The 44,118-nt window shown below is 63.5% G+C and carries 42 protein-coding genes and 1 pseudogene (1 of these 43 cut by a window edge); 15 read left to right on the forward strand and 28 right to left on the reverse strand.

The window, feature by feature from the left end; translation table 11 throughout:
* A protein-coding gene (gene istB, locus FA04_RS19560) for an IS21-like element helper ATPase IstB (RefSeq protein WP_064816995.1) crosses the window boundary here: on the forward strand, positions 1–307 show its end. The gene continues 590 nt to the left of window position 1, outside the view; only the last 307 of its 897 coding nucleotides appear in the window; its start codon lies off the left edge, out of view; its stop codon occupies positions 305–307.
* 45 nt (positions 308–352) lie between these two features.
* On the opposite strand, the gene FA04_RS19565 is transcribed toward istB, so the two are convergent.
* The 3 genes from FA04_RS19565 to FA04_RS19575 form a co-directional block, all read right to left on the reverse strand.
* Entirely contained in the window at positions 353–1,261 is a 909-nt protein-coding gene (locus FA04_RS19565; RefSeq protein WP_143106217.1) for a hypothetical protein, read from the reverse strand.
* The gene (locus tag FA04_RS19570) at positions 1,261–3,186 is read right to left on the reverse strand and encodes an AAA family ATPase (RefSeq protein WP_034797570.1); all 1,926 of its coding nucleotides are present in this window, start codon (positions 3,184–3,186) and stop codon (positions 1,261–1,263) included. The genes FA04_RS19565 and FA04_RS19570 overlap by 1 nt, the downstream gene beginning before the upstream one ends.
* A gap of 112 nt (positions 3,187–3,298) precedes the next feature.
* Positions 3,299–3,784 carry a hypothetical protein gene (locus FA04_RS19575; RefSeq protein ID WP_234798721.1) on the reverse strand — a complete coding sequence of 162 codons (486 nt, stop codon included), beginning with the start codon at positions 3,782–3,784 and terminating at the stop codon, positions 3,299–3,301.
* On the opposite strand from FA04_RS19575, the gene FA04_RS19580 reads away from it, so the two are divergent.
* Together FA04_RS19580 and FA04_RS19585 are read left to right on the forward strand one after the other, a co-directional pair.
* Complete coding sequence (locus FA04_RS19580) at positions 3,777–4,325, forward strand: hypothetical protein (protein WP_064817016.1); 549 nt, start codon at positions 3,777–3,779, stop codon at positions 4,323–4,325. The genes FA04_RS19575 and FA04_RS19580 overlap by 8 nt on opposite strands.
* A gap of 467 nt (positions 4,326–4,792) precedes the next feature.
* Positions 4,793–6,094: pseudogene (locus FA04_RS19585) on the forward strand (YifB family Mg chelatase-like AAA ATPase); the annotation flags it as partial.
* Positions 6,095–6,162: 68 nt separating this feature from the next.
* On the opposite strand, the gene cysK reads toward FA04_RS19585, so the two are convergent.
* Both cysK and FA04_RS19595 read right to left on the reverse strand, forming a co-directional pair.
* A complete protein-coding gene (gene cysK / locus FA04_RS19590; RefSeq protein WP_034797566.1) occupies positions 6,163–7,131 on the reverse strand; it encodes a cysteine synthase A in 969 nt (322 codons plus the stop codon).
* 137 nt (positions 7,132–7,268) lie between these two features.
* Complete coding sequence (locus FA04_RS19595; RefSeq protein WP_034797564.1) at positions 7,269–7,886, reverse strand: LysE family translocator; 618 nt, start codon at positions 7,884–7,886, stop codon at positions 7,269–7,271.
* 174 nt (positions 7,887–8,060) lie between these two features.
* Here FA04_RS19595 and FA04_RS19600 point away from each other — a divergent pair, with 174 nt between their 5' ends.
* On the forward strand, positions 8,061–8,693 hold the full coding sequence (locus FA04_RS19600; protein ID WP_034797562.1) for a LysE family translocator: 633 nt from the start codon (positions 8,061–8,063) through the stop codon (positions 8,691–8,693).
* 39 nt (positions 8,694–8,732) lie between these two features.
* On the opposite strand, the gene FA04_RS19605 is transcribed toward FA04_RS19600, so the two are convergent.
* Both FA04_RS19605 and FA04_RS19610 read right to left on the reverse strand, forming a co-directional pair.
* Positions 8,733–9,038, reverse strand: a complete 306-nt coding sequence (locus FA04_RS19605; RefSeq protein WP_034797560.1) for an NIPSNAP family protein — start codon at positions 9,036–9,038, stop codon at positions 8,733–8,735.
* Entirely contained in the window at positions 9,035–9,952 is a 918-nt protein-coding gene (locus tag FA04_RS19610) for a DMT family transporter (protein ID WP_034797558.1), read from the reverse strand. Before FA04_RS19610 ends, FA04_RS19605 begins: the two co-directional genes overlap by 4 nt.
* A gap of 130 nt (positions 9,953–10,082) precedes the next feature.
* Between FA04_RS19610 and FA04_RS19615 the strand changes: the two genes are divergently transcribed.
* The gene (locus tag FA04_RS19615; RefSeq protein WP_034797556.1) at positions 10,083–10,520 is read left to right on the forward strand and encodes an Lrp/AsnC family transcriptional regulator; all 438 of its coding nucleotides are present in this window, start codon (positions 10,083–10,085) and stop codon (positions 10,518–10,520) included.
* 42 nt (positions 10,521–10,562) lie between these two features.
* Here the strand turns inward: FA04_RS19615 and dut are convergent, their stop codons facing one another.
* Positions 10,563–11,036, reverse strand: a complete 474-nt coding sequence (dut, locus tag FA04_RS19620; protein WP_034797555.1) for a dUTP diphosphatase — start codon at positions 11,034–11,036, stop codon at positions 10,563–10,565.
* 91 nt (positions 11,037–11,127) lie between these two features.
* Here dut and FA04_RS19625 point away from each other — a divergent pair, with 91 nt between their 5' ends.
* Positions 11,128–12,711: a peptide chain release factor 3 gene (locus FA04_RS19625; RefSeq protein WP_034797554.1), complete on the forward strand. Its 1,584-nt coding sequence runs from the start codon at positions 11,128–11,130 to the stop codon at positions 12,709–12,711.
* A 75-nt stretch (positions 12,712–12,786) separates the two neighbouring features.
* On the opposite strand, the gene FA04_RS19630 is transcribed toward FA04_RS19625, so the two are convergent.
* The 3 genes from FA04_RS19630 to FA04_RS19640 all read right to left on the reverse strand — a co-directional run bounded on the left by FA04_RS19630 (position 12,787) and on the right by FA04_RS19640 (position 15,337).
* A complete protein-coding gene (locus FA04_RS19630; RefSeq protein WP_034797553.1) occupies positions 12,787–13,485 on the reverse strand; it encodes a B3/B4 domain-containing protein in 699 nt (232 codons plus the stop codon).
* Positions 13,486–13,518: 33 nt separating this feature from the next.
* The gene (locus tag FA04_RS19635) at positions 13,519–14,436 is read right to left on the reverse strand and encodes a DMT family transporter (protein WP_034797551.1); all 918 of its coding nucleotides are present in this window, start codon (positions 14,434–14,436) and stop codon (positions 13,519–13,521) included.
* 94 nt (positions 14,437–14,530) lie between these two features.
* Positions 14,531–15,337: an AraC family transcriptional regulator gene (locus FA04_RS19640; protein ID WP_034797549.1), complete on the reverse strand. Its 807-nt coding sequence runs from the start codon at positions 15,335–15,337 to the stop codon at positions 14,531–14,533.
* A 200-nt stretch (positions 15,338–15,537) separates the two neighbouring features.
* Between FA04_RS19640 and FA04_RS19645 the strand changes: the two genes are divergently transcribed.
* Positions 15,538–16,233 carry a DUF2268 domain-containing putative Zn-dependent protease gene (locus tag FA04_RS19645; RefSeq protein ID WP_159415593.1) on the forward strand — a complete coding sequence of 232 codons (696 nt, stop codon included), beginning with the start codon at positions 15,538–15,540 and terminating at the stop codon, positions 16,231–16,233.
* 18 nt (positions 16,234–16,251) lie between these two features.
* Here the strand turns inward: FA04_RS19645 and FA04_RS19650 are convergent, their stop codons facing one another.
* The 7 genes from FA04_RS19650 to FA04_RS19680 form a co-directional block, all read right to left on the reverse strand.
* On the reverse strand, positions 16,252–16,671 hold the full coding sequence (locus FA04_RS19650; RefSeq protein WP_034797547.1) for a GFA family protein: 420 nt from the start codon (positions 16,669–16,671) through the stop codon (positions 16,252–16,254).
* Positions 16,672–16,840: 169 nt separating this feature from the next.
* Entirely contained in the window at positions 16,841–17,641 is an 801-nt protein-coding gene (iolB, locus tag FA04_RS19655; protein WP_034797545.1) for a 5-deoxy-glucuronate isomerase, read from the reverse strand.
* A gap of 261 nt (positions 17,642–17,902) precedes the next feature.
* Positions 17,903–18,802 (reverse strand): myo-inosose-2 dehydratase, encoded by a 900-nt coding sequence (gene iolE, locus FA04_RS19660; protein WP_034797543.1) that lies wholly within the window; start codon positions 18,800–18,802, stop codon positions 17,903–17,905.
* 98 nt (positions 18,803–18,900) lie between these two features.
* Positions 18,901–20,754, reverse strand: a complete 1,854-nt coding sequence (iolD, locus tag FA04_RS19665; RefSeq protein WP_034797541.1) for a 3D-(3,5/4)-trihydroxycyclohexane-1,2-dione acylhydrolase (decyclizing) — start codon at positions 20,752–20,754, stop codon at positions 18,901–18,903.
* Between the two features lie 73 nt (positions 20,755–20,827).
* Positions 20,828–22,765 carry a bifunctional 5-dehydro-2-deoxygluconokinase/5-dehydro-2-deoxyphosphogluconate aldolase gene (locus FA04_RS19670; RefSeq protein WP_034797539.1) on the reverse strand — a complete coding sequence of 646 codons (1,938 nt, stop codon included), beginning with the start codon at positions 22,763–22,765 and terminating at the stop codon, positions 20,828–20,830.
* 124 nt (positions 22,766–22,889) lie between these two features.
* Complete coding sequence (locus tag FA04_RS19675; RefSeq protein WP_034797538.1) at positions 22,890–23,744, reverse strand: MurR/RpiR family transcriptional regulator; 855 nt, start codon at positions 23,742–23,744, stop codon at positions 22,890–22,892.
* 305 nt (positions 23,745–24,049) lie between these two features.
* Complete coding sequence (locus FA04_RS19680; RefSeq protein ID WP_034797536.1) at positions 24,050–25,177, reverse strand: Gfo/Idh/MocA family protein; 1,128 nt, start codon at positions 25,175–25,177, stop codon at positions 24,050–24,052.
* A gap of 271 nt (positions 25,178–25,448) precedes the next feature.
* On the opposite strand from FA04_RS19680, the gene FA04_RS19685 reads away from it, so the two are divergent.
* Positions 25,449–26,255, forward strand: a complete 807-nt coding sequence (locus FA04_RS19685; protein WP_034797533.1) for a class II glutamine amidotransferase — start codon at positions 25,449–25,451, stop codon at positions 26,253–26,255.
* Between the two features lie 270 nt (positions 26,256–26,525).
* Here FA04_RS19685 and coaBC read toward each other — a convergent pair whose 3' ends face one another.
* Positions 26,526–27,734, reverse strand: a complete 1,209-nt coding sequence (coaBC, locus tag FA04_RS19690) for a bifunctional phosphopantothenoylcysteine decarboxylase/phosphopantothenate--cysteine ligase CoaBC (RefSeq protein WP_034797531.1) — start codon at positions 27,732–27,734, stop codon at positions 26,526–26,528.
* Positions 27,735–28,002: 268 nt separating this feature from the next.
* Between coaBC and FA04_RS19695 the strand changes: the two genes are divergently transcribed.
* Entirely contained in the window at positions 28,003–29,814 is a 1,812-nt protein-coding gene (locus tag FA04_RS19695; protein WP_034797529.1) for a sensor domain-containing diguanylate cyclase, read from the forward strand.
* A gap of 161 nt (positions 29,815–29,975) precedes the next feature.
* Positions 29,976–31,556: an ABC-F family ATP-binding cassette domain-containing protein gene (locus FA04_RS19700; protein WP_034797527.1), complete on the forward strand. Its 1,581-nt coding sequence runs from the start codon at positions 29,976–29,978 to the stop codon at positions 31,554–31,556.
* Positions 31,557–31,561: 5 nt separating this feature from the next.
* Here FA04_RS19700 and FA04_RS19705 read toward each other — a convergent pair whose 3' ends face one another.
* Positions 31,562–32,464, reverse strand: a complete 903-nt coding sequence (locus FA04_RS19705; protein WP_034797525.1) for a cation diffusion facilitator family transporter — start codon at positions 32,462–32,464, stop codon at positions 31,562–31,564.
* A gap of 213 nt (positions 32,465–32,677) precedes the next feature.
* Here FA04_RS19705 and FA04_RS19710 point away from each other — a divergent pair, with 213 nt between their 5' ends.
* A complete protein-coding gene (locus FA04_RS19710) occupies positions 32,678–33,454 on the forward strand; it encodes a bestrophin-like domain (protein WP_034797523.1) in 777 nt (258 codons plus the stop codon).
* Positions 33,455–33,460: 6 nt separating this feature from the next.
* Here FA04_RS19710 and FA04_RS19715 read toward each other — a convergent pair whose 3' ends face one another.
* The 3 genes from FA04_RS19715 to FA04_RS19725 all read right to left on the reverse strand — a co-directional run bounded on the left by FA04_RS19715 (position 33,461) and on the right by FA04_RS19725 (position 36,016).
* The gene (locus tag FA04_RS19715) at positions 33,461–34,729 is read right to left on the reverse strand and encodes an MFS transporter (RefSeq protein ID WP_051659374.1); all 1,269 of its coding nucleotides are present in this window, start codon (positions 34,727–34,729) and stop codon (positions 33,461–33,463) included.
* Positions 34,730–34,940: 211 nt separating this feature from the next.
* The gene (locus FA04_RS19720) at positions 34,941–35,411 is read right to left on the reverse strand and encodes a nucleoside deaminase (RefSeq protein WP_034797521.1); all 471 of its coding nucleotides are present in this window, start codon (positions 35,409–35,411) and stop codon (positions 34,941–34,943) included.
* A gap of 11 nt (positions 35,412–35,422) precedes the next feature.
* A complete protein-coding gene (locus FA04_RS19725; protein WP_034797632.1) occupies positions 35,423–36,016 on the reverse strand; it encodes an ankyrin repeat domain-containing protein in 594 nt (197 codons plus the stop codon).
* Between the two features lie 358 nt (positions 36,017–36,374).
* Between FA04_RS19725 and FA04_RS19730 the strand changes: the two genes are divergently transcribed.
* A complete protein-coding gene (locus FA04_RS19730) occupies positions 36,375–37,247 on the forward strand; it encodes a LysR family transcriptional regulator (RefSeq protein ID WP_034797519.1) in 873 nt (290 codons plus the stop codon).
* A gap of 52 nt (positions 37,248–37,299) precedes the next feature.
* Here the strand turns inward: FA04_RS19730 and FA04_RS19735 are convergent, their stop codons facing one another.
* The 5 genes from FA04_RS19735 to ubiE form a co-directional block, all read right to left on the reverse strand.
* Complete coding sequence (locus FA04_RS19735; protein ID WP_034797517.1) at positions 37,300–38,079, reverse strand: SDR family oxidoreductase; 780 nt, start codon at positions 38,077–38,079, stop codon at positions 37,300–37,302.
* 158 nt (positions 38,080–38,237) lie between these two features.
* Positions 38,238–38,498 (reverse strand): hypothetical protein, encoded by a 261-nt coding sequence (locus FA04_RS19740; RefSeq protein WP_034797516.1) that lies wholly within the window; start codon positions 38,496–38,498, stop codon positions 38,238–38,240.
* Positions 38,499–38,667: 169 nt separating this feature from the next.
* Positions 38,668–39,198 (reverse strand): GNAT family N-acetyltransferase, encoded by a 531-nt coding sequence (locus tag FA04_RS19745; RefSeq protein ID WP_034797513.1) that lies wholly within the window; start codon positions 39,196–39,198, stop codon positions 38,668–38,670.
* 222 nt (positions 39,199–39,420) lie between these two features.
* Positions 39,421–40,995, reverse strand: a complete 1,575-nt coding sequence (gene ubiB, locus FA04_RS19750; RefSeq protein ID WP_034797511.1) for a 2-polyprenylphenol 6-hydroxylase — start codon at positions 40,993–40,995, stop codon at positions 39,421–39,423.
* A 5-nt stretch (positions 40,996–41,000) separates the two neighbouring features.
* Positions 41,001–41,777, reverse strand: coding sequence for a bifunctional demethylmenaquinone methyltransferase/2-methoxy-6-polyprenyl-1,4-benzoquinol methylase UbiE (ubiE, locus tag FA04_RS19755; RefSeq protein WP_034797505.1), 777 nt, complete (start codon positions 41,775–41,777; stop codon positions 41,001–41,003).
* A gap of 172 nt (positions 41,778–41,949) precedes the next feature.
* Here ubiE and mutM point away from each other — a divergent pair, with 172 nt between their 5' ends.
* The 3 genes from mutM (at position 41,950) to rpsT (ending at position 44,118) form a co-directional block, all read left to right on the forward strand.
* Positions 41,950–42,840 carry a bifunctional DNA-formamidopyrimidine glycosylase/DNA-(apurinic or apyrimidinic site) lyase gene (gene mutM / locus FA04_RS19760; RefSeq protein WP_034797500.1) on the forward strand — a complete coding sequence of 297 codons (891 nt, stop codon included), beginning with the start codon at positions 41,950–41,952 and terminating at the stop codon, positions 42,838–42,840.
* Positions 42,841–42,886: 46 nt separating this feature from the next.
* Positions 42,887–43,660, forward strand: a complete 774-nt coding sequence (locus FA04_RS19765) for an enoyl-CoA hydratase (protein WP_034797495.1) — start codon at positions 42,887–42,889, stop codon at positions 43,658–43,660.
* A gap of 191 nt (positions 43,661–43,851) precedes the next feature.
* Positions 43,852–44,118 (forward strand): 30S ribosomal protein S20, encoded by a 267-nt coding sequence (gene rpsT, locus FA04_RS19770; protein WP_034797494.1) that lies wholly within the window; start codon positions 43,852–43,854, stop codon positions 44,116–44,118.

The following is a 44,118-nucleotide window of genomic DNA, read 5'->3' on the forward strand; positions in this document are numbered from 1 at the left end:
ATATGAGCGGCGTTCCATCATGATCACCGCCAATCAGCCCTTCGGGGAATGGAACCGCGTCTTTCCGGACCCGGCCATGACGCTTGCGGCGGTGGACCGACTTGTTCATCACGCAACGATCTTCGAAATGAACGTCGAAAGCTATCGGCGACGTTCCGCCATGGAAGCCAAACGCCAGCGCGGCAGACCTGCCGCCTTCGCGACAATTAAAAGTGCTTCCCAGATTGTCGCGGAGCGGCAATCAGAACACGACGAGACTCTTGCCAGCGACAATCAGCATGATACTTTCATCCCGACCGCGACATAAGAGTCTCATCCAGATTGTCGCCGCCGTCTCATCCTGATCGCCGCGCTATAATCGACGGCAAAAGAGCGTATCCAGGTCATATCGATGGTGGTTTTCCAGCAGGACCCGGATTTCTCCTTTGGTTCTGGGGTTCGATCGATGTTGCACCTCGAGTGCAAATCGGGCGGAGACTTCGTCGTCGGTTACCAACGAGATCGTCTCGATCTCGGCGGCGATATCCGCGGGAATGCTCTCCACTGCCGAACTACACGCACTGATAAACCGTACGTCTTCCGTAAAATCGATGGCCCATTCGGGCGGATCGTCACGCCAGAAAACCGTTTCCGCGGCCTCGGTCCACCGCCCGTCGATGACCAGACCCAGACTTCGAAAAGCATCGAACGCTTCTGGTGCCAGGTACGCCGGACCGCAGCCGTGCGAGGCACGGATGTTTGGCCGAAAGCGCCCCCGGGGATTAGGCTGCCCTCGAGAACCGGCAAAATGACGGTAACCGAGAAGATTGCTCTGGCCAGCGACCCATACGACTGTGGTAGCGACGTCATCCCACCGTGGCAGGACTTCAGGTATTTCCGGTTCAGCGATCGGTATTGCTCCGCCAAAGATCGTCCTTGCCTCTCCGAGTGCCGCCAACGCTTCGCAACCAACCTCGTACGCTGTGATAAAGAGGTGGTCCCACGCGACGGAAGGATCGCCGGGCAGATTGTCCGCAAGAAACTCGATGACCGGCGCAGTCCACGTAGGGGCGCTCGGTCGCTCGAGGCGACCTCCGGACGTCTCGAGCTGCGGTACGGTGGTCGATCGCCGCTTCTCATCGCCACGCTTAGGTCCACCGACCGAGATGCGGCGTCCAAGGGGTGTGAACCCAGCGTTGTCGAGCACCTCTCCCAATGAGCCGGGCGATGCCGTTCTCGACGTGGCGTTCCGATCTTTGCGAGGTCGCTTTGCTTTTGTCATCACGTCGCCGCACCCTTGGCTAAACTCACTGTTGGTCGCCGGTGTCTGTCCAGGATTTCGAAGACTTCATCGCCAGACATCACGTTAGCCTCCATCAACCGTTTGATGATGGCATCCAGGGCAATCCGTCGGGTTCGAACAGCGGACTTCGCGCGCTCGAACTCGCTTTGCAGCACCGCGTGAACGTGTCTCCGAAATTCGGGATTGTATGTGCGCAATCGCTCGAGCTGAACCTGGTCCTCGACGACGAGGGTATGCCCCATGCCGAGACCGCCCTCGAGCATTGTCGCTAGCTCAGTCGCCCTGTTCAGGTCGGCGGTGTCCGAGCCCGAAGCGCCGTCGGCAAATGATCCCAAGACCTCCAGTTCGGCCGCTATTCCGCCAAGGCACACGGCGATCGCGTTACGATAGTCGGCACTTGTCATTGGCCGAGCGCCGGTTTGACCGTACTGGACGTAGCCCAGTCCACTGGGTTTCCCGTCGATCCTGTAGCGCGAAATCCTGACCTCGCTCACGCGCCCGTATCCGATTTCGAATGCCACGATAGCGTGACCTGCCTCGTGAACGGCAAGCGCGCGCAGAAACTCCTCCGGCAGCTCCGTTACCGTCGGCAATTGCTCGACGATGTGGTCCCCTGAAAGGACTTCCCGACGCCGCCGCGCCACCCGCTTGGCATCCCGGACGAGTTGTTCGATGTCGGCACCCGACAGACCATCTGTCGCCATGCCGAACTTCTCGGCCTGGGACTGATCCAGATCGGGGCCGCTGTGGAATGCCAGGATCGATAGCCGTGCCTTCGCATCAGGAAACGCAATTTCGAGCTGCCGGTCCAGTCGCCCTGGCCGCCGGATCGCAAGATCGAGTTGGTCGGGATAATTGCAGGCTCCGATCACAACGACGCCCTCGCGACGATCGAAACCATCCAGAAGCTGCAGGAACCCCGCCATCGCGGCTCGTAAATAGCCGCGGTTTCGATCTGTCTCTGTCCGATCGCCGAACGTATCGACCTCGTCTACGAACAATATAGACGGCGCTTTCTCCTTCGCCTCGGCAAAGGAAGCCCGCATGGCTTTCAAGTGACTGTCGAGCGCGCCTGCTTCCTGCCATTCAGAAACCGAACCGTAAATGATCGGGACCTGGCAGGAATTGGCGGGCGCGCTTACAAACATCGTCTTTCCGACACCTGGAGGTCCGGAAAGTAAGACCCCATTGTCTACATCGCTCCACGGGAGAACCCCCGCCTTGTAGTCGGCGAGGTCTTTCGCAAGATTGGTTCCCCATCCGAGGGCAGGTCCGTATCCGTGCATATCGGCAAGTGTCGGTCCCAACGGTTTTGCGACCTCGTGCGCGGGTTTCGCCGGGACGCGCGAATGAGTTCGCAATCTCTCCAGGGCAAGCATGGGATGACGGCGATCCTGAAAAGCCTTGACCAATCGCGGCCAGGGCTCCGACAGAAGTAGGTCGACGTCCCGGTCAGATAGCGGCAAACCGGCACGTCGAAGCGCGGCTTCTGCATGTCGCCTCGTCCGCGGCTCCAAGTCCAGGACTGCGTCGGAAAACAGTCCCTCGTCGTCGTCGAGATTGTAGTCCGGCGGGGCGATGAAGATCGCTCTTTTGTTTTTATGAGCTTCCATCTCATCGCGAAATGACCGGCCCTTCCACTCATAGGCGTAGGATGTGAACTCCCGGAACGTCCAGATGCCGGCGGCGAAAACCTCCACCGCTTCCGCATAGACCGGGTAGTAGAAATCATCCTTGGCTCGAAGGGTCACAATGAATTTCGAATGCGATATGTTCCAAGCCCGGAGTGACGCCGCGACCCCGCAGTACGCCATGAAAACAGGCAACGTGACAGTCGTATTGCGGACCTGCGTATCCGTCTTCCAAGGCACACGTGTGCGTTTGCCGGAATGTGTTGTCGGCATTGCTCTTTCCTCGAAATTCAAGATTCCAAATGGCTCAGTTTATTCAGTCAGTCGCAGCTCTGGCTAAGAGACGCTCACTTTACGGGTCCCCCCGTCAAGAATATCCAGGCCCTCATTGGCGGCCCCCATACCTTTGGTTCCAGGGGTCTGGGTCAAGCCGGTTACCCAGCTGATACCAACGCGAGAGCGTCCGCGCGATGCCTCGTTCTTCGTCCAGGTAGTATAATTCGCTCGAAAATAGAGGGTGGCCATCCTCGATGGTCGGATGACCCTTAGCGCGGCCGATGAGGCAGGGCACGGCTCGCTTGGCAAGCGCCCAATCGTAGATGACGACAGAAGAAGCACCGATATCGTCACGTTTGGCGGTCAGATCAAGGTCGTCTGCAAGATCACGGAGTCTGCGCACCACCTCCGTCCGCGGCATCCCGAACAAATATAAAAAGACCGAATCGCTCATCGCATCATCCCCGTCAGAATCAAATGAGGTTAAAAACAAATCATTCGCGCCACCATACAGGACGATAAGATAAAATAAGACCTCATTTTGATTTTCTTTGACATTGGAATTCCCCGCCGCTTGATCAAAATTTATGATCATCGTTGTCCCGTCTGATGTCCTGAGAATTGCGCGTGCGCTGGCTGCTCTTTCTCAGCGTCAAGTCGCTGAGGCAGCCCAAATGGACAGAATGCAGGTCGTGGCTGCTGAGGGGCGACAAGATCGGGCTAGGGTTCAAAGCTATGAAAAGCTGCGGGACTTTTACGAAGACGTCGGCATCGAGTTCCTTGGAACGGTCGATATTGGCACTGGCACCGTGTCTGGCGCAGGCGCTCGCTGGCGCAAGCCTTCTGCATCAACGCAAATGAACGCGTCGACGCACATTCATGCTGAACCGAACGGGGTTTCATTCGTGGCAGCTCGAAGCCTGCTGAACGTCCCCCTAACAAAGTTGGCTCAGGACTCCGGCATAGAACGGAGACAACTGAGCGCGCTCGAAAATCACATCGATTTCAGCAAGGACGACTTCGATCGGCTGCGCGCCTACTACGAAGGCCTTGGCATCGAGTTCTTGGGCCAAGGTGACGTCTCGACGAACCTATTCTACGGTGTTGGCGTCCGGTGGAAGCCCATCCTACTCTGACACACGCCGGCTTCGGGGCTCCCTACTCGCCGTTGATTCCCGCCCCACGCTCAAGGCCCCCCTCCGCACGGGTCTGGCGCGGATTCACACCATTATGACTTTGGTTTGGCGAGAGCACATCGAAGCGGAACAACGCGAAGCCGCGGCTTCATGGGATGCTCACCTCGTCGGAGGCGGTTTAAGTGTAAATCCTACTCTACAAGCCCGTCCCTCCGGCTGCGCCTGCGGGCCAGGTCCTAGCCGGCATGCCGGAACAGGACGGCTGCGCCGACTTTTTTGGTTTTGAAGAAGGCATTGGCCAGCATCGCTTGCAATTGGTGAGCCGCTTGCAGGCCATGCCTTCGTCGGCTGAGCCGAAAATGGAATCCGCCTGTAGGCGGATACATTGTTTTGCGGGACAAGCCCGCCTTTGATGTATGCAACCATAAGCATATATAGAATACAAATACAGAGAATATGGCAGAAGCAGCCATTTCGACCTGGCGATCGCACTCGGCCTGATGGCAGCCCTCGGCGCCATTCCCGGCGATGTGTTGGCGCCTTATGTGGTGATCGGTGAGCTCAATCTCGATGGCACCATCGCTGCCGTTGCCGGCGCGCTTCCCGCCGCGATCGGTGCCAATGCGCTCGGCAAGGGTCTGATCTGCCCGGCCGAAAGCGGACCCGAGGCGGCGTGGGCCGGGGCCGAGATCGACATTCTGGCGCCCCGCAGCCTGATCGCAATCGCCAACCATTTCCGCGGTACGCAGGTGCTTTCGCGACCCGAGGCCGCGATCCGCTCAGGCGCATCTAACCTGCCCGATCTCGCCGATATCAAGGGTCAGGAAAGCGCCAAGCGGGCGCTCGAAGTGGCGGCCGCCGGCAACCACAATCTGCTGATGGTCGGCCCGCCCGGCTCGGGCAAGTCGATGCTCGCTGCCCGCCTGCCGTCGATCCTGCCGCCGCTCAACCCGGCCGAGCTCCTCGAAGTGTCGATGATCCATTCGATCGCCGGGCAGCTTCCGGGCGGCAAGCTCTCGGACCGGCCGCCGTTCCGCACGCCGCATCATTCCGCGACGATGGCCGCCATGGTTGGTGGCGGCTTGCGTGCCAAGCCCGGCGAGGCGTCGCTTGCGCACAACGGCGTACTGTTTCTCGACGAGTTTCCGGAATTCTCGCCGCAGGTGCTCGACGCGCTGCGCCAGCCGCTTGAAACCGCCGAATGCATCATCGCCCGCGCCAACCACCGCGTCAGCTATCCCGCCGCGATCCAGCTTGTCGCGGCCATGAACCCCTGCCGCTGCGGCATGGCCGGCGAACCCGGCCGCAGCTGCGCCCGTGGACCGCGCTGCATGTCCGACTATCAGGCGCGCATTTCTGGTCCGCTGATGGACCGCATCGATATCCGCATCGACGTGCCGGCCGTCAGCGCCGCCGATCTCCTGAAGCCCGCCGCAGCCGAAAGCAGTGAGGTCGTTGCCCGTCGCGTCGCCCGTGCCCGGGCGCTGCAGATCGATCGTTTCGCCGCCCTCGGACATCCAGAGCTGACAAGCAATGCCCGCGCGTCGACCTCGATGATCGAGAAGATCGCAGCACCCGATGCGGCCGGCCTGCAGCTTCTCCGGGACGCCGCCGAAAAGATGAAATTCTCCGCCCGCGGCTACCATCGTGTGCTGAAGGTGGCGCGCACGCTTGCGGACCTCGATGGTGCGTCGACGGTCGGCCGAATCCATCTCGCCGAGGCGATTTCCTATCGGATCGCCGGGGAACGCTTGCCCGTCGCCGCATAGCGGCGTGCCTGGAAAAAAAAAGGGCGCCTCGTGGGCGCCCTTTCCGATCAGAAGTTATCCCAGCCTGATCAGCCGCCCAGGCCATCGAACAGCACCGTCGAGAGGTAGCGTTCGGCAAAGGACGGGATGATGACGACGATGGTCTTGCCGGCATTTTCCTCGCGCTGGCCGACCTCGATTGCCGCGGTTAGAGCGGCACCGGCGGAGATGCCGACCGGCACGCCTTCGAGCTTGGCGACAAGGCGGGCGGCCTCGATCGCTTCCGCGCTGTTGACCGTGACGATCTCGTCATAGACCGTGGTGTCGAGGATCGCCGGCGCAAAGCCTGCGCCGATGCCCTGGATCTTGTGCGGCCCGGGATTGCCACCGGACAGAACCGGAGATTCCTCCGGCTCGACGGCGATTACCTTGATCGAAGGCTTGCGCGCCTTCAGCACCTGGCCGGCGCCGGTAATCGTGCCGCCGGTGCCGATGCCGGAGACGAAAATGTCGACAGCGCCGTCCGTGTCGTTCCAGATTTCTTCGGCCGTCGTCTTGCGGTGAATTTCCGGGTTGGCCGGGTTTTCGAACTGCTGTGGGATGATGGCGTCCGGCAGTGTCTCGACCAGTTCCTGCGCCTTGGCGATCGCGCCCTTCATGCCCTTGGCGCCTTCGGTCAGCACCAGCTCGGCGCCGAGCAGCGCCAGCATCTTGCGCCGCTCGACCGACATGGTCTCCGGCATCGTCAGGATCAGCTTGTAGCCCTTGGCGGCCGCGACGAAGGCGAGCGCGATGCCGGTATTGCCGGAGGTCGGCTCCACCAGCGTCGTGCGGCCGGGCGTAATCTTGCCCTGCGCTTCCAGGCTCTCGATCATCGCCACACCGATACGGTCCTTGACCGAGGCGATCGGGTTGAAGAATTCAAGCTTGGCGAGCAGGTTCGCCTTGACGCCCTTTTCCTTGGCAAGCTTGTCCAGCCGCACGATGGGCGTGTCGCCGATCGTTTCCGTGATCGAGGAATAGACGCGGCCGCGGCCGGGCTTGCGTGTGTCGGACATGGGTTTCTCCCTTGGGCGTAAATTGTCGAGCTATGAGAATAGGAACAATGATCGCGCAATTCCAGAACGACAAACACCGCGCAGCGATCCGCCGAAGGAAAAACCACTGGCGAAGTCGTTGTTCGGGAAAAGTTTTTTCAGCTGGCGCGAACCGCGATATAGGCCGCCGTGCCGGCAAGCACGCTGGCCGCAACCCGGTTCAGCGCTTTCAGGGCCTTCGGTTGCTTGAGCAGCAGACGCGCACGCGAGGCGAGCAGCATATAGGGTACGAGAACGCTCAAGAGCACCAGAAAGGTGGCGGTCAGGAGCAGGCCGTAGTCGCCGGGTCCGATCGCCCGAATGTCGATCAGCGTCGGCACGAGCGCCACGTAAAACAGCATCGTCTTCGGATTGCCGAGCGTGATCAGCAGGCCGGACAGAAAGGACATGGCCGAACTCGTCGACGGCTTCGCCTTGATGTCCTCCGGCAGCAGCCCTGCGCTCCACAGCTTCCACGCGATGTAGCCGAGGTAGAGGACGCCGGCAAACTTCACCACCAGGAAGGCTGTGGTGAAGGTCTGGGCAATCAGCGCCAGCCCGAGGATGACCGCGGTTAGATAGATCATGTCGCCGAGCGCGATGCCGAGGCCCATGAAGAAGGTTTCGCGGAAACCGGAGCCGAGCGCGCGCGCAACCAGCGCCGTCACGCCGGGGCCTGGAATGGCTGCGGCGATGAAGAGCGCGCCGCTATAGGCGATGAGGGCCGCGAGCGTCATGGAACGTCCTTCCGAAGATGATGCCGATTTCTACCTCAAGCGACTGAAAAAGCAAATCACCGAACTGCGACCGGCGGGCGTCCGCTGAAGAAATTGACCGGGTGACAAGTCTGGCGTTGTCCGCTGGTGCGAAATGCGTAGAGCTTGGCGAAAACGAGCGAAAGGCGCCTCTCCATGCCCGAGTTGAAGGATATGATCGGCTTTGCCCTCCTGGCCCTTGGCATGGTGCTGACGCCAGGCCCGAACATGATCTACCTGATCTCGCGCTCGATCAGCCAGGGGCCGGGCGCCGGCTTGATTTCGCTCGGCGGCGTGGCGCTCGGCTTCGTCGTCTATATGGTCTCGGCGGCACTCGGTATCACAGCGCTGCTTCTGGCCGTGCCACTCGCCTATGATGCGCTTCGCATCGCCGGTGCAGCCTACCTTCTCTATCTCGCCTGGCAGGCGGTCAGGCCCGGTGGACGCTCGCCCTTTCAGGTCAAGAACCTGCCGAAGGATGGGCCGAAGAAGCTGTTCGTCATGGGCTTCCTGACCAGCCTGCTCAATCCCAAGGTAGCGGTGCTCTATCTCTCGTTGCTGCCGCAGTTCATCCGGCCGGAGCTCGGCAACGTGCTCGGCCAGTCGCTGGTCTTCGGCTCGATCCAGATCGCGACCAGCGTCACCGTCAACGCCATGATCGCGCTCGCCGCCAGCGGCATCGCCGCTTTTCTTGCCGGGCGGCCGTTGTTCATGGTGGTGCAGCGCTGGGCGATGGGGACGGCGCTCTTCGGCTTTGCGCTGAGCATGGCCTCGGAAGCGCGGCGCTAACGCGCGCTTGCCGATGCCGCCCTCAACCCCGGAGCTGGCTTACTCGAAAACCGGTCGCATGAAGCTGCGCTCGTAGCTGAGGATGCAGCGCGTCTTCTCGGCATAGGCGAAGGCGTCCTGGCATTCCGGATCCGCGGCCATTTCCCGGCGGTAGTTTTCATAGTCGGCAAGGGTCGGAAAGCTGAAGAGCGCCAGGGCGATGTTGTTCGCCCCTTCATGCGGCAGGAAGTAGCCGTGATGCGTGCCGCCCAGCCGATTGACGAGCGGGATCCAGAGCTTGGCGTAATGTTCGAACTCGGCCGCCTTGTAGGGGTCGATAATGTATTTCAGGTAGCAGGTGATCATGCAGTTCTCCCTTCGCGTTCCCGCTTCCTGATAGAAGAGGGAAGGCGAAGTTTCCAGCCGAGAGTCATTCCGGCGGCGGCAACGAGGATCGCGACGGAGCCGGCGATCTGGATCGGCTGCAACTGGTGCCCGAAGGCGAGGCGGTCCACCACAATGGCGGCAATCGGATAGATGAAGGAAAGCGCCCCGGTCATGTGCGTCGGCAGCCGCTGGATCGCGCCGTAGAGCAGCACATACATCAGCCCGGTGTGGATGACGCCGAGGGTCAGGACGATCGACCATTGCGTTGCACCTGACGGGGCGGGTGCGGCAAGCGCCATCGGTGCCAGCATCACGGTGCCGGTGATCACCTGGATCAGCGCAATCAGATGCGGCGGCGTGCCCTTGAGCAGCTTGGTCGCAATCGCCGCGATCGCGTAGAAGAAGGCAGCACCGATCGAAAGGGCCACGCCGATCAGATAATCTTCAGGCGCGAAGCCTTGGCCGGGCTTGGCCGAAATGATCGCGAGCATGCCGGCAAACGACACCAGGAGCCAGAAGATCTTGGTGACGGTGATCTTTTCGCCGAGGAACACGGCGCCGAGGCCCAAGAGCATGAAGGGCTGGGTGTTATAGACCATCGTCGCGATCGAGATCGATGCGTGGGAATAGGCGGCGAAGAGCAGCAGCCAGTTGACCACGATCGCGATGCCGCCGATGACCGAAAGCAGCAGCATCCGTCGGCTGAAGTGGCGACGGTCGAGAAGTCCGAGCGCCCAGGCAATGGCAACGAGCGTTATGGTCCCGAAGACGCAGCGCCAGAACACCACGCTCGTCACCGGCTGCCCCGACATCAGCACGAACCAGCCGATGGTGCCGGATATCAGCATCGCTGCCGTCATCTCGATGCTGCCGCGTTTGAGCTCGGTATTCATGATTTCTGCTCCTATTGGTGATCGCAGAATAGCCGGTGCTCATGGCCTTTCCCATAGATGAACGAAGGCAATTGTGCTAGGTTGCCTAATTATCGAAGTTCTGTTTGTTGTTGTGACTTATGGTGTCGTGATGCTGGACGAGATTGACCGACGAATCCTCGACATACTGGCCGCCAATGCTCGGGTGTCGCTGAAGGAGCTGGCGCAGGAGGCCGGGCTCTCGTCGCCGAGCGCTGCGGATCGGCTCCGCAAGCTGGAAGAGCGCGGCGTCCTCGACGGTTTCACAATCGCCCTCAACCCCGCCAAGGTCGGCTACCCGCTGCAGGCGGTAATCCGCGTGCGACCGATGCCGGGCATGCTGCACATCGTCGAGCGGCTGATCCAGGAGACGCCGGAATTCGTCGAATGTGACAAGGTCACAGGCGACGACTGCTTCATCGCCAAGCTCTACGTGCGTGACATGGCGCAGCTCGACATGATCCTCGACCGGATCGCCGAGAAGGCGCAGACCAACACCTCGATTGTCAAGTCGACACCGGTCAAGCGCCGCCTGCCGCCTTTGGTTTAAAAGCAATCCCAGGAAAAGTGCGAAGGGGTCGCCGTCGGTCGATCAGACGCCGGTCGAGCCGAAGCCGCCGGCGCCGCGTGCCGTCTCGCTTGCGCCGTCGGCCTCGCGAACCGTGACCTGCGTGACCGGTGCGATCACCATCTGGGCGATGCGCATGCCGCGCTCGATGATGAACTCCTCGTCGCCGAGATTGACGAGCAGCACCTTCACTTCACCGCGATAGTCGCTGTCGATCGTACCGGGCGTGTTGAGGCAGGTGATGCCGTGCTTGAAGGCGAGGCCAGAGCGCGGGCGGATCTGCGCCTCGTAGCCGGCGGGCACTTCGAAAATGAAGCCGGTCGGAACGAGGGCGCGCTTGCCGGGGGTGAGCATCAGCGGGCGATCGGCGGGGACGCCCGCGCGCAAATCCATGCCGGCGGCGCCTGCGGTCTCGTAGGCCGGAAGCTCCAGGCCTTCGCCGTGCGGCAGACGAACGAGGTTGAGGGTCGGGCGGGATAGGGAAGTGTGCGTGCTCATGCCCGCATAAGCCGGGCCACGGGCGCCTCGGTCAATTGCATAATCGGGGCCGAGCCTGTAAAGGACGCGGCAACTCACAGGATTTTACGACATGGCTGAAACTCTCGCCGAGGCGGTCTCCCGCCGCCGCACATTTGCGATTATCGCCCACCCGGACGCCGGTAAGACCACGCTCACGGAAAAGTTGCTGCTGTTCGGCGGTGCCATCCAGCTCGCCGGTGAGGTCAAGGCCAAGAAGGACCGCATCCAGACCCGTTCGGACTGGATGAAGATCGAGCGCGAGCGCGGCATCTCGGTCGTCACCTCGGTGATGACCTTCGAGTATGGCGGCAACGTCTTCAACATTCTCGATACGCCCGGTCACGAAGACTTCGCCGATGACACCTATCGCACGCTGACGGCGGTGGATGCGGCCGTCATGGTCATCGACGCCGCCAAGGGTATCGAACCGCGCACTCTAAAGCTCTTCGAAGTCTGCCGCATGCGCGACATCCCGATCATCACCTTCGTCAACAAGATGGACCGCGAAAGCCGCGATCCCTTCGAGATCCTGGATGAGGTCGAGGAGAAGCTGGCGCTCGACTGCGCGCCGGTGACCTGGCCGATCGGCCGCTCGAAGACTTTCTGCGGGTCCTACAACCTCGCCGACAACACCGTGCGCGGTTCGGACACGCAGGAAATCCCGACCAAGGTCAACGGCCCGGAAATGGCCTCCCATCGCCTGCCGGAAAACGAGCGCGACGCCTTTACCGAAGAGCTGATGCTGGCGATCGAGGCCTGCAAGCCCTTCGACAAGAAGGCCTTCCTCGAAGGCCATCTGACCCCGGTCTTTTTCGGCTCGGCGCTGCGCAACTTCGGTGTGCGCGATCTCATCAATGCGCTTGGCGACATCGCCCCGCCACCGCGCGACCAGGTAGCGGATATCCGCACGGTGCATGCGACCGACGACAAGATGACGGCCTTCGTCTTCAAGATCCAGGCCAACATGGACCCGAACCATCGCGACCGCATCGCCTTTGCGCGCGTCTGCTCCGGCAAGCTCGAGCGCGGCATGAAGGCGCGCCTGTCGCGCACCGGCAAGCAGCTTGGCCTCAGCGCCCCGCAGTTCTTCTTCGCCTCGCAGCGCCAACTCGCCGACACGGCTTACGCCGGCGACGTCGTCGGCATCCCGAACCACGGCACGCTCCGTATCGGCGACACGCTGACGGAGGGCGAGCCGCTGGTGTTCCAGGGCGTGCCGAACTTCTCGCCGGAAATCCTGCGCCGCGTGCGGCTCGAGGATGCGATGAAGGCGAAGAAGCTGAAAGAGGCGTTGCAGCAGATGGCGGAAGAAGGCGTCGTGCAGCTCTTCTCGCCGGAAGACGGTTCGCCGGCGATCGTCGGCGTCGTCGGTGCGCTGCAGCTCGACGTGTTGAAGGAGCGCCTCAGTGCCGAATACGGCCTGCCGGTTTCGTTCGAAATGTCGCGCTTCTCTGTCTGCCGCTGGATTTCGTCCGACCAGCCGGCCGAACTCGACAAGTTCGTCACGGCCCGTCGTGGCGACATCGCCCGCGATCTCGATGGCGACCCGGTGTTCCTGGCGCAGGACAGCTTCTCGCTGCGCTACGAAGCCGAGCGCTATCCGGCGATCAAGATGGTCGCGATCAAGGAATATCACGTCGCCAAGGCGGCCTGATTGTCCTGTGTCCGGCCGGTGCCCAGGCATCGGCCGGTCTCGCGGCGCTCAAACGCCGTTTTCTGAACGAAATCCCTAAACCGAAAAATCGAAACGCGGCGACGAACGATCGAGCATGGCGATGCTCGGGCGGGCACCCCAGGTCTGTTCGATTGCCTGCGAAAGTGCTGTGAGCAGGCGTTCGGTGTCCTCGCATGCCGTCTTGTGCAGCGCTTCCGCCACGATCAGCGCATGCGTCGTCTGCGGCCGGGTGGCCGAAAGACCGCTCTGCCGGTTGGTCCAGCGCCGGGCATGCGCCCGCCCCTCGGCATCGGCGAAGATCACTTCGCCTGGTTCGGGGCTCTCCGTTTCTCCTGAGAACGTCAGATAGCGTTCGCTGCCGGCCGCCCGGCGGACGTGCAGAAAACCGCTGACGTGGGAGAGGTCGAAGACGGCGATCGGAATGGCGAAGGCGAGCGAAGCGGCGTTGCAAAGATCGATCAGCGGATGGATCGACGGCAGGTCGCCTTCCTTGCGGAAGCGGCGAAGCAAGGCTTCGGCTGCCGAGCGGTATTGTGTCGGCTTCAATCCCATCTTGGCAAAGGTCCGGCGCCACGCCTGGATCTCGGGCAGGTCGCTTTCCGAACCCGCGCCGAGACGATCATTTGCGCTCGCCTGGAACTGGCGAACATGGTCCTCGACCGAGACGCCGCCATTTATGCCATCGATGAAAAGCGCGCCGGCGCTCAGCTCCGGGAAATCGCGCCAGATGTCGTCTGCGTGCTGGAAGTGCATGGAAGTCCTCGAATTGGATGCGTTCATTCTGGTTCAAACCTCCGCGACCGGAAAGGCGCGTGCCGTCCTTCGGCCGGCGAGGATCTGGGGTAGGGTCAGGCCGAGGACGGCGGCGAGCACGCAGCCGATCCCAAGCAATTGAGGGGCGCCGACCGGCTCGTCGAGCAGGAGAAAGGCGAAGGCGACGGCTGAAACGGGCGCCAGCGCCGTGAAGACGGAGGCCTCGGTGCCGCTTACTTTGGCCGATCCCGCATACCAGAGCAGGAAGCCGGCAACGGTCGGGATGAGGGCGTAGTAGAGAACCGCAACGATTGCGCCCCTGTCGATCTCGGCCGTCGCATGCGTCTCGAAGAGCGCAGGGATGATGGCGACCGCGAAGCCGAGGCCGGCCATCAGCGTCGAAAGAGCCAGCGGCGAGATCTCCGTCTTCACGCGCTTGTTGAGAAGGATGAACAGGCCTTCGCATATGACGGCGCCAAAGATGAGGGCGATGCCGAGCGGCGAATGGGTGCCGCCTTCGCCGGGCTTGAAGACGATGGTCAGCACGCCGGCTGCGGCAAGTGCGATCGCCGCAAGCACTTTGCGGTCCGGGCGCTCGCCGAGAAGAAGGATGGCGATGGCGGCGGAAACCACCGGCAGCGTACCGATCACCACGCCGGCATCGGTTGCCGAGGTCAGGCTGAGGCCGGCGATCAAAAGCGTCGTATAGCCGACGCTGCCAGCGCCGGCTTGGGCGATGAGGAGAAGCCAGTCGCGGCCCTTAAGTTTCGGCCATGACGTCCTGGTGAGCCACATCAACAGCAGGAAGAGCGGGAAGGCGACGGCGAAGCGCAGCGCGGTGGCCGTGAACGGTGGCAGGCCCGTCGCGATGATCTTGCTGGCGATCACCGTACTACCGACGAGGATCATCGCCAGCGACAGATAGAGATAGCCTTGAAATTTTCCCAACATGTCCGTTCTCCGTTGCTCCGCCGCGCTTGTCGCTGCGCAGCCGGTGCAGCAATGCTCCGGGGGAGGGCTCGGGTCTTGAACGGAATTGCGGGCGTTACTTTTTGGCCTCGGCATAGATGCCCGGCGAGAGGCCATATTTGCTGACGAAGACGCGGGTCATGTGGCTCTGGTCGGCGAAGCCGGCCGCGAACGCGGCCTCCGCCAGCGGCACGCCACCGCCGATCAGGCGGCGGGCGAGATCGATGCGGCGCTGGACGATATAGGCATGCGGCGTCAGGCCGACGGCGCTTGCGAAATTGCGCACCAGTTGAAAGCGGCTGAGCCCGGCTTCGGCGGCGAGATCGGCGAGCGTGATCGCGGCCGTCGGATCGTCGTCGATCATCGTCTTGGCCGCCGTGACTGTTGCCGGCCGTTCACGCTGGTGTCGCCTGCCGGTGGCAAGAACGCCTGCAAGCAGCAGCAGGAGCTGCTCCTCGTGCCGGATGGCGTCGCCCATGGCCGTCGGATCAGTGATGGCCGCAAACAGTGCCCGAAAGTGATCTGCGACCTCCCGGTCGTGGAAGGCGGGGGCAGTGAACTCGCCGGAATGCGCGCGGCCCTGGCTGATATCCTCGGCGGCAGTCGCGATGACCGAGGGATCGAAGTAGAGCATGCGCCAGGCGCGGCCGGCATCACCGATCGGCGTTCCGTCATGCACCTCGCCGGGGTTGACGGTGATCATGTCGCCGGCGCCGGCTTCGACCATGCCGCGGCCGCTGAGCGACTTCTGCGCGCCCTGATAGATGAGACCGATGCCGAACTGATCGTGCGTGTGGCGGGCGAAGGACTGGCGCGTTTCGGCCTCGACAGCGTCTATGCCCGCGGCGGCACTGCGCAGCATACTGATCTTGCCCTTCGCCATCCCGCGCGCCTGCTCCGTTCTCCAGCTTTGTCTTGTACACCGCGGCGCCGCATCCGGCCATCGCAATGACGCCTCATGACGCCTCCTGCTCCGGCTGACATCGGTGGGTCGCAGAAACTTTCATCTTTCCGGCGTTGCAATCACCGGCCGCATCCTTACGTTGCGGTGCCGGGCGGCTGAGACAATAGGAGATGGTCGAAATGCTGGATCTTCGTGTTCACTTTCTCGAAGCGGACGGGTCTCTGGCGCCGTGGCACGAACGAATACGGGAGGCCGTGCGGGAAACCGCCGAGCGTGTCGGCGCGGCGGTTTCTGCCTCGGACAGCGCCGCCCCCATCGATGTCCTCGTCGAGTATCGTGCGGGCGAGACGATCCCTGAACTCGGTGTTGCGGGCGCCTGCTACCGCAGGGCGCTGGTCTTCTTCACGGTCGATCCCGGCAACGAGAATTTCGAGGCGAGCCTTAGTGCGGGAGAAGTGCGCAAATTGCTGACGCACGAACTGCATCATTCCTTTCGCCACGCGACCTGCGGCTATGGTTCCAAGCTCGGCGAAGCGCTGGTCAGCGAGGGGCTGGCCGATGCTTTCGATGCCGAGATCAACGGCGGCGACGGCCATGTGTGGAATCATGCGCTCAACGCCGCGGATTGGGAAAGCTTGTTGGAGCGCGCCGAACGAGAGCTTTGGACCGAGACCTATGATCACGCAGGCTGGTTCTTTGGCACCGATCGATCTCTGCCGCGCTGGGCCGGCTACACGATCGGCTATCATCTGGTGAAGACTTATCTTGCTGTCAATCCGCAGGCGCGCCCATCGCAGATGACGGCGACGCCGGCATCGGCCGTGATCGGCGAAGCATGGGCGCCGTTCAAGGATCGTCTGCTCGTCGCCGCATGATGGTTCAGGCCGAGATGGCTAAGCGTGAGACGCCTCGTCGCGATCGCGGCCCGGCAGCTTCCTGACGTCGCCGATCCAGGGCAACGCCGAGGAACACCAGATCTGTGACCGCGGTCTGAGCTGCCGGCGCTGGTTGATCGTTCCCACCCGGATGCCAACCTCCAGCGCGTCCTCGTCGGTGCCGGTCGTGTAGATCGGCGAGCCGCAGTTCGGGCAGAAGAACTGCAGCCGCTGCCGCCCGTTTGCGCCGATCTTCACATAGAGCTTCGGTTCGCCGCCGGTCAGCCGAAAGTTCTCCCGTTCCGTGCCCGCGGTGACGCGGTAGGCCGATCCCGTCAGTTGCTGGCAATCGGTGCAATGGCAGATCCCGACATCGGCCGGGTCGATCTCCGCCTCGTAGGTGACGAAGCCGCAGTGGCATTGCCCGTCGATATGCATGGAGCCCTCCCTGAAAGCGGGAAAGCTAGGGCGGTCCGGGCGAAAGGCTATGCCGCTCTCATCCGCCCGAAGCCTCATTGGGCGATCGGGCTCAAGGATCGCAGCGTCTCGCCCCGCCGTTCGGCATGGACGGAGAGCGGTGGAGCGCCACCGTTTGGTTCGCCGCCGCTTACACGCCGGTAAACAGCCACTCGTGTTCGCGGGCGTTGTGGAACTTCCAGATGCGCTTCGGTCCGGCCATGACGTTGAGATAATAGACGTCGTAGCCGTGCACGGCAGCGACCGGATGATAGCCCCTCGGCACCAGCGTCACGTCGCCGTCCTCGACTGCCATGGTCTCGTCGAGCGAGCGATCGTCGGTATAGACGCGTTGCATCGCAAAGCCCTGGGGCGGGTTCAGCCGGTGGTAATAGGTCTCTTCCAGATAGCTCTCGGCCGGCAGGTCGTCCTGGTCGTGCTTGTGCGGGGGGTAGGAGGAAGTATGGCCACCGGGCGTGATCACCTCGACGACGAGCAGCGACTGCGCCGAGCCGTCATCTTCCGGCATGATGTTGGTGACGTAGCGGGTGTTGGTACCCTTGCCGCGGGTCATCTGCGGATGGGTGCCCGGTGCGATCACCTTCGCCTTGAAGCCGTCGCCGCCCGGGGCCGAGCAGATGGCAAGGTCGAGGTCGGAGGTGGCCGTTGCTTGCCAGCGGCTGCCCTTCGGCACGTAGACGGCATAGGGCTGGCCCTCGAAGGGGGTCATGCGCTCGCCGAGCTCGCCGAGGCTTTCGCCGTCGACGGCGACCTTCGCCTTGCCGGACACGAGCACCAGGCAGGTTTCCTTGTCGCCGGTCTCGCCCTCGGTCGTCTCGCCCGCTTTCAGCCGTTCCAGCGCGAAGCCGACATAGGTCCAGCCGGCGCTCTCCGGCGTCACGTTTTGCATGAGGCCCGATTTGGCCTTCGGTTTGACGAGCAGCTTGGACATGTCGATCTCCCTGATACTTTTTCTGGAGCCGCGCCGAATGGTTGGCCTGCCCCTCACCCTAGCCCTCTCCCCGCTTACGGGGAGAGGGGATTTTCGGAGTTTGCGTCGCGCTCCCCACCTCTACGTCGCGAGGGACCGGAGGGCGCGGCCTATCCCTTCACCCCGCCGGCGGGGAGAAGGTGGCGGCAGCCGGATGAGGGCCTCCCTCACCGTGCGGATGAGGGGCACGCCCCGCGAAGTCCGGCGACCGAAAGTGACGGCTTACTTGTCGAGCCCGGCTTCCTTTGCGAAGGCCTTCAGCGACTTCAACCCAAGTGACTGGTATTCGAAAGGGTTGCGCACGGCCGAATCCTGTTCCGCCTCGATCACCAGCCAGCCGGAATAATCGTGCTCGGCGGCGATCTTCAGTACGGGCAGGAAGTCGACGCCGCCTTCGCTGTCGCCGGGAACCGTGAAGACGCCACGGCGCACGCCTTCGAGGAAGGAGAGGCCTTCGCCCTCGACGACCTTGCGGACAGCGGGACGCACGTTCTTGCAATGGATGTGGCGCACGCGGTGCATGTATTTCTTCGCGACCTCGGCCGGATCGGAACCGCCGAACCAGGCGTGGCCGGTGTCGAGCAGCAACTTGGTCGCCGGGCCGGTGTTCTGCATCAGGAGATCGATTTCCTCACCGGTCTGGACGATCGTGCCCATGTGGTGATGGTAGACGAGGTCGATGCCCTGGTCGGCACAATATTGCGCGATCGCTTCGAGGTCGGCGCCGAACTTCTTCCACTGGTCGGCCGGCAGCACCGGCTTGTCGTTGGCGACCGACTTTCCGTCGTCGCCATGGATGGCGTTCGAGGTTTCGCAGACGATTGCCACCTTGCAGCCATTGTGCTTCAGGAGATCGAGATGCGGCTGGATCGCCTTCTTCTCGGCCTCGACGTCGTGGGTGAGCAGGTTGGTCGAGTGCCAGCCGGAGACGAAGACGAGATCGTAGGAGCCGAGCTTCTGCTTCAGTGCTTCCGGATCGGACGGCATCTTGTGGCCCTTCTCGATGCCGTCGAAGCCGATCTTCTGGCAATCGGACAGGCAGTCCTCGAGCGTCAAATGCGCGCCGATCGAATGATCGTCGTCGTTGCTCCAGGCGATCGGGTTAGTTCCGTAGCGGATCATGTCTTTCACTTTCTGATGCCATCCGCGGAAGGCGGATGTTTTGTGAGCATAAACGGGAAAAGCGCCCGCGCGAAAACGCGGGCGCCGAAAGGGCAATCTTAGCCGAAGCGCTGTGCGGCGAGCGCCTTCTCATAACCCTCGCGCGCCGCGTTGACCTGGGCGCGGCCCGAGACCTCGGGCACTGCGACATCCCACCAGTGGCCGCCGGCCTCGGTCGTGATCAGCGGATCGGTGTCGATGACGATCACGGTCGTGCGCGTCTCGCTCGCGGTCTCCTTGAGCGCTGCTTCGAGCTCGGAGATCGAGCCGACCTTGCGGGTGACGGCGCCCATCGCGCCGGCATGCGCCGCGAAGTCGATCTGCGGCAGTTCGACGTGATGGGTGTCCTTCAAGAGATTGTTGAAGTTGGCGCCACCGGTGCCCATCTGCAGTCGGTTGATGCAGCCGTAGCCGGCATTGTCGAGCAGCACGATCGTGAACTTGGCGCCAAGCATGATCGAAGAGGCGATCTCCGAATTCAGCATCATGTAGCTGCCGTCACCGACCATGACGATCACGTCGCTCTCGGGCTTGGCGAGCTTGACGCCGAGACCGCCGGCAACTTCGTAACCCATGGTCGAGAAGCCGTATTCCATGTGGTAGCCGCCGGGCTCTTCCGCCTGCCAGAGCTTGTGCAACTCACCGGGTAGACCGCCGGCGGCGCAGACGAGCGTCGTGTTCTTGCCGCCGCGGGCGCGCTGCACGGCGCCGATCACCTGGGCGTCGGAGGGAAGGGCCGCATTGGTCGTGGCCGTCGCCTTGTCGGCCGCCGCCAGCCATTCCGCCTTGCCGGCCTTGGCCTTCGCGGTCCAGCTCGGATCGGCCTTGTGGCCGCCAAGACCGCCGGAGATGCGGTTGAGACCGGCGCGGGCGTCTGCGATCAGCGGCAGGCCGTTGTGTTTGCCGGCGTCGAAAGGCTGAACGTTGAGGCCGATGATCTTCAGGCCCTCGTTCTTGAAGAGCGCCCAGGAACCGGTCGTGAAGTCCTGCAGGCGCGAGCCGACGGCGAGAACCACGTCGGCATCCTCGGCAAGCGCGTTGGAGGCGGTGGTGCCGGTCACGCCGACCGAGCCCATGTTGAGCGAATGCGAATGCGGCAGCGCCGACTTGCCGGCCTGCGTCTCGACCACGGGAATGCCGTGGCGTTCGGCGAAATCGCCGAGCTCCTTGCTCGCTTCGGAATAGAGCACGCCGCCGCCGGCGATGATGATCGGCTTCTTTGCTTCCTTCACCGCCGCGATCGCCGTCGCCAGTTCGTCGAGATCCGGCTCGACGCGGCGCGGCACCCAGACCTTCTCGTCGAAGAAGTTTTCCGGATAGTCATAGGCTTCCGCCTGCACGTCCTGGCAGAGCGACAGCGTCACCGGGCCGCAATCGGCCGGATCCGTCAGCACCTGCATGGCGCGGCGCAGCGCCGGGATGATCTGTTCGGGCCGGCTGATGCGGTCGAAGTAGCGCGAGACCGGGCGGAAGCAGTCGTTCGCCGAGATCGTGCCGTCGCCGAAGCTTTCCACCTGCTGCAGCACCGGATCGGGGCGGCGGTTGGCGAACACATCGCCGGGCAGGAAGAGGACCGGCAGGCGGTTGACATGGGCGAGTGCTGCCGAGGTCACCATGTTGAGCGCGCCGGGGCCGATCGAGGTGGTGCAGGCCATGAAGCGGCGGCGGAAGCTCGCCTTGGCAAAGGCGATCGCCGCATTCGCCATGCCCTGTTCGTTCTGGGCGCGGTAGGTCGGCAGCGTGTCCTTGATCGCGTGCAGCGCTTCGCCGACGCCGGCGACGTTGCCATGGCCGAAGATGGCGAAGACGCCGCCGAAGATCGGCACCTTCTTGCCTTCGATGACGGTCATCTGGCGGGTCAGGAACCGCGCCACGGCCTGGGCCATAGTCAGGCGCACGGTCTTCTGGCTCATAATCTGTTTCCTCCTCGTGGCGGAATCGTCCCGTTCCGCCCTGTCCGGCATTATCGACTGATATCTGTCGATCCTATGCCGCCTTTGTTTCACCCAGTTGCAGCCAGAGATCGACCAGGGCCTTGAATTTTCCGGCCATGTCGGCGATCGCCTGGTCGTCGCTCATCGTGCCGCCGAGCCAGGCCCGGCCGGCATCGGCGAAAATCGTTCGGCCGACGGCAAAGCCCCGGACCGTCTTCGAAGTGCGGGCGGCTGCAAAGCCGTCCTTGAGCTGCTCATAGGGCGCTTCGAGGCCCAAGAGCACCACGCCGCGGCAGAGCGGGTCGCGTGCCTCGATGACGGCATCGATCGCTGCCCAGGCGCCGCGGCTCGCCTGCGGCTCGAGCTTCCACCAGTCCGGCTTGAGCCCGGCATCGTAGAGTTCGGTCAGTGCCCGCGGAATGGTCTGGTCGTCGAGCTTGCCGTGCTTGCCGGCAATGATCTCGATCAGGATCTCACGGCCAACCTTGCGCGCCGCTTCGAAGGCGGAGCGGAGCTTTGCCACCTGCTGGGCTTTCAACTCCGCCGGATCGTCCGGGTGGTAGAAGGAGAGCACCTTGATGCAGTGGTCGACCGGCCAGTCGATCAGGCGACTGCCGAGATCCTGGCTGAATTCGAATTGCAGCGGCCGCGAGCCCGGAAGCTCGATCGGCTTGCCGATCCAGAAGTCGCGATGGGCGCCGGCGGCGTAAAGCGCGTCGCGGCCGTACTTGTCGTCGATCAGCATGCCGAAGCCGGAGCGGCCGGCCGCGACCTGTGCGGCGGCCTTTACCGCCAGCACCTTGAAGGCGGGAATGCGGTCAAGCAGAGCCTGGTCGCCGGCGGCCATGTCTTCGAGCTGGCTGCGATGATCGATCGCCAGCGCCATCAGAAGCGGGATATCGCGGCGACGTGTGGTTGCCCAGTGAACGTGGTTGATCGCCTCGTCCTTGCGCAGGGCCCGTTCTTTGCTGCCCTTTTCCAGGAAGAACTGCAGTTCCGTCCAGGTCGGGATTTCAGGCGCACAGAGCAGGCGCGAGACAGCGAAGGCGCCGCAGGCATTGGCCCAGGTAGCAGACGTCGCGTGCGGCTCGTTTTTGAGCCAGCCGCGCAGGAAGCCGGACATGAAGGCGTCGCCGGCGCCGAGCACGTTATAGACCTCGATCGGAAAGCCCTTGCCGACGATGCCGTCTTCGAGGTCGTCGGTGATCGGACCGTCATAGACGATGCAGCCCATCGGTCCGCGCTTGAGCACAATCGTCGCCTTCGAGAGCGAGCGGATCGTCTTCAGCGCCTGGAGCAGGTCACTTTCGCCCGAGGCGATCAGCACTTCCTCTTCCGTGCCGACGATCAGGTCGCAATCGGCAAGAACCGTTTTCAGATGCGCCGAAACGCGATCCGACGCGATATAACGGCTTTCGCCGGCGTCATGGCCGGCAAGGCCCCAGAGGTTCGGACGGTAGTCGATGTCGAAGACGACCTTCGCGCCGTTTTCCTTGGCAATGCGGATCGCCTTGCGCTGGGCGGCGTCGGTGTTCGGCTTGGAGAAATGCGTGCCCGAGACGAGCACTGCGCGGGCGGAACGGATGAACTCCTCGGAAACGTCATCTTCGCAAAGCGCGTTGTCGGCGCAGTTGTCGCGATAGAAGAGCAGCGGGAAGGTCTTGTCGTTTTCGACCGCGAGGATCGCGAGCGCCGTCAGCCGCTCCGGATCGGTGACGATGCCGCGGGTCTCGACGCCTTCGCGAGTGAGCTGCTCGCGGATGAAGCGGCCCATCTGTTCGTCGCCGACGCGGGTAAGAAGCGCTGACTTCAGACCCAGGCGGGCGGTGCCGACAGAGATGTTGCAGGGGCAGCCGCCCACTGACTTCGCAAAGCTCGAAACATCTTCAAGTCGCGTGCCGATCTGCTGGCCATAGAGATCGACCGAGGCCCGGCCGATGGTGATCAGGTCGAGCGGCTTTGCTCCCTGTGCCGAAACGTTCTGGCTCACTGCTTCCTCCCCGCGGACACCTTGGCGGGCCCGACCATTTCCGTACTGTGGGTGATGGTCGTATGAAACATAAATTCCGACGTTTCGTCAATATGGAATTTTCATTCTATCTGTGCCGTTTTGCCTAGCCGCCCTCGGCGAGGCGCTGGCGCTTCTCGGCGATGGCGACCGTCAGCGCCATGGCAAACGCCATGCTGGCGGAAAGAGAACGGAAGCCGGCATGGTCGGCCTCGACCAGTTCGAACCAGACCTTCGAGGATTCTGCCAAGGGCGAGAAGGCCGAGTCCGTCAGCGACACGACGGGGACCTTGCGTTCGGCGAGAAGCCGCGCCTGGGCCGCACTTTCGGAGGCGTAGGGCGAGAAGCTGACGGCAAAGGCGGCATCGTTTTTCGTCGCCATCGCCAGCATGTCCTCGTCGATGCCGGCGGCGGTGCCGACGAGCTGGTATTTCACCTTCAGCTTGCCGAAGGCATAGGCCATGTAGCTGGAGATCGGATAGGAGCGGCGCTTGGCGATCAGGTAGACGGTGTCGGCCTTGGCGAGGATATCGACGGCGCGTTCGAAGGCTTCAGGATCCACCGAGGAGGCGATGTTGTCGAGCGAGCGGTGGGCGGCAGCGACGAAGCCGTTGAAGATCGAACCGCTTTCGAGCTTGCTGTGGTCGTTGGCGCTGAGCGCCTTCAGCCGGTCCTCATAGCCGGGCGTGCGCTCACGCAGCCGGGCGCGAAAGATCTGCTGCAGGCTGGAAAAGCCCTCGAAGCCGAAATACTGGGCGAAGCGCACCAGCGTCGACGGCTGCACTTCGGCGGAAGTCGCGATGCTCGCTGCCGTGCCGAAGGCGATTTCATCGGGATTGTCGAGCGAATAGGCGGCAACCTGGCGCAGCCGTTTCGGCAGCTCCGCCTTGCGTTCCAGAATGGCGGCCTTCAGCGCCTCGAAATCCTGCGGCACCTCTGTCGTCGTTTCCGGCATGGCCATGTCTCGCTCGTCTCCCTCGATGTCAGTCTGGCTTTCGGCCTCACCCTAATCGATTAGTCGGGAACGGGATAGAACAGGCATTCTATTTTTCTCGGAGCATGTCCAGGAAAAGTGCGAAGCGGATTTCCGTCCGGAATGCGCACCAAAACAGAGAGCATGTCCAGGAAAAGTGCGAAGCGGATTTCCGTCCGGAAATGCGCAGCAAGACGGGCGGCATTTCCAGCAAAAGTGCGTAGCGGTTTAGCGTCCCGACGTGCGTGCAAAAATAGATGGTTTTCCTACGAGACGCCGGCCGTCGAAGCCGCCTAGATCCGCACCCATTCGTTTGTCTTGGCCGATTGATAGGTCGCCGAAAGCACCTTCTGCACCTCGTAGCCTTCGCGGAAATCGGTCGAGGGAGACTTGCCGCCGGCGATGGCGTCGAGGAACTCCTTCACCTCGATGGCCTTCAGGTCGTTGAAGCCGATCTGGTGGCCCGGCGCTACGCAGAACGCGCCATAGGGCGGATGCTCCGGTCCGGCCCAGATGGTGCGGAAGCCGCGGGTGCGGATATCATCGCCCGTCTTGTAGAGGCGGATTTCGTTCAGCCGCTCCTGGGTGAAGACGATGCTGCCCTTCGAACCGTAGATCTCGAAATCGTGCTGCATCTTGCGACCGGTCGCGATCCAGCTTGCCTCGAAGCTGCCGGTGGCGCCGTTTTCGAAGCGCACGAAGGCGCGGGTGATGTCGTCGACCTCGACGGCGCGGGTTTCGCTGGAGCCAGCGGACACCGGGCGTTCCGGGATCTGGATGATGGTTTCGGCAAGCACCTGTTTGATCGGGCCGACGAGGTGGCGCATGGAGGCGATAATGTGGCTGCCGATGTCGGCAAGCGCACCGCCGCCGCTGGCCGGGTTCAGGCGCCAGCCCCACGGAACCTGCGCGTCGGCCATGAAGTCTTCCGCATGGATGCCGCGCATCGAGCGGATCTCGCCGATCTCGCCGCTTTCGATGATGTCCTTGGCAAGGAAGATCAGTGGGTTCTTCAGATAGTTGAAGCCGACCTGGGTCACGACGCCCGCCTTCTCGGCCGCCTCAACCATCTCGCGGCATTCCGCGACGGTCGGCGCCAGCGGCTTTTCACAATAGACGTGCTTGCCATGGGCGATCGCCGCAAGCGCCATCTCCTTGTGCAAAAGGTTCGGCGTGGTGATGTCGATGATGTCGATATCCGGATCGGTCAAGAGCTCGCGCCAGTCGGCGGTCGCCTTGCGGAAGCCCAGTTGACCGCGGGCGCGTTCGGCACTCTCGACGGTCACGTCGGCGACCGAAACCAGATCGAGCTCGAAGGGCAGGTCGAAGACCCGCGCGGCAATGGTGAAGCCGAGCGCATGGGCCTTGCCCATGAAGCCCGTGCCGATCAGGCCGATGCCGAGTTTGCGCTTGCTGCCCATGCTGAATTCCTCCCTGGCGGCGCTGCCGTGTTGGTCTGAAATGAAATGAATTTTGCAAGTTTTGTCAATATGGAATGTTTGTTCGAAATAGGATGGCGATACCGACGTTGTGCCGTTTGAAACAGCCAAAACTGTGCGTTCCGGTTAGCTTCACCTTGACGAAGGGGGAATGTGTTAACGCATTTTTACCATGTTCCGTTGGAACATCGCGTTTCGTCATGGTTAACGAATCGCTCCGCAGTGAACGGAGCGGAGCTGGAGTGAAATCAGCATGTGCCGCTGGGCAGCCTATCGCGGGGAGCCGCTGTATCTCGAGGAACTGGTGACCTCTCCGGCGCACTCGCTGATCGAACAGTCCCATTGCGCGACACGGGCCAAGACCGCCACCAACGGCGACGGCTTCGGCATCGCCTGGTACGGCGACCATCCCGAGCCGGGGCGCTACCGCGATATCCTGCCGGCCTGGTCCGACTGCAACTTGAAGAGCATCGCAAGGCAGATCCGCTCGCCGCTCTTCCTCGCCCATGTGCGCGCCGCGACCGGCGGCGGAACCAGGCGCGACAACTGTCATCCCTTCGTCTTCGGCCGCTGGTCCTTCATGCACAACGGCCAGATCGGCGACTTCGAGCATCTGCGCCGTCCGATGGAGAGCATGCTCGACAATGACCTCTATTCGGCGCGCACTGGCACGACGGATTCGGAGCTCCTGTTTCTTCTCGCCATGCAGTTCGGGCTCGACCGCGATCCGCTTGGCGCCATCGCCGAGGCGCTCGCCTTTATCGAACAGCTTGCCGAGCATCTGGAGCGGCAGGTGCTGGTGCGCTTCACCGCAGCTTTCTCCGACGGCCAGGATCTCTACGCCGTGCGCTACGCCTCCGACTGGAAGGCGCCGACGCTCTATGCCGCACCGATGGGCCCGAGCGGTGGCTATTGCCTCGTCTCCGAGCCGCTCAACGACGACGACAGTGCCTGGGTCGAAATCCCCGACGGCACCGCGGTCATCGTCGGCGAAAACGGAGTCGATGTTCGGCTGTTTTCGACCAAGGGCACGCCGGTCAGATCTCGCCAGATGGCCTGAGCCGGCGGCGCTTTCGGCTTCGACGAGGACGACGCGCCCCTCATCCGGCTGCCGCCACCTCCTCCCCGCAGGTGGGGAGGAGGGACGCGTGGCGCTCGCTCGTCCACGACTGGTTCTTCGAGAAAGCGACCGATTATCATCGTTCTCGAGGTTAGACGGGAGAAGCTAAGCCCGCAGCCAACGGGACGCGATATCGCGTGTGCCGCGTCCCCTCGCCCCGCTTGCGGGGAGAGGGTTCGGGTGAGGGGCATTTGCCATGAGATCGATTGTTTAGCGCGCCAGCTGCTCGGCAATCATCGCCGCCAGCTTCTCCGCCACCGCGTCCTTGTCCATCTCTGGCCAGTCGTCATTGCCGGCATGTGAGATCAGCTTCACCTTATTGCGGTCGCCGCCCATGATGCCGGTTGCCGGCGAGACGTCGTTGGCGAGGATGAAGTCGGCGCCCTTTCGCTCGAGCTTGGCGCGGCCGTTGTCGGCGACGTTTTCGGTCTCGGCGGCAAAGCCGATGACGAGCTTTGGCCGCTTCGCATGGTGGCCGACCGTCTTCAGGATATCGGGGTTTTCAGCAAGCTGCAGCGGCGGCGGCGCCTCGCCCGGCTTCTTCTTGATCTTGTTGCCGGCGGCCGTCGCCACCCGCCAGTCGGCAACGGCGGCGACCATGACGGCGACATCGGCGGGAAGGGCGGCAAGCACCGCATCGCGCATCTCTTCGGCCCGCTCCACATGCACGACTTTCACACCAACCGGATCCGGGATCGTCACCGGGCCGGAGACCAGCGTGACGTCGGCGCCGAGCTTTGCTAGCGCCGCGGCGATCGCATGGCCCTGCTTGCCGGAGGAGCGATTGGCAATGTAGCGCACCGGGTCGATCGGCTCATGCGTCGGCCCTGAGGTGACGACGACGCTGCGCCCGGCAAGCGGTTTTGGCGCGCCTAAGAGCAGGTCTTCAACGGCCGCGACGATCGCCAGCGGCTCACTCATGCGGCCTTCGCCGGCCTCGCCGCTTTCGGCCATTTCGCCCGCTTCCGGGCCGATGAAGCGGAGGCCGTCCCTCGCAAGCGTCGCCCGGTTGCGGCGCGTCGCCGGATGCGCCCACATTTTCGGGTTCATCGCCGGCGCAACCAGGACAGGGCGGTCCGTTGCCAACAGAATGGTCGAGGCGAGATCGTCCGCATGGCCGTTCGCCATCCTCGCCATCAGGTCGGCGGTCGCGGGTGCCACGACGATCAGATCGCATTCGCGCGCCAGCCGAATATGGCCGACGTCCTGCTCGTCCTCGCGCGAAAACAGGTCGAGATAGACATGCGAGGCCGAAAGCGCGCCGACGGCAAGCGGCGTCACGAACTCCTGTGCGCCCGCCGTCATGACCGGCCGCACGCTTGCACCGCGCTCCCTGAGCCGTCGGATGAGATCGAGGCTCTTATAGGCCGCGATGCCGCCGGAGATGATGAGGAGAATACGCTTGCCCGACAGTGTCATTTGCACCCGGCCCTTCGGCCGTCCTCTCGCCCGGCATGGGCTGCCGAGCCTACGCGATACCAGAATAGTCCAGGCGATCGGCCTCACCGACGCCTTTGATGTCGAACCTACTTGAGCGATCTGCCGGGCGCAACGTGTCCGGAGGGGCCGGCATGTCGAGGGGGCGGAACAAAAGCCGCGCCGCTTGTGTCAACCGGGGCAGGGGCTGTTGCCGAAGCCTGATAATGCGGTTAATCCGCTCTCAATCCGCGGGGGCTAAGCTTCTTCCATGCGAATAAATGCGATCACAAACTGGGCCTATGGCGTGACCGTCCTTCTGACGGGGCTTTCCGGTGCCGCCTTCATCCTGTCGACCGACAGCGCGATCAAGGAACGCCAGGCGGTTGAGCAACATCTGGTGCTTGATACACTCGGCGAAGAGCTTGCGCTCGGGGCTGAAACGCGAAGTGACGAGGCACGTCTTTATGTGATGCGCGGCGACGAGCGCCATCTGGAAGCCTTCCACCGCGCCGAGGAAGAAGAACGCCGGCGCGAGGAGGCGACCAAGACCGCGACCAATCTTGGCGCAACGCCGGCGGAGATCGCCGCCTTGCAGGATATCGTTCGCGAGGCGGAAGCGCTCGACAAGGTCGAGGTTGCCGCCATCGATGCCTATCAGAAGGGTGACCGCGCCGGCGCGCAGGTAAGGCTCTTTGGGCCCGAGCACGAGCGTCTGCAGACCGCCCTTCTTGAGACGGTGGCGCGGTTCAGGGACCTGACCAACGTCCGCACCGGCGCGGCCCTCAACGAGGCGCAGGAGCGCAGCGATTGGTATGCGGCGGCCGCCAAGACGATGCTCGGCATCACCGCCGCCCTGTTCCTGAGCGTGCTCTATTTCATCCTCAAGCGCCGCGTCGCCATGCCGCTTACCCGCATGAGCGGAATCGTCACCCGCCTCGCCGAGCAGGATTACGCCGTGGAAGTCCCGCTCGATCGCCGCAGCGACGAGATCGGCGAGATGAACAAGGCGATCCATATCTTCCGCGAAAACGGCCTGGAGCGGGACCGTCTGGACGCGGAGCGGCGGCTAGACCAGCAGACCAAGGATCTCATCCTGCAGATGATGCACCGGCTGCAGGCCTGCCAGAGCCAGGACGAACTGGCCGAGGTCGTCGCCCGTTTCGCGCCGCAGGTCTTTCCCAACCTCGCCGGCCATCTCTATGTGCTGAACGACAGCCGGACGCTCCTGTCGCGCGTCGGTACCTGGCTCGATCCGCAGCACTCGGCGCCGACGTTTCCGTCCAGCGCCTGCTGGGGGCTCCGCCGCGGCCGGCCGCATGTCAGCAACCGTGGCCACAGCGACATCGCCTGCCAGCACCTCGACGATGAAGGCGTGATCGGCCTCTGCGTGCCGCTGACGGCCCAGGGCGACACGATCGGGCTCCTCTACTTCGAGGAACGGTCTGAGGAGGAATTCGCGGTCGAGGCGTCGCGCCTCTATCTCGAACTGATCGCCGAAAACATCGGGCTTGCCGTCGCCAATCTTCAGCTGCGCGAGAAGCTTACCAATCTCGCCGTCCGCGATGCGTTGACGGGCCTGCTCAACCGGCGCTGCCTCGATGAGGCGCTGAACCGGCAGCCGCGCGGGCAGGCCGGCAAGCCGCTCAGCTGCCTCATGATCGACATCGACCACTTCAAGCGCTTCAACGATGAGTTCGGCCACGATGCCGGCGACGTCGTCATGCAGTATGTCGCGCAGATCATCGTCGACACGGTCGGCGATGCCGGCAGTGCCTACCGTTTCGGCGGCGAGGAGTTCACCGTGCTCATGCCCGACGCCGGCGAAGCCGAGGGCTTCGAGCTTGCCGAGCGGCTGAGGATGCGGATCGGCACGACGCCGCTGTCGCATCGCGGCCGGATTCTGGGCACGGTTTCGGTCTCGGTCGGCGTTGCCTCGGCGCCGGACGATGGGCCTGTAGCCACGCTCCTGACCCGGGCCGATGCCGCTCTTCTCGACGCCAAGAACCACGGCCGAAACCGGAGCGTGCGGGCCTCCGGGCTCGTCTTCGGCGACGACGAGGTGCAGCGCAGCCTCGCCTGATCCCCTGGCCCCCGCAGGTCTGTATCGAAGGGCCCGCCTTGAAACGGGCGCATTCGATGCTATCTATGACCGCGATAGAAATTTGAACAGGATACACGCATCGATGGATTTCACCCTGACCGCCAAGCCGAACCGTCTTGCCATCAGGGAAAACCGTATCCATGCCTGCTTCGATTTCACTCTCCCGTATTTCGTGGTCCGCGCCTGAGGGCCGAAGCCTCCTTTCCGATCTCGACCTGAGCTTTGGTCCCGTTCGCACCGGCCTTGTCGGTCGCAATGGCGTGGGAAAATCCACCCTGCTGCGACTGGTCGAGGGAACGCTGGCGCCGCAGGCCGGCAAGGTCAGCGTCGTCGGCAGCCTCGGCGTGCTCAGCCAGACCGTTCAGGTCGCGGCCGACGAGACCGTCGCCAATCTCTTCGGCGTCACCGACGCGCTTGCGGTTCTGCAGAAAGCAGAAGAGGGGGGCGCCACCCTTGACGAACTGGCTTCCGCCGACTGGACGCTGGAGGCCCGCATGGAGGAAGCGCTGGCGCGCGTCGGTCTGGACGCTTCGGCGGAAACGCGCCTTGCCGCCTTGTCCGGCGGGCAGATGACCCGCGTGAAGCTTGCCGCGCTCGTCTTCAAGGAGCCTGACTTCATCCTGCTCGACGAACCCACCAACAATCTCGACCGCGAGGGGCGGGCGGCCGTCGCTGCGCTGATGGCGGGCTGGCGCGGCGGCGCCATCGTCGTCAGCCATGATCGCGAACTCCTGGAAGAGATGGACGCAATCGTCGAACTGACAACGCTCGGCGCCACCACCTACGGCGGCAATTGGAGCCACTATCGTGAACGCAAGGCGATCGAGCTGGCGTCTGCTCGCCACGATCTCGCCGATGCCGAGCGGCGTCTGGCCGAGGTCGAGCGCAAGACCCAGGAGACGGCCGAACGCAAGGCGCGCAAGGATGCCGCCGGCCGCCGCAAGCGCGCCAAGGGCGACGAACCGCTGCTCTTGCTCGACGCCAGGAAGGAGCGTAGCGAAAAGACCGGCGGCGACAATGCCCGCCTTGCGGACCGGCGACGGGACCAGGCGGTCGGCGATCTCGTCGAAGCGCGCGAGCGCATCGAAATCCTGCAGCCGCTGACTGTTCGCCTGCCGCCGACCGGACTGCCTGCCGGTCGCAGTGTCCTGCAGGTCGATAACGTCGGCGTCGGCTATGAACGGGGGAAGCCGGTCGTCGACCGGCTGTCGCTCTCGATCGTCGGGCCGGAGCGCGTTGCGCTTACCGGCCGCAACGGTTCGGGCAAGACGACCCTGCTGTCGCTGCTGACGGGTGATCTACAGCCATGGTCCGGCAGCGTGCGCCTGCTCGTCGATCACGCCGTGCTCGACCAAAAGGTAAGCCTGCTCGATCCCGCGCTCTCTATCCGCGACAATTTTCGGGGTCTCAATCCTGATGCCAGCGAGAACGATTGCCGGGCAGCGCTCGCCCGCTTCATGTTCCGGGCCGATGCTGCCCTGCAGGTCGTCTCGAGCCTCAGCGGCGGCCAGATGCTGCGGGCCGGTCTGGCCTGCGTGCTCGGTGGTCGCAATCCGCCGCAGCTCCTGATCCTCGACGAGCCGACCAACCATCTGGATATCGATTCCATCGAGGCGGTCGAGGCGGGGCTCAGGGCCTATGACGGCGCGCTGCTCGTCGTCAGCCACGACCGGGCCTTCCTGGAGGCGATCGGCATCACCAGGCGGATCGAACTTTCCTGACGGGACTATTCCGCCCAGCGCGCGTCGCCGGTAAAGGCGATCGTCAGCCAGCGGTCATGGCCGGGATCACCGATCTCCTCGCCGATCTCGGCGCGGATCCGGTCGAGTTCGGCGAGCGTGCCGACCTTGGTTTCGGGCGTTCCGATCAGATAGACCTCGATCGTCTTGGAGCGCCCGACCTTGGCGACATAGGTGCGGTAATCGGCAAAGCCGTGGCGTGTGACGGCGTTCGCCGCTGCCTGCCGCACGCGCTCGTCAAGCTCGGCGGGTGCGACGAGGAAGATCTCCTTCAGCGCCTGGAAGACCGTGCGGATCGGCAGCGGGATCAGGCAGAGCGTCAGCACGATCAGGATCGCCGGGTCGACATAGGGCGTGACGTACTCGTAGGCCGTTCCCTTCAAGGCGGCGGCGATCGCAAAGGCGACGAGCAGGGCGGAGGTAATCGCGCCGGACATCGCCCAGGCGCGCACGTCGAGCGCCAGGAACTCCGAGCCGATCGGCCGGTTCGCCCGGCGTACATAGAAGAACATGAAGGCGCAGATCACCACGACGACGGCGGCATAGGCGATCGCCCAGTCGAAGGCGAGGTGATTGCCGCCCGACAGAATGGAGCCGACGGCGTTCACCATCGCGTAGAAGGAAAGCAGGGTCAGAAGGCCGGCATTGAAGAGCAGCACCATCGGTTCGATGTGCCAGAAGCCCATCTGGAAGCGCTTGCTCGGTTTCGGGATAAGCTGCGTCACGCCAAGCGCAAGCAAGGTCATGGAGGCGTCGACGGCCGAGAAGACGCCGTCGAACACGATGGAAACCGAGCCCGATAGCAGACCGAAGATAACGCCCGTCACCCCGACGACCACGGTGGCCGCGATCGATTGTTTGAGGACTGTCTGTTCGCTTGGCGCACTCATGATCTTGTTATTACTCCGGTTTTGGTGGGGTGCGTAGGCGTTGGCAGTGTCGAAATGGTGGCAAGACGGGTGGATGGCGCTGCAAGCATAGCGTTTCGGCCAGCCGCAAGACAGCCGCCCAGGGCCTGGTCCGGGGCGTGCAGTTGTCTTTCGCCGGTCGTGGGCTCAGAATTGACGAAGGCCCGCGGCAGGAGAATGGGCTGTGGAGGGGACATGATCGTCGAGATGCTGCTCGGTGCACTCTTCGTGTGTGGCACGGTCGCACTGACGCTTGCTGCGTACTTCCTGATGCGGCTGATCATGGGCGGCGAGGCCGAGGGCCATGAAAAGGAGCTGGCCAGTTCGGTCATCTTCCGGATCTCGGCACTGCATGGCCTGATCCTTGCGCTCGTGTTCGCGCAGGAGATGGTCGAGTACCAGCAGCTCAAATACGAAATGGCGACCGAAGCCGGCGCTATCGCCGACATCTACTATGATGCCGCACGCTACGGTGAAGGCTTCAAGGCACCGATCCAGCAGGCGATATCCGCCTACGTGTCCCAGGTGATCGACGGCGAGTGGCAATCATTGGCGGACAAGGGCCGTCTTTCAAATGAGGCCTGGGCGTTCTGGGACAAGGCCTACCAGCATGTGCTGAACCTCGTGCCCGCCGACAAGCGTCAGGAGAGCCTGCGCAGCCAGATGCTGGAGCGGCTGCACGACGTTTCGCAGAGCCGGACCAAGCGGGAAAGCAACGTCGCGGACTCGATCGACAGCATCTTCTGGTTCGCGGCACTCTCCGGTGTGATCTTCATCGCGCTCGCCTATTATGCCTATCCGCCGAGACGGCGGAACCTGCTGCTGCTCTGCCTCTTCGGCGCCTATACCGGCATCATCCTGTTCCTGATCTACGCCTTCTCCAATCCGTATCAGCCGCCGGCAGCACTGGCGCCGGGGCCACTCGAACGGGTGCAGGAGCAGATCAACGCGTCGCCCGCGACCGGCTTATAACCGGTGTCAAGCGAACTGCCCCAGCCGCAGCAGGTCTCCCGTGGCGGCGCCATCGTCGAGCGCCGTGGTGCGCGCGGCCTCAGGACGCGGCGGCGGCATGGAATGGCCGATCGCAAACAGAAGCGCACCTGCCGCAGCAAATGCCCCGAACAGCAGGAACATGCCGGCGCCGCCGACGGCGCCAAGCGCAAGGCCGCCGGTGAGCGGCCCGAGGAAGTTTCCAAACGTCGAGAGCGAATGGGCACCGAAATAGGTGCCGCGGTTGCCGGCGTTGGAAATTCCATCGACCAGCACATATTCCGACGGCACGACCAGCACCTCGCCTATGGTGAAAAGGATCATCGAGGCGACGAGCATTTCCATTCCGGACGAGGCGGCAAAGCCGATTTCGCCGATCAGGAACAGCAGGCTGCCAAGCGACAGCGCATGCAGGGCGCCGATCCGTTCGATGACGAAGCGGGCCGGCGTGCTGGCGACCAGCACCGTTACCGCGTTGGTCGAAACCAGCAGCGCAAAAAGCGTGACGCCGTCCTCAAAGCCGGTATTGAGATACTGCGACAGGGTCACGGACCACTGACCGTGAACGGCGAGAAGCAGCGTGCCGCCGACGACGAAGAAGACCAGGCGCCGGTCACGCAAGGCGGCGACAAGTCCGCGCCAGCCACCGGCACTCCCTGACGTTCGTTCGGTTTCGATAGCCTGCCTGTTGCTTGCCTCCGGTACCGTGAGCAAGAGCACGAGACCGAAGGCTGCGTGGATGACGCCCGCGATGACGAAAAGCGTCACATAGGCAGCGCCGACCCATACGCCGATCAATGGCCCGATCGCCCAGCCGGCATTGATGGCGAGATAACGCCAGGAGAAAACCTTGAGGCGCAGATGTTCAGGCGCCGCATCGCTCATCAAGGCGCGCGCGACCGGTTCAAAAACGGCGGCGGCAACGGCGGAAACGATGTGGGCCAGCGCGAAGGCGGCGATCGATTGTGCCAGTCCGAGCCCGGCCAGCGCCAGTCCGGCCATGAAGAGTGCGACGGTCAACACGCCTTTTCGGCCAATCCGATCGGAGAGCGTGCCGGCGAACGGGCTGACGATCGCGCCGAGCAGCGGCCCCACGCCGATCAACGCGCCGATGCTGGCAGGGTTGAGGCCGAAGTCACGCTGGAGGCGGATTGCAAGGAAGGTCAGGCTCATGCCCTTGGCAATCGTCACCACACCGGAGCCCGCGATGAGAAGCAGTGCGACGAAGCGGCCGGCTTTTTCGGAATAGGCAGTCATCACGGGCACCTGCTGGCTGGAATCCGCCCGGTCTCCTTAAGAGATGGGGCGGCATAAAAGGAAGAAACGCCTATGCGATTACAGCCGGCACGTGTGTTCGGCAAGGGGCGTCGATTCCCAATGGGGCCCGGCATGAACAGAAAAGCCCGAGGCGGCCGTCGGCCGCCTCGGGGCTATTCGCAACGTGATGGCCGGGCGTTGGCCCGACGACTCAAGTCTTGGCCAGGCGCTCTTGCCAGGCGGCGTAAAGCGGTGTCGTTTCGGCATCGTCGACCGGCACATGGCGGAAGCGCATGGCCTGCTCGGCGAGCGGTTTTGCCAGTTCCGCATAGATCGCTGCGGTCGAGAGGCCAAAGGGTTCGGCGTCGGCATTCGAGTTCGCATAGGCGATCTCGGTGATTCCGGCCATGCGCATGGCCGCCAGGCACATCGGGCAGGGCTGGCCGCTGGCATAGACGGCGGCGCCTTCGAGCCGCGGGGAACGAAGGTTTTGGGCGGCGGAACGCAACGCGTTCAGTTCCGCATGCGAGGTAGGGTCGCCGGATGACAGCATCTCGTTGACGCCGCGACCGACGATCTCGCCATCCTTGACGACGACGGCGCCGAAGGGGCGTCCGCCTTTCTCGATGTTGCGGCGGGCAAGCGTTACTGCCTCGGCCAGATAGGTCTGTTCCTGGGTCATGAGAGTTCTTTCTAGCGTGCGCCGGCGTCGGCCAGCAGCCTCTCGATCTTGCCATAGCCGCGCTGGCGGGCATGGGTCAGCGGGCTGACACCCTCGCCATCGGCAAGGTTCACGTCGGCGCCGGCCTTGATCAGCAGGCGTACGATCTCGATGTGCTTTTCACCGCCACTGCCGAGGATGATGGCTTCGAGCAGCGCGGTCCAGCCGAGGCGGTTGACGTGATCGACGTCGATGCCGGCTTCGATCAAGGTCTTGACGGTCTCGACATGGCCGCGCTCTGCGGCCGGGATCAGCGCCGTTCCGCCATAGCGGTTGGTGCTCTTGAGGTCGGCGCCATTGGCAAGCGTCAACTTCAGGATGTCGAGATGCCCACGCGCGCCGGCATAAAGATAGGGGCTGTCCTGGATCTTGTCCTTGGCGTTGACGTCGGCGCCGGCCTCGATCAGGGCACGCGCCGCATCGACGCGATTTTCATGGGTGGCGGCGAGCAGCGCCGTCGCACCGCTGGCGTCGCGCGCTTCGATGCTCGCGCCTTCCTTGAGCAGCGCCTTGACCTTGTCTGGATCGCCGGTCTCGGCGGCGGAGATCAGCTGGTTTTCAAGCATCGAGGCCCCCACGGTTTGAGGTGCAAGGCTGAAGGCGGCAATGGATGCGCCGATCAGCGAGCCGAAAAGTCTTGGTCGCATTTGTTCTTTCCGATCATGCGGGCCGGCCGAATGGGTCGGTCGATCGCAATGGTTCCGGTTAAGAGCGGACGAGGAAACCTCGAAAGGGCTCCATCCGTGCCGCTCTTGCTCATCGCAATCTCGTGCTTACTTGAGCCGATCCGTGACCTTTTCAAGGGCGCAAGACACGCGTCGTCGCCGAACGTCTCCCGCGCCCGGCGTGGCCCTCCCGTGTGCGACCATAGGCAGTGCCGCATTCATTTGGAAATTAAATGTATGAATGCTATCAAGTGGAAATATGAATGATCAACCTTTCGATCTGGATCTGCTGAAAGCCTTCGCGGCGGTGGCCGATTGCGGCGGTTTCACCGCTGCGGCCGGCCGGCTCAATTCCACCCAGTCGACCGTCAGCCAGAAAGTCCTGCGGCTGGAAGAGCAGGCCGGCCATCGGCTGCTCGAACGCAGCCATCGCCAGGTCCGCCTGACGGAAGCGGGCGAGCAGTTGATCGGCTATGCACGGCGCATGCTGGCGTTGGACGCGGAAGTGCGGCAGCTTCTCTCGGGCGCATCGGTTGCCGCGACGCTGCGCCTCGGCCTGCCCGAGGACTTTGCAGCCGGCCGCACGACCAGCACACTCGCGGCCTTTGCCCGCCGCCACGAGAATGTCAGGCTCGAAGTGACGAGCGGGCTCAGCCGCGAGCTGCGGTCGCTCTATGATCGTGGCGAGCTCGATATCGTCGTCGTCAAGCAGCGCCGCGGCACGGGCGATGCCGTGAAACAGTGGCAGGAAAGCCTGTGCTGGATCGACAGCGCCGCCCATCCTGTTCTGGCGCTCGATCCTCTGCCGCTCGTCGTCTTTCCGCCGCGCGGCCTCTATCGCGACGACATGGTGGCGGCACTGGATGCCTCAGGGCGACGCTGGCGCGTGAGTTATACCAGTTCCAGCCTCGCCAGTATTCAGTCGGCGGTCGCCGATGGGCTGGGCATCAGCCTGCTGCCGGCCCGCGTCGTCCACGACCGGCACCGGACGGTGGGGCCGCAGCAAGGACTGCCGATGATCGAGACGATGGAGATCGCCCTCTATTACCGGCCCGAGGCCGGCGCGCTGGTCACGCGGTTGGCCGAAGACCTCTCGGCGCTCATCGGCGATGACAGTCGGGACGAGGTATGACCTCGCCTTCGTAGCTCACCCCAATCCGTCGGCGGAAATGTCCAGAACGGTATCAGAGCATCGAGCGGCTGAGGCCGCCATCGATGGGCAGCGCCACGCCGGTGATGTAGCTTGCCTGACGGCCCGCGAGGAAGGCTGCGGCCGCCCCGAATTCCGCCGGCGTGCCGTAGCGGCCGATCGGGATGTCGCGTTGGCTGCGGGCTGCGACCGTCTCGACATCGAGCCCTTCGCTTTCGGCGTCCATCCGGTCGAAGCTGAGCGTGCGGTCTGTGGCAAGCCTTCCGGGCAGAAGCAGGTTCACGGTCACGCCGTCGGCAGCGACCTCGCCGGCGAGCGTCTTCAGCCAGCCGGCAACCGCACTTCTGAGCGCATTCGACGCGGTGAGCCCGACGATCGGTTCGCGGATACTGGTGGAGGCGACGGCGATAATGCGCCCGAACTGGCGTTCCCGCATGCCGGGCAGCAGCCGGCCGGCGATGCGCATGCCGGCCAGCACCATGGTCTCGAATTGAGAACGCCAGAAGTCCGGTTCGATGACCGAGGCAGGTGAGGGCGGCGGCCCGCCGCCATTCAGCACCAGAATGTCGATCGCGCCGAAATCGGCTTCGAGCTGGTCCAGCAGGCCATCGAGGCTTTCGGGCTTCGAGAGGTCGAGGGCGTAGCCGCGCGCCGAAGGGCTGATGTCGCTTGCCACCTTGGCCGCCGATGTCGCGTCGCGGCCGGTGAGCGCCACGATGACGCCTTCGCCGGCGAGAGCCTCGGCAATACCGCGCCCCAGCCCCTTGCTGCCGCCAAGCACCAGCGCACGTTTTCCGGCGATACCAAGATCCATGACCGACCCTCCTCGATTGCGGAATTCAGAATGGCTCGGCATCCGAGCTACACCAGATTTCCTCGCAGCGGAATCGTTTTGACGTCAGTGGATGTCGGAATGCAAAAGCCCGGCCGCACCGCGGCCGGGCTCTCAAGCGCCCTCCCTCATTCTGTCGCTTAGCGGCAGATGCGGATTTTCTTGTAGTAGCGGTTGCCGTAGCTGTCGTAGCGCTTCACCGTCTTCAGGAAGCAATAGGGTTCGTCCTCGTAGTAGTAGGGTCCGCCATAATAGCTGCCGACGTAGCCGACACGGCCGCTCCAGCCATGACCGTAGTAGCCGTTGCCGAAGCCGATCGAAATGCCACCGGCCTGCGAAGGTGCTGCAAAGGAGATGGCAGCGGTAATGGCGACAGCGGCTGCGACGATGAACTTGCGCATGATGATCTCTCCTCCGGATGGGTTGGGATGAACCTTTGTCATCCATGAGACGAAAGTCGCATGAAGCCGAGATATTCGCAGTTCCGGATGGAACAGGATGCTGCCGGCGGTTGCGCTGGATCGCAATCGGCCGGCCACAGTCCGTGCCGGTTGCCGGCCGTTGCGGCCTTCAAGCGGCCTTCGGCGCCGCAGGTTCACGAATGCGGGCCATCGCGAACACGTCGGCCAGCACACCGTTCCTCAGCGCATAGGCCCGGTGCGTACCCTCCATCTCGAAGCCGGCCTTGCGGTAGAGTGCGATAGCGGGCTCGTTGTCGGTAAAGACCGTAAGCTCGATGCGGCTGATGCCGAGCCAGTTATCGGCGGCGTCGATCAGAGCGGTCAGCAGCGACTTACCGATGCCCTCGCCGCGATGGTCGTCGTCGACGCTGATCCCAAGGGCCGCGGAATGATGCCGGCGCCCCTTGCTGCGATGCAGTCCGGCCATGCCGAGGATCCGGTCGGCGCGCTCGGCGACGATGACGACGCTGACGTCCGAGAGGCTCTCCAACCACTTGCGTGTCTGTTCCGGGGTGGCGAACGGCTGGCGCAGCGTGCCCGAGCGGATGCCCGGCTGGCTCATCAGCGCCGCGATCGCTTCGAAATCGACGACGCGGGCCGCGCGGATGTTGATATCTGAAGGGTCGTTTGCGTCGGTCATTGTTTCCTCTCTTTGGTTCCGAGGAAACAGGTCCCAACCCTGCTCGCCTCGGCAGGGTTGGTGGGGGACATTTCGCTTAAGTCAGCGCAACAGGTCTCCCGCACACCCCTGGGGTATGCGTGCAAAGCACCATGACGAGAATAGAGCGATTATCCATGCGGGAAGGATAGCAAGCGTGGGTAGAAAGACAAGCCCGCCGCGCCGGTTCGGGCGCGGGCGGGATCAGGTCACCTGCCAGGCGATATAGGCGAGCGTGGCGGCGATGAGCCACAGCGCGATGCGGCCGGAGCGCGTGTGTTTCGCTTCCGCCTTGCCGATCGCATGCGCGGTCTCGGCGTCGAAGCGCAGACCGTTTTCGCTCATCGCCATGATCTCGCTCGAAAACTTCTCCGTGCGGGCGGCGATTTCGGGCGCGGCTTCAGCCAGCCTGAGTGCGGCATGCAGGCCGTCGCGCAAATCGGTGACGATGCGCTTCGGTCCGAGATTGTCGCGGATCCACTTGCCGACGACCGGCTCGGAGGCCTTCCACATGTTGAAGCGCGGATTGAGCGTGCGAGCCACCCCTTCAACGACCACCATGGTCTTCTGCAGCATGACGAGCTCGGGGCGGGTCTGCATGTCGAAGAGCTCAGTGACCTCGAAGAGCAACGTGAGCAGCTTCGCCATCGAAATGGTTTCGGCCGGCTGGCCGTGGATCGGCTCGCCGATCGCGCGGATCGCCTGGGCGAAACTCGCAGCGTCGTGGTGCGAAGGGACATAGCCCGCCTCGAAATGCACGTCGGCCACGCGCTGGTAGTCGCGGGTGATGAAGCCGAAGAGGATCTCGGCCAGGAACCGGCGTTCCTTCTTGCCGAGGCGGCCGACGATGCCCATGTCGACGGCGACGATATGGCCGGCATCGTCGACGAAGAGATTGCCCTGATGCATGTCGGCATGAAAGAAGCCGTCGCGCAGCGTGTGGCGCAGGAAGGACTGGATCAGCACTTCGGCTAGAAGGTTGAGGTCGTGGCCTGCGGCCTTCAAGCCCTCGATGTCCGACATCTTGACGCCGTCGATCCACTCCATGGTGACGACGTCGCGTCCGGTCCGCTCCCAGTCGACCTTCGGCACGCGGAAGCCGGAATCGTCCTTGGTGTTCTCGCCAAGCTCGGAAAGGGCGGCCGCCTCCAGACGAAGATCCATCTCGATCTTCGTCGTCTGTTCCAGCGTCTTGGTCACCTCGACCGGCTTCAGCCGGCGGGTGTAGGGCAGGAAACGCTCCTGCATATGGCTGACGAGATACATCGCCTCGATGTCGGAGGCGAAGCGCTGCCGCACGCCGGGACGGATGACCTTGACCGCGACCTTCTCAGGGCCGCTGTCGCGCATCACGATCGCCGGGTGCACCTGAGCGATCGAGGCCGCGGCCATCGGCTCGGAAAACTCGGCATAGAGATCATCGACCGTCCGGCCGAGTGATCCCTCGATCGCGGTCTTCGCCTCGTTCTGCGGGAAGGTCGCCATGCGGTCCTGCAACAGCGACAGGTCTGCGGCAAACTCCGCGCCAACGACGTCGGGGCGGGTTGCGAGGAACTGGCCGATCTTCACATAGGAGGGGCCGAGCCGGGCGACGGCGCGCGACAGCCGGTCGCTACGCTCCTCTCCCGGCACTCTGCGCCGCGCCAAAAGTCCGGCCGCCTTCTGGGCGAAACGGGCAAAGGGTGGCAGGTGCTCCGTCGGGACGGCCGAGACGACGCCTTCGCGCACGAGAACCCAGCCGATCCGCGCGAGGCGGATATATGCTCCAGGCGTGCTCATCGGGATCAGATTTTCCAGCCGGAATGCAGCGCTGCGATGCCGCCGGTGTAATTGGTGAAGGAGACGCGCGAGAAGCCCGCTTCCTTGATCATCGTCGCGAAGTCCTTCTGGTTCGGAAACTTGCGGATCGATTCCACCAGATACTGGTAGGGCGCTTCATCGCCGGTGATCAGCTTGCCGAACTTAGGGATCGCGTTGAACGACCAGGCATCATAGAAGCGGTCGAGCAGCGGCATTTCCACTTCGGAGAACTCCAGCACCAGCAACCGGCCGCCGCGCTTCAGCACCCGGTATGCCTCCTTCAGCGCCACGTCGATGCGCGGCACGTTGCGGATGCCGAAGGCAATCGTATAGGCGTCGAAGGTATTGGCCTCGAAAGGCAGGTCCTCGGCATTGGCTTCGACGAAATCGAGATTGGCGGAGAGCTTCTTCTTCTCGGCGCGCTCGGCGCCGACGGCCAGCATCGAGCCGTTGATGTCGAGCACCGTCGAATGCGCCTTGCGGTCGGAGGCTTCGATGATGCGGAAGGCGATATCGCCGGTGCCGCCGGCAACGTCGAGCGTCCTGTAGCCCTCGCGGCGTGGCGGGTTGAGGGCCGCGATCATCGCATCCTTCCAGGCGCGGTGCAGGCCGGCCGACATCACGTCGTTCATGATGTCGTAACGCTTGGCCACCTTGTGGAAGACGTCGTTGACAAGCGGCTGCTTCTCGCCCGTGCCGACGTTGCGGAAACCGAAAGATGTTTCCATGCCGCCATCGGCCGATACGCGCTGATCCGTCATACGAAGAACTCCACCTGAACCAATTTTTCCGGCACCATAGCGAAAAGGCCCGTCACACGCTATCTCGTGGGCGGGACTGCGGCTGCGGCATAGCGCACCCCTATAGGATAAGAAGGCCGCCAAGGAAATGCCAACCACCGCATCCGGTGGCTGAGATCGAAGGAGTGCATTCATGCCGGAGTTGCCCGAGGTCGAAACCGTCAAGCGCGGCCTCGCGCCGACCATGGAAGGCGCGCTGCTCGTGAATGCGGAATTGCGCCGGCCGGATCTGAGGTTTCCCTTCCCGGAGAATTTCTCCTCGACCGTTGCCGGCCAGCGCATCGTCTCGCTGTCGCGCCGCGCCAAGTATCTGATGATCGATCTGGAAGCCGGTGACGTGATCATCGCCCATCTGGGCATGTCCGGTTCCTTCCGCATCGAGGTGGGGCCGGCGGCAACAACGCCCGGCGAATTCCACCATCCGCGCGGCAAGGATGAAAAGCACGATCACGTCATCTTCCATCTCGACGGTGCGCAAGGCCCGGTGCGGGTGATCTACAACGACCCGCGCCGCTTCGGCTTCATGGACCTTGCTCGCCGCGACACGGTGGCGAGCCACGCCTATTTCCGCGCGCTCGGCGAGGAGCCGACCGGCAACGTGCTCGATGCCGCCTATCTCGCCGCACGCTTTTCCGGCAAGGCCCAACCGCTGAAGGCGGCGTTGCTTGACCAGAAGAACATCGCCGGTCTCGGCAATATCTATGTCTGCGAGGCGCTCTGGCGCTCGCACCTGTCGCCGCTGAAACCGGCCGGCGCGCTCGTCGACAAGCGCGGCAAGCCGAAGGAGGGGCTCGTGCGCCTGACGGATGCGATCCGCGAGGTCATCGCCGATGCCATAGCCGCCGGCGGATCGTCGCTGAAGGACCATATCCAGGCTGACGGCTCGCTCGGCTACTTCCAGCACTCTTTCTCCGTCTATGACCGCGAAGGACAGGCTTGCCGCACGCCCGGCTGCGACGGTACGGTCGCCCGCATCGTGCAGGCGGGACGCTCAACCTTCTATTGCCCGCACTGCCAGAAATGAACGCCAGTCCGTGAGCGGTCTGGTGCATGAACCGGAGGAAACAGAAATGACCTACGAAACGCTGCTGGTCGAAACACGCGGCCGCGTCGGCCTGGTGACGCTCAATCGTCCGCAGGCGCTGAATGCGCTGAACTCGACCGTGATGCGCGAGCTTGCCGCGGCGCTGAAGGCCTTCGACGCCGACAAGGAGATCGGCGCCGTGGTCCTCGCCGGCTCGGAGAAGGCGTTTGCCGCCGGCGCCGACATCAAGGAGATGCAGACGCTCGATTTCGTCGACAGCTATCTTGGCGACTTCATCGGCGGCTGGGACCAGGTGGCGGCAGCTCGCAAGCCTTTGATCGCTGCCGTTTCCGGCTACGCGCTTGGCGGCGGCTGCGAGCTGGCGATGATGTGCGACTTCATCATTGCGTCCGAGACCGCGAAGTTCGGCCAGCCGGAAATCACCCTCGGCGTCATTCCCGGCATGGGCGGCTCCCAGCGCCTGACGCGCGCCGTCGGCAAGGCGAAGGCCATGGACCTGGTGCTGACCGGCCGGATGATGGATGCGGCCGAGGCAGAACGCGCGGGACTCGTTTCGCGTGTGGTGGCGCCGGAGAAATTGTTGGAGGAAGTGCTCACCGCTGCCGAAAAGATCGCCTCCTTCTCGCTGCCCGCGGTGATGATGGCCAAGGAGGCCGTAAGCCGCTCGCTGGAGCTGACGCTTGCCGAAGGCCTGCGTTTCGAGCGTCGGCTCTTCCACTCGCTGTTTGCGACCGAAGACCAGAAGGAAGGCATGGCCGCCTTCGTCGCCAAGCGCAAACCGGAGTTCAAACATCGCTAGCCCAGAGCACGGCGCGCAGATTCTGGAAATTGCGCGTTGACGGGGCGGCGGTTTCCCGCTATACGCCGCCCTCAGTTTGGAACGCCATTCTGGGCTTTCCGGAAATACTCCCGAATTGCTTTGATGACAGGTCGCAGTGACCCGGCACGGCGAGGGGCGGAGTTCATGTCAGTTTTCGAAGAGAGGCACAAATGGCCAATACAACTTCGGCGAAAAAGGCGACCCGCAAGATCGCACGCCGCACCGCAGTGAACAAGGCCCGTCGTTCGCGCGTTCGCAACTTCATCCGCAAGGTCGAAGAAGCGATTGCAACCGGCGACCAGGCAGTTGCAGCCGCAGCGCTCAAGGCAGCTCAGCCCGAGCTGATGCGCGCAGCCACCAAGGGCGTCCTGCACGCCAACACTGCATCGCGCAAGGTTTCGCGTCTTGCACAGCGCGTAAAGTCGCTTTCGGCCTAA

The organism is Ensifer adhaerens, assembly GCF_000697965.2.
Classification (GTDB): domain Bacteria; phylum Pseudomonadota; class Alphaproteobacteria; order Rhizobiales; family Rhizobiaceae; genus Ensifer; species Ensifer adhaerens.

Coding starts and splice junctions, on each gene's coding strand:
- FA04_RS19685 (WP_034797533.1), top strand. CDS start 25,449: ATGTGCCGCTGGGCAGCCTATCGCGGGGAGCCGCTGTATCTCGAGGAA.
- FA04_RS19650 (WP_034797547.1), bottom strand. CDS start 16,671: ATGCATATCGACGGGCAATGCCACTGCGGCTTCGTCACCTACGAGGCG.
- FA04_RS19595 (WP_034797564.1), bottom strand. CDS start 7,886: ATGACGCTCGCGGCCCTCATCGCCTATAGCGGCGCGCTCTTCATCGCC.
- FA04_RS19735 (WP_034797517.1), bottom strand. CDS start 38,079: ATGGATCTTGGTATCGCCGGAAAACGTGCGCTGGTGCTTGGCGGCAGC.
- iolD (WP_034797541.1), bottom strand. CDS start 20,754: ATGAGCCAGAAGACCGTGCGCCTGACTATGGCCCAGGCCGTGGCGCGG.
- cysK (WP_034797566.1), bottom strand. CDS start 7,131: ATGTCCGACACACGCAAGCCCGGCCGCGGCCGCGTCTATTCCTCGATC.
- iolE (WP_034797543.1), bottom strand. CDS start 18,802: ATGATCCGCTACGGAACTAACCCGATCGCCTGGAGCAACGACGACGAT.
- FA04_RS19765 (WP_034797495.1), top strand. CDS start 42,887: ATGACCTACGAAACGCTGCTGGTCGAAACACGCGGCCGCGTCGGCCTG.
- FA04_RS19615 (WP_034797556.1), top strand. CDS start 10,083: ATGCTGGACGAGATTGACCGACGAATCCTCGACATACTGGCCGCCAAT.
- FA04_RS19575 (WP_234798721.1), bottom strand. CDS start 3,784: ATGATCATAAATTTTGATCAAGCGGCGGGGAATTCCAATGTCAAAGAA.
- FA04_RS19635 (WP_034797551.1), bottom strand. CDS start 14,436: ATGTTGGGAAAATTTCAAGGCTATCTCTATCTGTCGCTGGCGATGATC.
- rpsT (WP_034797494.1), top strand. CDS start 43,852: ATGGCCAATACAACTTCGGCGAAAAAGGCGACCCGCAAGATCGCACGC.
- dut (WP_034797555.1), bottom strand. CDS start 11,036: ATGAGCACGCACACTTCCCTATCCCGCCCGACCCTCAACCTCGTTCGT.
- iolB (WP_034797545.1), bottom strand. CDS start 17,641: ATGTCCAAGCTGCTCGTCAAACCGAAGGCCAAATCGGGCCTCATGCAA.
- FA04_RS19725 (WP_034797632.1), bottom strand. CDS start 36,016: ATGCTTGAAAACCAGCTGATCTCCGCCGCCGAGACCGGCGATCCAGAC.
- FA04_RS19600 (WP_034797562.1), top strand. CDS start 8,061: ATGCCCGAGTTGAAGGATATGATCGGCTTTGCCCTCCTGGCCCTTGGC.
- FA04_RS19745 (WP_034797513.1), bottom strand. CDS start 39,198: ATGACCGACGCAAACGACCCTTCAGATATCAACATCCGCGCGGCCCGC.
- FA04_RS19680 (WP_034797536.1), bottom strand. CDS start 25,177: ATGGGCAGCAAGCGCAAACTCGGCATCGGCCTGATCGGCACGGGCTTC.
- FA04_RS19630 (WP_034797553.1), bottom strand. CDS start 13,485: ATGCACTTCCAGCACGCAGACGACATCTGGCGCGATTTCCCGGAGCTG.
- FA04_RS19710 (WP_034797523.1), top strand. CDS start 32,678: ATGATCGTCGAGATGCTGCTCGGTGCACTCTTCGTGTGTGGCACGGTC.
- ubiB (WP_034797511.1), bottom strand. CDS start 40,995: ATGAGCACGCCTGGAGCATATATCCGCCTCGCGCGGATCGGCTGGGTT.
- FA04_RS19695 (WP_034797529.1), top strand. CDS start 28,003: ATGCGAATAAATGCGATCACAAACTGGGCCTATGGCGTGACCGTCCTT.
- FA04_RS19640 (WP_034797549.1), bottom strand. CDS start 15,337: ATGGCGAAGGGCAAGATCAGTATGCTGCGCAGTGCCGCCGCGGGCATA.
- FA04_RS19705 (WP_034797525.1), bottom strand. CDS start 32,464: ATGAGTGCGCCAAGCGAACAGACAGTCCTCAAACAATCGATCGCGGCC.
- FA04_RS19565 (WP_143106217.1), bottom strand. CDS start 1,261: ATGACAAAAGCAAAGCGACCTCGCAAAGATCGGAACGCCACGTCGAGA.
- FA04_RS19700 (WP_034797527.1), top strand. CDS start 29,976: ATGCCTGCTTCGATTTCACTCTCCCGTATTTCGTGGTCCGCGCCTGAG.
- coaBC (WP_034797531.1), bottom strand. CDS start 27,734: ATGACACTGTCGGGCAAGCGTATTCTCCTCATCATCTCCGGCGGCATC.
- FA04_RS19730 (WP_034797519.1), top strand. CDS start 36,375: ATGAATGATCAACCTTTCGATCTGGATCTGCTGAAAGCCTTCGCGGCG.
- FA04_RS19580 (WP_064817016.1), top strand. CDS start 3,777: ATGATCATCGTTGTCCCGTCTGATGTCCTGAGAATTGCGCGTGCGCTG.
- FA04_RS19715 (WP_051659374.1), bottom strand. CDS start 34,729: ATGACTGCCTATTCCGAAAAAGCCGGCCGCTTCGTCGCACTGCTTCTC.
- mutM (WP_034797500.1), top strand. CDS start 41,950: ATGCCGGAGTTGCCCGAGGTCGAAACCGTCAAGCGCGGCCTCGCGCCG.
- FA04_RS19645 (WP_159415593.1), top strand. CDS start 15,538: ATGCTGGATCTTCGTGTTCACTTTCTCGAAGCGGACGGGTCTCTGGCG.
- FA04_RS19570 (WP_034797570.1), bottom strand. CDS start 3,186: ATGCCGACAACACATTCCGGCAAACGCACACGTGTGCCTTGGAAGACG.
- FA04_RS19625 (WP_034797554.1), top strand. CDS start 11,128: ATGGCTGAAACTCTCGCCGAGGCGGTCTCCCGCCGCCGCACATTTGCG.
- FA04_RS19740 (WP_034797516.1), bottom strand. CDS start 38,498: ATGCGCAAGTTCATCGTCGCAGCCGCTGTCGCCATTACCGCTGCCATC.
- FA04_RS19675 (WP_034797538.1), bottom strand. CDS start 23,744: ATGGCCATGCCGGAAACGACGACAGAGGTGCCGCAGGATTTCGAGGCG.
- FA04_RS19605 (WP_034797560.1), bottom strand. CDS start 9,038: ATGATCACCTGCTACCTGAAATACATTATCGACCCCTACAAGGCGGCC.
- FA04_RS19610 (WP_034797558.1), bottom strand. CDS start 9,952: ATGAATACCGAGCTCAAACGCGGCAGCATCGAGATGACGGCAGCGATG.
- FA04_RS19720 (WP_034797521.1), bottom strand. CDS start 35,411: ATGACCCAGGAACAGACCTATCTGGCCGAGGCAGTAACGCTTGCCCGC.
- ubiE (WP_034797505.1), bottom strand. CDS start 41,777: ATGACGGATCAGCGCGTATCGGCCGATGGCGGCATGGAAACATCTTTC.